Source organism: Streptomyces sp. NPDC006512 (assembly GCF_040611935.1).
In the GTDB taxonomy this organism is placed as follows: domain Bacteria; phylum Actinomycetota; class Actinomycetes; order Streptomycetales; family Streptomycetaceae; genus Streptomyces.
In genome coordinates, this window is sequence record NZ_JBEXPG010000057.1 from 1 (window position 1) to 55,190 (window position 55,190).

The 55,190-nt window shown below is 73.6% G+C and carries 48 protein-coding genes; 30 read left to right on the forward strand and 18 right to left on the reverse strand.

Annotated features, from left to right (window positions below; genetic code table 11):
• Positions 1-104: 104 nt before the first annotated feature.
• Positions 105-767, reverse strand: coding sequence for a TrkA family potassium uptake protein (locus ABZZ17_RS30960; protein ID WP_356880918.1), 663 nt, complete (start codon positions 765-767; stop codon positions 105-107).
• Positions 764-1,432, reverse strand: coding sequence for a TrkA family potassium uptake protein (locus ABZZ17_RS30965; RefSeq protein WP_356880920.1), 669 nt, complete (start codon positions 1,430-1,432; stop codon positions 764-766). The genes ABZZ17_RS30960 and ABZZ17_RS30965 overlap by 4 nt, the downstream gene beginning before the upstream one ends.
• 198 nt (positions 1,433-1,630) lie before the next feature.
• Here ABZZ17_RS30965 and ABZZ17_RS30970 point away from each other — a divergent pair, with 198 nt between their 5' ends.
• Both ABZZ17_RS30970 and ABZZ17_RS30975 read left to right on the forward strand, forming a co-directional pair.
• Entirely contained in the window at positions 1,631-3,685 is a 2,055-nt protein-coding gene (locus ABZZ17_RS30970; RefSeq protein WP_356880922.1) for an APC family permease, read from the forward strand.
• Between the two features lie 104 nt (positions 3,686-3,789).
• Positions 3,790-5,121: a TRAM domain-containing protein gene (locus tag ABZZ17_RS30975; RefSeq protein ID WP_356880924.1), complete on the forward strand. Its 1,332-nt coding sequence runs from the start codon at positions 3,790-3,792 to the stop codon at positions 5,119-5,121.
• Between the two features lie 228 nt (positions 5,122-5,349).
• Here ABZZ17_RS30975 and ABZZ17_RS30980 read toward each other — a convergent pair whose 3' ends face one another.
• Positions 5,350-5,805: an Lrp/AsnC family transcriptional regulator gene (locus ABZZ17_RS30980; protein ID WP_356880926.1), complete on the reverse strand. Its 456-nt coding sequence runs from the start codon at positions 5,803-5,805 to the stop codon at positions 5,350-5,352.
• 124 nt (positions 5,806-5,929) lie between these two features.
• On the opposite strand from ABZZ17_RS30980, the gene ABZZ17_RS30985 reads away from it, so the two are divergent.
• Positions 5,930-6,931 carry an asparaginase gene (locus ABZZ17_RS30985; protein ID WP_356880928.1) on the forward strand — a complete coding sequence of 334 codons (1,002 nt, stop codon included), beginning with the start codon at positions 5,930-5,932 and terminating at the stop codon, positions 6,929-6,931.
• 43 nt (positions 6,932-6,974) lie between these two features.
• On the opposite strand, the gene meaB is transcribed toward ABZZ17_RS30985, so the two are convergent.
• From meaB to ABZZ17_RS31005, 4 genes are all read right to left on the reverse strand, one after another.
• Complete coding sequence (gene meaB, locus ABZZ17_RS30990; protein WP_356880930.1) at positions 6,975-7,961, reverse strand: methylmalonyl Co-A mutase-associated GTPase MeaB; 987 nt, start codon at positions 7,959-7,961, stop codon at positions 6,975-6,977.
• A 12-nt stretch (positions 7,962-7,973) separates the two neighbouring features.
• Positions 7,974-10,160, reverse strand: coding sequence for a methylmalonyl-CoA mutase (gene scpA / locus ABZZ17_RS30995; protein ID WP_356880932.1), 2,187 nt, complete (start codon positions 10,158-10,160; stop codon positions 7,974-7,976).
• Positions 10,157-12,025 carry a methylmalonyl-CoA mutase family protein gene (locus ABZZ17_RS31000; protein ID WP_356880934.1) on the reverse strand — a complete coding sequence of 623 codons (1,869 nt, stop codon included), beginning with the start codon at positions 12,023-12,025 and terminating at the stop codon, positions 10,157-10,159. The genes scpA and ABZZ17_RS31000 overlap by 4 nt, the downstream gene beginning before the upstream one ends.
• A 157-nt stretch (positions 12,026-12,182) precedes the next feature.
• The gene (locus tag ABZZ17_RS31005; RefSeq protein ID WP_356880936.1) at positions 12,183-13,367 is read right to left on the reverse strand and encodes an ROK family protein; all 1,185 of its coding nucleotides are present in this window, start codon (positions 13,365-13,367) and stop codon (positions 12,183-12,185) included.
• 775 nt (positions 13,368-14,142) lie between these two features.
• Between ABZZ17_RS31005 and ABZZ17_RS31010 the strand changes: the two genes are divergently transcribed.
• The 8 genes from ABZZ17_RS31010 (at position 14,143) to ABZZ17_RS31045 (ending at position 21,921) form a co-directional block, all read left to right on the forward strand.
• Positions 14,143-15,078, forward strand: a complete 936-nt coding sequence (locus tag ABZZ17_RS31010) for a TauD/TfdA family dioxygenase (RefSeq protein ID WP_356880938.1) — start codon at positions 14,143-14,145, stop codon at positions 15,076-15,078.
• Positions 15,079-15,135: 57 nt separating this feature from the next.
• Positions 15,136-15,699 (forward strand): NADPH-dependent FMN reductase, encoded by a 564-nt coding sequence (ssuE, locus tag ABZZ17_RS31015; RefSeq protein ID WP_356880940.1) that lies wholly within the window; start codon positions 15,136-15,138, stop codon positions 15,697-15,699.
• Positions 15,700-15,741: 42 nt separating this feature from the next.
• Complete coding sequence (locus ABZZ17_RS31020; RefSeq protein ID WP_356880942.1) at positions 15,742-16,779, forward strand: ABC transporter substrate-binding protein; 1,038 nt, start codon at positions 15,742-15,744, stop codon at positions 16,777-16,779.
• A gap of 5 nt (positions 16,780-16,784) precedes the next feature.
• A complete protein-coding gene (locus ABZZ17_RS31025) occupies positions 16,785-17,606 on the forward strand; it encodes an ABC transporter ATP-binding protein (RefSeq protein ID WP_356880944.1) in 822 nt (273 codons plus the stop codon).
• Complete coding sequence (locus tag ABZZ17_RS31030; RefSeq protein ID WP_356880946.1) at positions 17,603-18,532, forward strand: ABC transporter permease; 930 nt, start codon at positions 17,603-17,605, stop codon at positions 18,530-18,532. The genes ABZZ17_RS31025 and ABZZ17_RS31030 overlap by 4 nt, the downstream gene beginning before the upstream one ends.
• 121 nt (positions 18,533-18,653) lie before the next feature.
• Positions 18,654-19,985 (forward strand): LLM class flavin-dependent oxidoreductase, encoded by a 1,332-nt coding sequence (locus ABZZ17_RS31035; protein WP_356880948.1) that lies wholly within the window; start codon positions 18,654-18,656, stop codon positions 19,983-19,985.
• Positions 19,982-21,571, forward strand: a complete 1,590-nt coding sequence (locus ABZZ17_RS31040; protein WP_356880950.1) for an FAD-binding protein — start codon at positions 19,982-19,984, stop codon at positions 21,569-21,571. Before ABZZ17_RS31035 ends, ABZZ17_RS31040 begins: the two co-directional genes overlap by 4 nt.
• A complete protein-coding gene (locus tag ABZZ17_RS31045; RefSeq protein WP_356880952.1) occupies positions 21,568-21,921 on the forward strand; it encodes a ferredoxin family protein in 354 nt (117 codons plus the stop codon). Before ABZZ17_RS31040 ends, ABZZ17_RS31045 begins: the two co-directional genes overlap by 4 nt.
• Positions 21,922-21,994: 73 nt before the next feature.
• Here the strand turns inward: ABZZ17_RS31045 and ABZZ17_RS31050 are convergent, their stop codons facing one another.
• The 3 genes from ABZZ17_RS31050 to ABZZ17_RS31060 all read right to left on the reverse strand — a co-directional run bounded on the left by ABZZ17_RS31050 (position 21,995) and on the right by ABZZ17_RS31060 (position 24,483).
• A complete protein-coding gene (locus ABZZ17_RS31050; protein WP_356880954.1) occupies positions 21,995-22,915 on the reverse strand; it encodes an NADP-dependent oxidoreductase in 921 nt (306 codons plus the stop codon).
• A gap of 118 nt (positions 22,916-23,033) precedes the next feature.
• On the reverse strand, positions 23,034-23,771 hold the full coding sequence (locus tag ABZZ17_RS31055; protein ID WP_356880956.1) for a DUF2470 domain-containing protein: 738 nt from the start codon (positions 23,769-23,771) through the stop codon (positions 23,034-23,036).
• 40 nt (positions 23,772-23,811) lie between these two features.
• A complete protein-coding gene (locus tag ABZZ17_RS31060) occupies positions 23,812-24,483 on the reverse strand; it encodes a helix-turn-helix domain-containing protein (protein ID WP_356880958.1) in 672 nt (223 codons plus the stop codon).
• A gap of 98 nt (positions 24,484-24,581) precedes the next feature.
• On the opposite strand from ABZZ17_RS31060, the gene ABZZ17_RS31065 reads away from it, so the two are divergent.
• The 4 genes from ABZZ17_RS31065 (at position 24,582) to ABZZ17_RS31080 (ending at position 27,460) form a co-directional block, all read left to right on the forward strand.
• The gene (locus ABZZ17_RS31065; protein ID WP_356880960.1) at positions 24,582-24,977 is read left to right on the forward strand and encodes a cell division protein SepF; all 396 of its coding nucleotides are present in this window, start codon (positions 24,582-24,584) and stop codon (positions 24,975-24,977) included.
• Positions 24,978-25,043: 66 nt separating this feature from the next.
• On the forward strand, positions 25,044-26,399 hold the full coding sequence (locus tag ABZZ17_RS31070) for an ATP-binding protein (RefSeq protein WP_356880962.1): 1,356 nt from the start codon (positions 25,044-25,046) through the stop codon (positions 26,397-26,399).
• Between the two features lie 110 nt (positions 26,400-26,509).
• Positions 26,510-26,851 (forward strand): nucleotide pyrophosphohydrolase, encoded by a 342-nt coding sequence (locus tag ABZZ17_RS31075; protein WP_356881005.1) that lies wholly within the window; start codon positions 26,510-26,512, stop codon positions 26,849-26,851.
• 123 nt (positions 26,852-26,974) lie between these two features.
• Complete coding sequence (locus tag ABZZ17_RS31080) at positions 26,975-27,460, forward strand: DUF6099 family protein (RefSeq protein ID WP_356880964.1); 486 nt, start codon at positions 26,975-26,977, stop codon at positions 27,458-27,460.
• A gap of 179 nt (positions 27,461-27,639) precedes the next feature.
• Here the strand turns inward: ABZZ17_RS31080 and ABZZ17_RS31085 are convergent, their stop codons facing one another.
• Entirely contained in the window at positions 27,640-27,903 is a 264-nt protein-coding gene (locus tag ABZZ17_RS31085; protein ID WP_356881009.1) for a hypothetical protein, read from the reverse strand.
• 206 nt (positions 27,904-28,109) lie between these two features.
• On the opposite strand from ABZZ17_RS31085, the gene ABZZ17_RS31090 reads away from it, so the two are divergent.
• From ABZZ17_RS31090 to ABZZ17_RS31105, 4 genes are all read left to right on the forward strand, one after another.
• Positions 28,110-29,033, forward strand: coding sequence for an LLM class F420-dependent oxidoreductase (locus tag ABZZ17_RS31090; protein ID WP_356880966.1), 924 nt, complete (start codon positions 28,110-28,112; stop codon positions 29,031-29,033).
• A gap of 17 nt (positions 29,034-29,050) precedes the next feature.
• Positions 29,051-29,953: a homocysteine S-methyltransferase gene (gene mmuM / locus ABZZ17_RS31095; protein WP_356880968.1), complete on the forward strand. Its 903-nt coding sequence runs from the start codon at positions 29,051-29,053 to the stop codon at positions 29,951-29,953.
• Positions 29,954-30,025: 72 nt separating this feature from the next.
• A complete protein-coding gene (locus tag ABZZ17_RS31100) occupies positions 30,026-31,537 on the forward strand; it encodes a 3' terminal RNA ribose 2'-O-methyltransferase Hen1 (RefSeq protein WP_356880970.1) in 1,512 nt (503 codons plus the stop codon).
• On the forward strand, positions 31,534-34,098 hold the full coding sequence (locus ABZZ17_RS31105; RefSeq protein WP_356880972.1) for a polynucleotide kinase-phosphatase: 2,565 nt from the start codon (positions 31,534-31,536) through the stop codon (positions 34,096-34,098). Before ABZZ17_RS31100 ends, ABZZ17_RS31105 begins: the two co-directional genes overlap by 4 nt.
• Before the next feature lie 126 nt (positions 34,099-34,224).
• Here ABZZ17_RS31105 and ABZZ17_RS31110 read toward each other — a convergent pair whose 3' ends face one another.
• Positions 34,225-35,157 (reverse strand): helix-turn-helix transcriptional regulator, encoded by a 933-nt coding sequence (locus ABZZ17_RS31110; protein ID WP_356880974.1) that lies wholly within the window; start codon positions 35,155-35,157, stop codon positions 34,225-34,227.
• A 98-nt stretch (positions 35,158-35,255) separates the two neighbouring features.
• On the opposite strand from ABZZ17_RS31110, the gene ABZZ17_RS31115 reads away from it, so the two are divergent.
• The 4 genes from ABZZ17_RS31115 (at position 35,256) to argF (ending at position 39,087) form a co-directional block, all read left to right on the forward strand.
• Positions 35,256-36,089, forward strand: coding sequence for an NAD(P)H-dependent oxidoreductase (locus tag ABZZ17_RS31115; RefSeq protein ID WP_356880976.1), 834 nt, complete (start codon positions 35,256-35,258; stop codon positions 36,087-36,089).
• A 150-nt stretch (positions 36,090-36,239) separates the two neighbouring features.
• Positions 36,240-36,698 carry a hypothetical protein gene (locus ABZZ17_RS31120; protein WP_356880978.1) on the forward strand — a complete coding sequence of 153 codons (459 nt, stop codon included), beginning with the start codon at positions 36,240-36,242 and terminating at the stop codon, positions 36,696-36,698.
• Between the two features lie 55 nt (positions 36,699-36,753).
• Positions 36,754-37,980, forward strand: a complete 1,227-nt coding sequence (locus ABZZ17_RS31125) for an arginine deiminase (protein WP_356880980.1) — start codon at positions 36,754-36,756, stop codon at positions 37,978-37,980.
• A gap of 84 nt (positions 37,981-38,064) precedes the next feature.
• Positions 38,065-39,087, forward strand: coding sequence for an ornithine carbamoyltransferase (gene argF, locus ABZZ17_RS31130; protein WP_356880982.1), 1,023 nt, complete (start codon positions 38,065-38,067; stop codon positions 39,085-39,087).
• On the opposite strand, the gene ABZZ17_RS31135 is transcribed toward argF, so the two are convergent.
• Positions 39,088-39,537: an ATP-binding protein gene (locus tag ABZZ17_RS31135; protein ID WP_356880984.1), complete on the reverse strand. Its 450-nt coding sequence runs from the start codon at positions 39,535-39,537 to the stop codon at positions 39,088-39,090.
• Between the two features lie 288 nt (positions 39,538-39,825).
• Here ABZZ17_RS31135 and ABZZ17_RS31140 point away from each other — a divergent pair, with 288 nt between their 5' ends.
• Positions 39,826-40,653, forward strand: a complete 828-nt coding sequence (locus ABZZ17_RS31140) for an enoyl-CoA hydratase family protein (protein ID WP_281209128.1) — start codon at positions 39,826-39,828, stop codon at positions 40,651-40,653.
• Between the two features lie 4 nt (positions 40,654-40,657).
• Positions 40,658-42,985: a bifunctional salicylyl-CoA 5-hydroxylase/oxidoreductase gene (locus tag ABZZ17_RS31145; protein WP_356880986.1), complete on the forward strand. Its 2,328-nt coding sequence runs from the start codon at positions 40,658-40,660 to the stop codon at positions 42,983-42,985.
• Between the two features lie 22 nt (positions 42,986-43,007).
• On the opposite strand, the gene ABZZ17_RS31150 is transcribed toward ABZZ17_RS31145, so the two are convergent.
• The 3 genes from ABZZ17_RS31150 to ABZZ17_RS31160 all read right to left on the reverse strand — a co-directional run bounded on the left by ABZZ17_RS31150 (position 43,008) and on the right by ABZZ17_RS31160 (position 46,336).
• Complete coding sequence (locus ABZZ17_RS31150; protein ID WP_356880988.1) at positions 43,008-43,847, reverse strand: GNAT family N-acetyltransferase; 840 nt, start codon at positions 43,845-43,847, stop codon at positions 43,008-43,010.
• 73 nt (positions 43,848-43,920) lie between these two features.
• Positions 43,921-44,721 carry a PaaX family transcriptional regulator C-terminal domain-containing protein gene (locus ABZZ17_RS31155; protein WP_356880990.1) on the reverse strand — a complete coding sequence of 267 codons (801 nt, stop codon included), beginning with the start codon at positions 44,719-44,721 and terminating at the stop codon, positions 43,921-43,923.
• A gap of 4 nt (positions 44,722-44,725) precedes the next feature.
• Positions 44,726-46,336 carry an AMP-binding protein gene (locus tag ABZZ17_RS31160; protein WP_356881007.1) on the reverse strand — a complete coding sequence of 537 codons (1,611 nt, stop codon included), beginning with the start codon at positions 46,334-46,336 and terminating at the stop codon, positions 44,726-44,728.
• A gap of 127 nt (positions 46,337-46,463) precedes the next feature.
• On the opposite strand from ABZZ17_RS31160, the gene ABZZ17_RS31165 reads away from it, so the two are divergent.
• Both ABZZ17_RS31165 and ABZZ17_RS31170 read left to right on the forward strand, forming a co-directional pair.
• Positions 46,464-47,588 (forward strand): acyl-CoA dehydrogenase family protein, encoded by a 1,125-nt coding sequence (locus tag ABZZ17_RS31165; RefSeq protein ID WP_356880992.1) that lies wholly within the window; start codon positions 46,464-46,466, stop codon positions 47,586-47,588.
• Complete coding sequence (locus ABZZ17_RS31170; protein ID WP_356880994.1) at positions 47,585-47,983, forward strand: RidA family protein; 399 nt, start codon at positions 47,585-47,587, stop codon at positions 47,981-47,983. Before ABZZ17_RS31165 ends, ABZZ17_RS31170 begins: the two co-directional genes overlap by 4 nt.
• A gap of 26 nt (positions 47,984-48,009) precedes the next feature.
• Here the strand turns inward: ABZZ17_RS31170 and ABZZ17_RS31175 are convergent, their stop codons facing one another.
• Positions 48,010-48,768, reverse strand: a complete 759-nt coding sequence (locus ABZZ17_RS31175; protein ID WP_356880996.1) for an SDR family oxidoreductase — start codon at positions 48,766-48,768, stop codon at positions 48,010-48,012.
• A 106-nt stretch (positions 48,769-48,874) separates the two neighbouring features.
• Here ABZZ17_RS31175 and ABZZ17_RS31180 point away from each other — a divergent pair, with 106 nt between their 5' ends.
• Complete coding sequence (locus tag ABZZ17_RS31180; protein ID WP_356880998.1) at positions 48,875-49,798, forward strand: LysR family transcriptional regulator; 924 nt, start codon at positions 48,875-48,877, stop codon at positions 49,796-49,798.
• Between the two features lie 32 nt (positions 49,799-49,830).
• On the opposite strand, the gene ABZZ17_RS31185 is transcribed toward ABZZ17_RS31180, so the two are convergent.
• A complete protein-coding gene (locus ABZZ17_RS31185; RefSeq protein WP_356881000.1) occupies positions 49,831-51,201 on the reverse strand; it encodes an aminopeptidase P family protein in 1,371 nt (456 codons plus the stop codon).
• A 172-nt stretch (positions 51,202-51,373) separates the two neighbouring features.
• Between ABZZ17_RS31185 and ABZZ17_RS31190 the strand changes: the two genes are divergently transcribed.
• Positions 51,374-53,791, forward strand: a complete 2,418-nt coding sequence (locus ABZZ17_RS31190; RefSeq protein WP_356881002.1) for a collagenase — start codon at positions 51,374-51,376, stop codon at positions 53,789-53,791.
• A gap of 79 nt (positions 53,792-53,870) precedes the next feature.
• Positions 53,871-55,025, forward strand: coding sequence for an FAD-binding oxidoreductase (locus ABZZ17_RS31195; protein ID WP_356881003.1), 1,155 nt, complete (start codon positions 53,871-53,873; stop codon positions 55,023-55,025).
• The last annotated feature ends 165 nt before the right edge of the window (positions 55,026-55,190 follow it).

Here is a 55,190-nt window from a genome sequence, read left to right on the forward strand (position 1 = left end):
CGCCGAAGGGGCGGAGCAGCTGCGAAGCCGCTCCGCCCCTTCGGCGTGCGTGACGGCGTACGGGCAGGCCCGTACCGCTAGCGCACGCGGGCCTGCTTCCGGGCCTACTTCCGGGCCTGGAGGAGGTCCTCCAGCTGCTCCTCGCGGGCCTGGGCGGCCACGAACAGCAGCTCGTCGCCGGGCTCCAGGGTCTCCTCGCCGTGCGGGGTGAGCACCCGGTTGCCGCGGATGATCGTGACCAGCGAGGTGTCCTCGGGCCAGGCGATCTCGCTGATCTGGGTGCCCGCGACCGAGGAGTCGGGCGGAAGGGTCAGCTCGACCAGGTTGGCGTCGCCGTGGCTGAAGCGCAGCAGCCGCACCAGGTCGCCGACGCTGACGGCCTCCTCGACCAGGGCGGACATCAGGCGGGGGGTGGAGACGGCGACGTCGACGCCCCAGGACTCGTTGAAGAGCCACTCGTTCTTCGGGTTGTTCACGCGCGCCACGACCCGGGGGACCCCGTACTCGGTCTTGGCGAGCAGGGAGACGACCAGGTTGACCTTGTCGTCCCCGGTGGCGGCGATGACCACGTTGCAGCGCTGGAGGGCCGCCTCGTCGAGCGAGGTGATCTCGCAGGCGTCGGCCAGCAGCCACTCCGCCTGCGGCACCCGCTCCACCGAGATGGCGGTCGGCGCCTTGTCCACGAGGAGGACCTCGTGGCCGTTCTCCAGCAGCTCGCCCGCGATGGAGCGGCCCACGGCGCCGGCTCCGGCGATCGCGACCCTCATGCGTGTGCCTCCTCAGGCCCCTCGGCGAAGGCCGCCTCTACCTTGTCGATCTCGTCCGTGCGCATCATCACGTGGACGAGGTCGCCCTCCTGGAGGACGGTCTGCGAAGTCGGCAGCATCGCCTCGCCCAGGCGGGTGAGGAACGCGACACGGACCCCGGTCTCCTCCTGGAGCCGGCTGACCTTGTGACCGATCCACGCCTCGGAGGCGTGCACCTCCGCGAGCTGCACACCGCCGCTCGGGTCGCGCCACAGGGGCTCGGCGCCCGACGGCAGCAGCCGGCGGAGCATCTGGTCGGCGGTCCACCGTACGGTCGCCACGGTGGGGATGCCGAGCCGCTGGTACACCTCGGCGCGCTTGGGGTCGTAGATGCGGGCGGCGACGTTCTCGACGCCGAACATCTCCCGTGCCACGCGCGCTGCGATGATGTTGGAATTGTCACCGCTGCTGACCGCCGCGAAGGCCCCCGCGTCCTCGATCCCGGCCTCTCGCAGCGTGTCCTGGTCGAAGCCCACCCCGGTGACGCGGCGGCCGCCGAACGATGCTCCGAGCCGGCGGAATGCGGTGGGGTCCTGGTCGACGACGGCGACCGTATGCCCCTGCTGTTCCAAGGTCTGCGCGAGGGCAGAGCCCACTCTTCCGCAGCCCATAATGACGATGTGCACGGCCGTCCTTCCGGCTGACAGCGGCTCGCTGGTTTCCAGCCTCATTGCATGCTCTGGCTAAACAGGGTCTCAGACCATGGCCCAAGCTACACACGGGCGGTCACCAGTGTGACCATTTGGGGTCCAGGCGGCACTTCATTGCCCCGAGAAGGGGCGGGGGGTTCGTCAGCCCGATTTCGAACGCTTACGATCCTCTGCGTGTCCAAACTGACCGACGTGCCCAAACGGATCCTGATCGGCCGGGCGCTGCGCAGCGACCGCCTCGGGGAAACGCTCCTCCCCAAGCGGATCGCCCTGCCCGTGTTCGCATCCGACCCGCTCTCCTCCGTGGCATATGCCCCGGGCGAGGTGCTGCTGGTCCTGTCGATCGCGGGCGTGTCGGCGTACCACTTCAGCCCCTGGATCGCGGTCGCGGTCGTCGTGCTGATGTTCACCGTGGTCGCCTCCTACCGGCAGAACGTCCACGCGTATCCCAGCGGCGGCGGCGACTACGAGGTTGCCAACACCAACCTCGGCCCCAAGGCCGGCCTCACGGTGGCGAGCGCCCTGCTCGTCGACTACGTCCTCACCGTGGCCGTGTCGATCTCCTCCGGAGTCGAGAACCTCGGCTCGGCCGTCGATTTCGTCATCGAGCACAAGGTGCTCTCGGCGATGGTCATGATTCTGCTGCTCACGCTGATGAATCTGCGCGGAGTGAAGGAATCCGGGAACCTCTTCGCGATTCCCACCTACATCTTCGTCGGCGCCGTCTTCGTCATGATCGCCTACGGCGCCTTCCGGGGCATCGTCCTCGACGACACGATGAAGGCTCCCACCGCCGACCTGGAGATCAAACCCGAGCACCAGGGACTGGCCGGATTCGCCCTCGTCTTCCTGCTGCTGCGCGCCTTCTCCTCCGGCTGCGCCGCCCTCACCGGCGTCGAGGCCATCAGCAACGGCGTCCCCGCCTTCCGCAAGCCCAAGAGCAAGAACGCGGCCACCACCCTCGCCCTCATGGGCGCGCTGGCCGTCACCATGTTCTGCGGCATCATCGGCCTGGCCATGGCCACCAACGTGCGGATGGCGGAGAACCCGGCCGCCGACCTCCTCCAGGACGGCGTCCCGGTCGGCTCCGAGTACGTCCAGCACCCGGTGATCTCCCAGGTCGGAGAGGCGGTCTTCGGCGAAGGCAGCTTCCTGTTCATCGTGCTCGCGGCGGCCACCGCGCTCGTCCTCTTCCTGGCCGCCAACACCGCCTACAACGGCTTCCCGCTGCTCGGCTCGATCCTCGCCCAGGACCGCTACCTGCCGCGCCAGCTCCACACGCGCGGCGACCGGCTCGCCTTCTCCAACGGCATCGTGCTCCTCGCCGGCGCCGCCATGCTGCTGGTGTGGCTCTACGACGCCGACTCCACCAAGCTGATCCAGCTCTACATCGTCGGCGTGTTCGTCTCCTTCACGCTGAGCCAGATCGGCATGGTCCGGCACTGGAACCGCCACCTGCGCACCGAGCGCGACCCCGCCGCCCGCCGGCGGATGCACCGCTCCCGGGCCATCAACACCTTCGGCGCCTTCTTCACCGGCATGGTGCTGGTCGTCGTCCTCGCCACGAAGTTCACCCACGGCGCCTGGGTCGCCCTGCTGGGCATGGTGATCTTCTACGGAACGATGACCGCGATCCGCAAGCACTACGACCGGGTGTCCGCCGAGATCGCCGCCGCCGAAGGCCCCAGCGACGACAGCGTGCGCCCCTCGCGGGTCCACTCGATCGTCCTGGTCTCCAAGGTCCACAAGCCCACGCTGCGCGCCCTCGCCTTCGCCAAGCTGACCCGCTCGGACACCCTGGAAGCGCTCAGCATCAGCGTCGACCCGGCCGAGACCAAGGCCCTGAAGGCCGAGTGGGAGCGGCGCGGCATCAACGTCCCGCTCAAGATCCTCGACTCGCCCTACCGCGAGATCACCCGGCCGGTCGTCGAGTACGTGAAGGGCCTGCGCAGCGAGAACCCGCGCGACGCCGTCAGCGTCTACATCCCCGAGTACGTCGTCGGCCGCTGGTACGAGCACCTCCTCCACAACCAGAGCGCGCTGCGGCTCAAGGGCCGGCTGCTCTTCACGCCCGGCGTGATGGTCACCTCCGTGCCCTACCAGCTGGAGTCCTCGGAGCTCGCGAAGCGGCGGGCCAAGAAGCGACAGGACTGGAACGCCCCGGGCGCCGTGCGCCGCGGACCGGTCGACACCCCGCGCCCGCCCCGGAAGGACCCGGCGGGCAAGTAGCGGCGGGGGCCCGCCGCGGGTGGTGAACGGCCGGACGAGATCCACGTAAACTGGTGGGTCGGTCGTCCGGCCGTTTTCCTTTGATCTCCTGGAGCCTCCCCACCATGACCGAGCAGAACGAGAAGCAGTCACTGGTCGGGGAGGAGTACGAGGTCGAGGTCGGTCCCGTCGCGCACGGAGGCCACTGCATCGCCCGTACCGAAGGGGGCCGGGTCCTGTTCGTCCGTCACACCCTGCCCGGCGAGAAGGTCGTCGCGCGCGTGACGGAGGGCGACGAGGACTCCCGCTTCCTGCGCGCCGACGCCGTCACCGTCCTGGACGCCTCCAAGGACCGGGTTCCGGCGCCCTGCCCCTACGCCGGCCCCGGCAAGTGCGGCGGCTGCGACTGGCAGCACGCCAAGCCGGGCGCCCAGCGCCGGCTCAAGGGCGAGGTCGTCGCCGAGCAGCTGCTGCGGCTCGCCGGCCTCACCCCGGAGGAAGCCGGCTGGGACGGCACCGTCATGCCGGCCGAGGGCGACAAGCTGCCCGCCGGACAGGTGCCGCAGTGGCGCACCCGGGTGCAGTTCGCCATCGACGAGGACGGCAACGCCGGCCTGCGCAAGCACCGCTCGCACGACATCGAGCTGATCGACCACTGCATGATCGCGGCGCCGGGCGTCTCGGAACTCGGCATCGAGAAGCAGGACTGGCCCCAGATGGCGTCGGTGGAGGCCATCGCCGCCTCCGGCTCCTCCGACCGCCAGGTCGTCCTCACCCCGCGCCCGGGCGGCCGGCTCCCGCTCGTCGAACTGGACCAGCCCGTCTCGGTCCTGCGCGTCGAGGAGAAGGACGGCGGCGTCCACCGCGTCCACGGCCGCCCCTTCGTGCGCGAGCGCGCGGACGGCCGTACCTACCGCGTCGGCATGGGCGGCTTCTGGCAGGTCCACCCCCAGGCCGCCGACACCCTGATCAAGGCCGTCATGCAGGGCCTGATGCCGCGCAAGGGCGAGATGGCCCTCGACCTCTACTGCGGCGTCGGCATCTTCGCGGGCGCCCTCGCGGAGCGCCTCGGCGAGACCGGCGCCGTACTCGGCATCGAGTCGACGAAGCGCGCCGTCGAGGACGCCCGGCACAACCTGGCCGACTTCCCCCGGGTCCGGATCGAACAGGGCAAGGTCGAGCAGATCCTCCCGAAGACCGGCATCACCGAGTGCGACCTGGTCGTCCTCGACCCCCCGCGCGCCGGCGCCGGCAAGCAGACCGTCCGCCACATCGCGGGCCTCTCCGCCCGCCGCATCGCCTACGTGGCCTGCGACCCGGCCGCCCTGGCCCGCGACCTCGGCTACTTCAAGGACCACGGCTACAAGGTCCGCACCCTCCGCGTCTTCGACCTCTTCCCGATGACGCACCACGTGGAGTGCGTGGCGATCCTGGAGCGGGTGGCGAAGGACGCCTGATCTGGGGTCTCTTCACTCGCTTGAACTGTCCCCCCAGCGCAACAGGTGAAGCGCGGGGCTAGTTTGCGATGCCGTATGCCGAGGGCGTTCCCAGAAGCCTGGGCCTGGGCCTGGGAAGCCTCCCTGGAGGTCCGGCAGCTCGGCGAGTTGCCGGGCTGCCGCCCGGTTGGCTCCCGTTTTCGTTGCTGGCGGCTGGATGGCCACGGAGCCGTGCGGCGCCGGCCGGGGTCAGTGGTCTACCGGGAGGCCCGTGGGTTCCTTGATGCGCTTCATGATGATCTGGGAGTTGACCTCCGTCACGCCCGAGAGGGCCGTGAGCTGTTCGATCCACAGGCGTTCGTACGCGCGCAGGTCCGCGACCGCGATGCGCAGGAGGCAGCCGGGGCTGCCGAAGAGGCGGTAGGCCTCGATGACGTCCGGGATGTCGTGGAGCGCGGCCTCGAAGGCCTCGACGGCCGCCCGGTCGCGGCGGACCTCGACGGACACCAGGACCTCGAAGCTGCGGCCCACCGCCTCGGGGTCGATCACGGCCCGGTAGCCCTGGATCACCCCGTCCTCCTCCAGCTGGCGGACCCGGCGCATGCAGGGGGAGGGGGTCAGTCCCACCCGCTGGGCGAGTTCCTGGTTGCTGAGCCGGCCGTCCTTCTGTAGCTCGCGCAAGATTTCTCGGTCGATGGCGTCCATGGCGCAATTATCACCCACCCAATGTTGCGGGCGCGGGTGAAGAGGCAATCTCATTGCGCGTAGATCTCACTATCATTGCCATGAATGGAATGTCTGTACGAGACCTCGTGAGGGAAGGGTGGCCATGGGACGCATCGTCGTCATCAGCACCGGCGGAACGATCGCCAGCCGGTGGATGGGTTCCGGTTTCGCCGCGGAGGCCGACGGCCGCGAGGTGATGGCCACGGCGCCGCTGCCCGAGGGCATCACGGTCGAGGTCGTGGACCTGTTCCGCGTGAACAGCCCCCGGCTCACCACCGCCCACCAGCTCACCCTGCTGCGCACCGTCCACGAGGTGCTCGCCGACCCCGGTGTGGACGGCGTCGTCGTCACGCACGGCACCGACACCCTGGAGGAGTCGGCGTTCCTCGTCGACCTCCACCACCACGACGCCCGCAGCGTCGTCTTCACCGGCTCGCAGCTGCCCATGGGTTCCGCCGACGGTGACGGTCCCGGCAACCTCTACGACGCCCTGCTCACCGCGGCCACCACGCGCGGCCTCGGTGTCCTGATCTCCTTCGCGGGCCGCGTGCACGCCGCCCGCGGCACCGTCAAGACGCAGGCCGTCGACCTGGACGCCTTCGCCGACCCCTCGAAGGAACTCCTCGGGAAGATAGGTTTCGGCAAGGTCACCATGCTCCGCAGCCCGCAGCGTCCGGCCCCGCTCGCGCTGCCCGCGATGCCGGAGCTGCCGCCGCGCGTGGACATGGTCATGCACCACGCCGACGGTGACGCCCTGCTGCTGAACACCTCCGTCGAGGCGGGCGCCCGGGGCATCGTCCTGGTGGGCACCGGCGCCGGGAACGCCACCCCCGAGATCGTGGACGCGGTGGCCGGGGCCGTCGCCCGCGGTGTGCTCGTCGCGCTGACCACCCGCGTCGCCGCCGGCCCCGTCACCGAGATCTACACGCACGGCGGCGCCGTCGACCTCGTCGCGGCCGGAGCCGTCCCGACCGGGACGCTGCGGGCCGGACAGGCCCGGATCGCCGTGCTCTCCGCCCTGCTCGCCGGCTCCGACCAGGCCGAGCAGACCCGGATCCTGCGCCGCACCCTGGCCGCCGAGGACCCGGCGCTGGCCTCGGCCTGACCCGCCCGGGAAGGCCCGGGGCCCGCAGGCCCCGGGGCTCCGGTCAGGCTCCGCCGAAGGCGCCGAGGATGCGGTCCGCCGCCGAGGTGGCCGTCACCGTACCCGCCCGGACCTCGGCTTCGAGGCCCGGCGCCAGTTCCCGTACGGCCGGGTCCGCGCGGAGCCGCTCCAGCAGTTCGTCGCGGACCATCGACCAGGTCCACTCCACCTGCTGCGCGGCCCGCTTGGCCGCCAGCCGGCCGCCCGCCTCCAGTAGCGTCCGGTGCTGTTCCAGGCGTTTCCACACCTCGTCCAGACCGGCCGACTCCCGCGCGCTGCACGTCAGTACGGGCGGGGTCCAGGCGGAGTCGGCGGGGTGCATCAGGCGCAGCGCGCCCGCCAGTTCGCGGGCGGCGGCCTTCGCGTCCCGTTCGTGGGGGCCGTCCGCCTTGTTCACGGCGAGGACGTCCGCCAGCTCCAGGACGCCCTTCTTGATGCCCTGCAACTGGTCGCCGGTGCGCGCCAGGGACAGCAGGAGGAAGGAGTCGACCATCCCCGCGACGGTGGTCTCGGACTGGCCCACACCGACCGTCTCGACCAGCACCACGTCGTAGCCGGCCGCCTCCATCACGATCATCGACTCGCGGGTGGCCTTGGCGACCCCGCCCAGCGTGCCCGCCGAGGGGGAGGGCCGCACGAAGGCGGCCGGGTCGACGGCGAGGCGCTCCATGCGGGTCTTGTCGCCGAGGATGGAGCCGCCCGTCCGGGTCGAGGACGGGTCCACCGCGAGGACGGCCACGCGGTGGCCCAGCCCGGTGAGCATCGTGCCGAACGCGTCGATGAACGTGGACTTGCCCACCCCCGGCACCCCGCTGATGCCGATCCGCCGGGCGTGCCCCGCGTGCGGCAGCAGCCGGGTCAACAGGCTCTGGGCCAGGGCGCGGTGGTCCGCCCGGGTGGACTCGACGAGGGTGATGGCGCGCGCGATGTGCGCGCGCTTCCCGTCGAGCACGCCCTTCACGTACACGTCGATGTCGATCTTCGGGGGCATCCGCGCGGCCGCCTACAGCTCGTGGCCCAGTTCCGCGGCCAGCCGCGTCACCAGGTCGTGGGCCGCGTCGGGGATCACGGTGCCCGGCGGGAACACCGCCGTCGCGCCCATCTCCAGCAGGGTCGGGACGTCCGCGGGCGGGATGACCCCGCCGACGACGATCATGATGTCCTCGCGTCCCTCCTCGGCGAGCTGCTCGCGCAGCGCCGGTACGAGGGTCAGGTGGCCGGCCGCCAGCGACGAGACGCCCACGACGTGGACGTCCGCCTCGACGGCCTGGCGGGCCACCTCCGCCGGGGTCTGGAACAGCGGGCCGACGTCCACGTCGAAGCCCAGGTCGGCGAAGGCCGTCGCGATGACCTTCTGGCCGCGGTCGTGGCCGTCCTGGCCCATCTTGGCGACCAGGATGCGCGGACGCCGCCCCTCCGCCTCCTCGAACCGGTCGACGAGGGCGCGGGTGCGCTCCACGGACGGGGACTCGCCTGCTTCCATGCGGTACACACCCGAGATCGTACGGATCTGGCTCGCGTGGCGCCCGTACACCTTCTCCAGGGCGTCGGAGATCTCACCGACCGTGGCCTTCGCGCGCGCCGCGTCCACGGCCAGGGCCAGCAGGTTGCCCTCGCCGCTGCCGGCCGCGTGGGTCAGGGCCCGCAGGGTGTCCTGCGTGACGGCCTCGTCGCGCTCCTCGCGCAGCCGGCGCAGCTTGGCGATCTGCTGCGCGCGGACCGAGGAGTTGTCGACCTTGAGGACGTCGATCTCCTCGTCGGTGGCCACCCGGTACTTGTTCACGCCGATCACCGGCTGGCGGCCGGAGTCGATGCGGGCTTGCGTCCGGGCCGCGGCCTCCTCGACCCGCAGCTTCGGGATGCCCGCGTCGATGGCCTGCGCCATGCCGCCCGCGGCCTCGACCTCCTCGATGTGCTGCCAGGCCCGCCGCGCGAGGTCGTAGGTCAGCTTCTCGACGTAGGCGCTGCCGCCCCAGGGGTCGATGGAGCGGCAGGTGCCCGACTCCTGCTGGAGCAGCAGCTGGGTGTTGCGCGCGATGCGGGCGGAGAAGTCGGTGGGCAGCGCGAGGGCCTCGTCGAGGGCGTTGGTGTGCAGCGACTGGGTGTGCCCCTGGGTCGCCGCCATCGCCTCGATGCAGGTGCGGGTGACGTTGTTGAACACGTCCTGCGCGGTCAGCGACCAGCCCGAGGTCTGCGAATGGGTGCGCAGTGACAGGGACTTGGCGTTCTTCGGGTCGAACTGCTTGACCAGGCGCGCCCACAGCAGGCGGGCCGCGCGGAGCTTCGCGACCTCCATGAAGAAGTTCATGCCGATCGCCCAGAAGAACGACAGGCGCGGCGCGAACGCGTCCACGTCCAGCCCGACGGCCTGACCCGCCCGCAGGTACTCCACGCCGTCGGCGAGGGTGTACGCGAGTTCCAGGTCGGCCGTGGCGCCGGCTTCCTGGATGTGGTAGCCGGAGATGGAGATCGAGTTGTAGCGGGGCATCTTCTGCGAGGTGAACGCGAAGATGTCCGAGATGATCCGCATCGAGGGCTTGGGCGGGTAGATGTAGGTGTTGCGGACCATGAACTCCTTGAGGATGTCGTTCTGGATGGTCCCGGCGAGTTTGTCGGGGGAGACGCCCTGCTCCTCCGCCGCCACGATGTACAGGGCGAGGACCGGCAGCACCGCGCCGTTCATCGTCATCGACACCGACATCTTGTCCAGCGGGATCCCGTCGAACAGCTGCCGCATGTCGTAGATCGAGTCGATCGCCACGCCCGCCATGCCCACGTCGCCCGTGACGCGCGGGTGGTCACTGTCGTACCCGCGGTGCGTGGGCAGGTCGAACGCGACCGACAGGCCCTTCTGGCCCGAGGCCAGGTTGCGCCGGTAGAAGGCGTTGGACTCCTCGGCGGTGGAGAAACCGGCGTACTGACGGATGGTCCAGGGCTGGTTGACGTACATCGTCGGATAGGGCCCGCGCAGGTACGGGGCCACGCCCGGGTACGTCGCCAGGAAGTCCAGGCCCTCCAGGTCCCGCCCGGTGTACAGCGGCTTCACGCCGATGCCCTCGGGCGTCTCCCACAGCAGGTCGCCCGTGGCGTTCCCGGTGGACTCCTTCACCGCGGCGCGCCACTGGTCCTCGGTGACCGGGGCGGACGGCCCGCCGCCGAGCGCGAGTTCGGAGAAATCGGGGATGCTCAAGACGAGACTCCCATCCGGTCGAGTACGGAGGACAGCACGGCGACCGCGTCACAGCCGGCGAAGACGTACTCGTCCACGGCCTGTTCGGCGGTACCGGGCCTGCCCGCGAGGAACACCGTCGTCGCGCCCGCAGAGCGCAGGGCCGCGGCGACCGCGTCCGCCTGCTCCTCGTACAGCGCGTCGCTGGAGCAGAGCACCGCCATGCCGTCGGCGCCGCTCGCCGCGTAGGCCGCGGCGGCCGTATCCGGATCCACGGAGACCGGGTCGTGGACGGGTTCGATGCCGCCGGCCTGGAACAGGTTGGAGGCGAAGGTGGCCCGCGCGGTGTGCGCGGCCGCGGGGCCGAGCGCGGCGAGGAAGATCCGCGGGCGGGACCCGGTCGCGGCCAGGTGGGCGTCGCTGCGGGCGCGCAGCGCCTCGTACGCCTCGTCGCGCCGGACCCGGGGCAGACCGCCGGCCGCAGCCGGCGGCAGGGGTTCGCGTACGACGGGCTTCTCCGACAGCAGCGGGAACTCGCTGACGCCGGTGATCGGTTCGCGGCGGGTCGCGAGCTTCTTCGAACGGGCCGCCCAGGTGGCGGCGAGGCGCTCGGCCACCAGCCCCGAGCGCAGCGCGGCCTCCTGGCCGCCCGCCTTCTCGACGGTCCGGAAGAACTCCCAGGCGGCGTGCGCGAGTTCGTCGGTCAGCCGCTCGACGTAGTACGAACCGCCGGCCGGGTCGATGACCCGGGCGAGGTGGGACTCCTCCACCAGCACGGTGGAGGTGTTGCGGGCGATGCGCCGGGCGAAGGCGTCCGGCAGGCCCAGCTCGCTGTCGAAGGGGAGCACGGTGACGGAGTCCGCGCCGCCCACGCCGGCCGCCATGCAGGCCACGGTGGTGCGCAGCATGTTCACCCACGGGTCGCGGCGGGTCATCATCACCGGCGAGGTGACCGCGTGCTGCCGTTGCGCTCCGGCCTGCGGGCTGCCGCAGGCCTCGGCGACGCGGGCCCACAGGCGGCGGGCGGCGCGCAGCTTGGCGATGGTCAGGAACTGGTCGGCGGTCGCGGCGTAGCGGAACTCGATCTGTCCGAACGCGGCGTCGGCGGAGAGTCCGGCCCCGGTCAGGGCCCGCAGGTAGGCGACCCCGGTGGACAGCGACAGGCCGAGTTCCTCGGCGGCGCTGCCCCCCGCCTCGTGGAAGGGGAGGGCGTCGACGGTCAGGGCGCGGACTCCGGGCCAGGCGGCTGCCGTGTCCCGGGCCAGCGCGGCGGCCGCGGGCAGGTCGAGGGGCTCGCCGGTGCGGGCCTCGTGGCCCAGCGGGTCGATGCCGAGCGAGGCGCGGGCGTCCTGGGGGGACACCCCGCGCTCCGCGTACAGGGCGAGCAGCGCGCTGACGGCGGCCGGGTACGCGGCTCCCGCGTCCAGGGCGACCGGGGCGAGGTCGAGGTAGACCCCGTCCAGGGCCCGGCCCAGTTCCTCGGCGGGCAGGCCGCCCGGGCCGACGGTCAGCCACAGGGAGGTGGTGCCGTTCTCCAGGTCCGCGAGGGCCGCCTCGTTCACCCGTACGGGGTCGCCGCCCGCGATCCGCTGGCGCACGTCCCAGCCGGAGGCCGTGGTGCCCTCGGGGGTGCCGCCGCGGACGAAGGGCGCGAAACCGGGGAATCCGGTGCCGTCACCGTCCCCGTCGTCCGGGCGTGCCGTGTACAGCGGGCGGGTGATGAGCCCGTCCTCGAGTTTCGTGGACAGCGCTGCTTCCGCTGCCTCGCCGGAGACTTCCTTGCCCGACTTTCGCAGTACGCCTTCCACCAGGCGCTGCCACTGCTCATGCGTCGCGTCAGGAAACTCGGCGGCCAGGGAGAGCCCGTCGTCAGGCAGGACCGTCATGGCTCGAATGCTAGGGGGGCCGCTCATGCGAGACCATAACCGCCGGATGTGATCTCGCACTCCCAGGTCAGACCGGGGTCGGTGCGGCGCGGAGGGCGGCCCGGGCCGGGCACCGGCGGGTTCCGGCCACGCCCGGGAGGCGTTCGCCGAGGGGACGTCAGGCGCAGGTGTGGCGGCCCGGGTCCTGGAACAGCGGACCCAGCAGTACGGTCGCGGCGGCCTGGGGGAGTACGGCGGGTCCGGCGCGCGGGGCGATGATCCGTCCGGGCTCGTCGCACACGTGGGACTGGCCGGTCGCCGCCGCCCGGATCTCGTCGAGGTACCCCTCGTGCAGGACGCTGGACAGTTCGGTGACCACCATGACCGCGGGGTTGAACACGTCGAGGAGCAGTGCGGCCGCCCGCCCCACGGCCCGGGCGCGCTCGCGCAGCAGCCGGTCCGCGCGGGGATCGCCCGCGGCGGCGGCGTCGACGAGCAGCGGCACGGACGGATCGGGGACGATCCCGCGCCGCACGGCCTCGGCGCCCAGCGCGGTGTCGGAGGCGGTCGCCTGGAGGCAGCCGGTACGTCCGCACGCGCAGGCCGCCCGGGACTCGGGCACCGGCAGGTGGGCCACGTCGCCCGCTGCCGACCCGGGGCCCTGGTGGACGGTCCCCTCGATCCCGAAGGCGGCGTCCACCACGTTGCCGATGAAGAGGTGGACCAGGCTGCGGCGGGCTTCCGGGGGGCCGTAGAGGATCTCGGCGCGCGCGACGGCCCGGGCGTGGTTGTCCACCCGCACCGGCAGGCCGAGCGCCCGGGACAGGTCCGCGGCCAGCGGCATCTGCCGCCACCCGAGCGCCGGATGCCGTACGACGGTCCCGGTGTCGGGCCGGACCCAGCCGCCGAGCGCGGCGCCCACGCCGAGCAGGGGGCGGCCGGTGTCGAACCGCTCCAGGAACGCGGCGAGTTCCCGCGCGATGCGGCCCGGCAGCCGGGGATCGGCGGGATCCGGGTAGGGGAAGGCGCGCCGGGCGAGCACCTCCCCGCGCAGGTCGACGAGGCTGAACGTGGAGGCGGGCACCCCGATGTGCAGGCCGGCCGCGACCGGACCGCCGACGGCACCGGTGTGCAGGTCCAGCGGGATCCGCGGCCGGCCCGAGGCGGTGGGCCCGGCGGGTTCGGGGAGCTCGCGCAGCAGGCCGCCGCGCAGCAGCCCGGTGGTCTGCCGGGACACCGCGGCGGGGCTCAGCCCGCACAGTTCCGAGATCCCGCTGCGCGCCACGGGCCCGTGCTCCAGCACGGTCCGCAGCACGGTGGCGGCGTTGGCGGCCCCGCGCCGGTCGCCGGTCCTGTCTGTCACGGGGCCTCCTCGGGCGCAGCGGTGCGTATCCCCGATCATGCCGGACCGGGTACCGGCCGGTCCGTGGCGGCCGCATTGCGGGACCGTGAAATCCGGCCACCGTTTTCGGCCGCCGCGGGGTGTCGCAAGGGTTGCGCGGGGTTCGGGAAAAGCCTGGTCAGGGCGGGTGGTGAGGGTGGGGCGCGGGCCGGATCCGGCGCCCGGGGGCGGGGGTTGACCCCGGGCGGGGGCGCTGACAGGCTCCGGGACATGTCCGCGAACGAACGCCCCGCCCCGCGGCTCCGCACCTCCGGCCCCTGTACCGCGCCGGACGGGTGTCCGGGCCGCTGTCCGGCCCGCCGCCGCGCCTGAGCGCAGGCCCCGAGCCCCCGCCGGTACGCCGCAACGGTCCGCCCGGCCGGTCCGGTGCCCGCCGGTCCGCTACCGCCAGGCCCTGCCGGGCCGACCGTCCGGGTCGGCCCGACCGGTCCCGGCGGGATCCGGTCCGGGGTGGTGGTCCGGTCCCCGTGACCGGGGCCGCGTGATCCGGACCGGGCGGGATCCCGCGCCCCTCGGCACCCGTGAGCCGTCCGGTTCCGCCGCCGCGCAGGGCCCGTCCGCCCCGCCGGTGCCGCCGGGAGTCCGCCCGGGCCCCCGCACCCCGTCTCCGCCGGCCACCGCCCCGCCCCGTCGTCCTCCTGCTCCGCGTGCGCCGCCACCCGGCGCGCTGTGTTCCCGTACCGCCATTTCTTCCGCTGCGGAAATAATTCTCCGCTGCTCTGACCAGGGAGTTCTCATGACCACCGCACTCCGTACCACCGTCACCAAGATCGGCGGCCGCATCGGTGCCGAGATCGGCGGCGTCCGGCTCGGCGGCGACCTCGCCCCCGAGACCGTCGCCGAGATCCGCTCCGCGCTCCTCGCCCACAAGGTCGTCTTCTTCCGCGGCCAGGACCACCTCGACGAGGCCGGCCACGAGGCCTTCGCCCAGCTCCTCGGCGCCCCCGTCGCACACCCCACCGTCCCCTCCGCCGACGGCCGCTACGCCCTCGGCATCGACTCCCACCACGGCGCCCGCGCCAACCAGTGGCACACCGACGTCACCTTCGTCCCCGCCTACCCGGCCTTCTCCATCCTGCGCGCCGTCACCATCCCCCCGTACGGCGGCAACACCCTCTGGGCCAACACCGCCACCGCCTACTCCCACCTCCCCGAGCCGCTGCGCGCCCTCGCGGACGGCCTGCGCGCCCTCCACTCCAACGCCTACGACTACGCCGCCCTCAGGCCGGACGCGCTCCCCGAGGCCCTCGCCCAGTACCGCGAGGTGTTCACCTCCACCGAGTTCCTCACCGAGCACCCCGTGGTCCGCGTCCACCCCGAGACCGGCGAACGCACCCTGCTCCTCGGCAACTTCGTCCAGCGCATCCAGGGCCTCACCGGCCGCGACTCCCGCATCCTGCTGGACCTCTTCCAGGCCCACGTCGAAAGCCCCGAGAACACCGTCCGCTGGCAGTGGCGGGACGGGGACGTCGCCATCTGGGACAACCGCGCCACCCAGCACTACGGCGTCGACGACTCCGACGACCACGAGCGCACGCTGCGCCGCGTCACCGTCGACGGCGACGTCCCGGTCGGCCCCGACGGCGCCCCCTCCCGCCTGATCAGCCCGGAGACCGTCCCCGACCCCGCCTTCGGCATCCCCTCCGGCGCCTCGACGGCCGCCACCGCCTGATCACCGGGCACCGTCCCCGAACCCGAAGACCCCGAACGCCGCCGCCAAGGAGCCTCCGTGCCCAAGCTGCTCGCCCTCACCGGCAGTCCCTCCGCCCAGTCCCGCACCGCGGTCGTCGCCGACCACGTCCTGCGCCGCCTCTCCCACGCCGGGTTCGAGACCTCGCACCTCGCCGTGAGCACCCTCCCCGCCGCCGACCTCCTCTCCGCCCGCCGCGGCGAGCCGGAGATACGCCGCGCCCTGGAAGCCGTCGCCGAGGCCGACGGCCTGGTGATCGCCACCCCGGTCTACAAGGCCTCGTACACCGGCCTGCTCAAGGCCTTCCTCGACCTGCTCCCGCAGGACGGCCTGGCCGGCAAGACCGTCCTGCCGCTCGCCACCGGCGGCAGCCTGGCCCACGTCCTGACCATCGACTACGCCCTGCGTCCGGTCCTCGCCGCCCTCGGCGCCCGGCACGTCACCGCGGGCCGCTTCGTCCTCGACTCCTCCGTCGAGCGCGGCAACGGCCCCGACCGGCTGCTCCCCGAGGCGGAACTCGACCTCTTCCAGGCCGTCGACGAGTTCGCCGACGCCCTCCGCGCCGTCCGGACCCCCGCCGCCGCCCTCACCGCCGCCCCGTAAGCCCGTACCCCCGTACCCCGTACGAACCGACAAGGACCCGCCATGCCCGCAGCCTTCACCTCGACGACCACCTCCCGGCGCCAGTTCCTCACCCTGCTCGGCATCTCGGCGGCCGCGGTGAGCTGCGGCACGGCCACCGCCAAGGGCGGGTCCGCGACCGGCAAGCAGGTCACCACCCTCAAGTACCAGGGAGCCGTCGGCTCGGTCACCCTCCCCGAACTCGCCGCGGACCTCGGGTACCTGGGCGACGTCAGCCTCGAATGGGTCGGCAACACCATCAGCGGCCCGCAGGACATCCAGTCCGCGGCCACCGGCCAGACCCACTTCGGCAGCGCCTTCAACGGGGCGGTCATCAAACTGGCCGCGGGCAAGGCCCCCATCAAGGCCGTCGTCTCCTCCTACGGCTCCGACCAGTACTCCTACGGCGGCTACTTCGTCCTGGAGGACAGCCCGATCCGCTCCGCCCGGGACCTGATCGGGAAGAAGGTCGGCATGAACACCCTGGGCGCCCACTACCAGGCCCTCCTCGACATCTACCTGAGCCGCGGCGGCCTCTCCAAGGCGGACGCGGCCAAGGTGGAGGCCCTGGTCGTGCCGCCCGTCAACACCGAGCAGTCCCTGCGGCAGAAGCAGATCGAGGTCGGGGTGCTCACCGGCGTCCTGCGCGACAAGGCGCTGGCGACCGGAGGCATCCGCCCGCTGTTCACCGACGTCGAACTGCTCGGCCCCTTCAGCGCCGGCACCTACGTGATGACCGAGCGGTTCATCAAGCAGAACCCGGACACCGTACGGGCCTTCGCGACCGGAGTCGCCAAGGCCATCGAATGGTCCCGCACCACCCCGCGCGAAGAGGTCGTCGCCCGGATGACGGAGATCGTCAAGAAGCGCGGCCGCAACGAGGACACGGCGACGCTCCAGTACTGGCGGTCCTTCGGGGTCGCCGAGACGGGCGGCCGGATATCCGACAAGGAGTTCCAGCTCTGGCTGGACTGGCTCGGCGAGCGCGGCGAGATCAAGGCGGGCCAGCTCAAGGCCGGCGACCTCTACACCAACGAGTTCAACGGTTTCGGGAAGGGCTGACGGCCATGGCGAAGATCGTGTTCGAGTCGGTCACCAAGACCTTCCCGACGAAGGACAAGAAGCGCAAGGAGGAGTTCACCGCCCTCGACGGCATCGACCTGGAGATCGAGGCCGGCGAGTTCGTGGTCGTCGTGGGCCCCAGCGGCTGCGGCAAGTCCACCCTCCTGGACCTCCTCGGCGGCCTCACCCGGCCCACCTCCGGACGGATCCTGCTGGACGGCAAGCCGGTCACCGGGCCCGGCCTGGACCGGGGCATCGTCTTCCAGCAGTACGCGCTGCTGCCGTGGCGCACCGCCCTCGGCAACGTCGAGTTCGGCCTGGAGGCCACCGGCGTACCGCGCCGCCAACGGGCCGCCAGGGCGCGGGAGTTCCTGGACCTGGTCGGTCTCACCGGCTTCGAGGACCGGCACCCGCACGAACTGTCGGGCGGCATGCGCCAGCGCGTCGCCATCGCCCGCTCGCTGGCCTACGACCCGGACGTCCTGCTGATGGACGAGCCCTTCGCCGCACTCGACGCACAGACCCGCGAGTCCCTCCAGGACGAGCTGCGCCGCATCTGGCAGAGCACCGGCAAGACGGTCGTCTTCATCACCCACGGCATCGAGGAGGCGGTCTACCTCGGACAGAAGGTCGCCGTCATCACCTCCCGCCCCGGCCGGGTCAAGGAGGTCGTGCCGGTCTCCTTCGGCGACCGCGCCACCGGCGCCACCGGAGAGGACCTGCGCTCCAGCCCCGAGTTCGCCCGCTACCGCCACGAGATCTGGACCCTCCTCCACGACGAAGTGGCCCGCGCCCAGCAACTGGAGAAGGAAGAGGCCACGGTATGACCACGGGAACCGAAACCCCCGCCCCCGCCGCTGCCCAGGCCGCGCCGGACCGGGCCGTGACCACGGCGCCCGCGCCCCCGCGTCCGCGACATCCCGCGGCGGCTCCGGTCCGTCCGGCGGGCAAGGGCACCGGGGCCGTCCGGAAACCGTCCGCGGCGGCGACCGCCCTGCGCCGGCTGCGGGCCGCCCTGCTGCGGTCGGCGGCGGTCCTCGCCCTCGTCGCGGTGTGGGAGACCGCGCCCCGGCTCGGCCTGGTCGACGCGACGTTCCTGCCGCCGGTCAGCGAGGTCGCCGTCGCCTGGTGGGAGCTCCTCGGGGACGGCCAGCTCGGCGAGCACGTACGGGCCAGCCTCACCCGCTCCTTCGGCGGCTTCGCCATCGCGGTGGCCGTGGCCGTGCCGCTCGGGCTGCTGATCGGCTGGTACCGGCCCGTCGCGGCGTTCCTCGGCCCGCTGCTGGAACTGTTCCGCAACACGGCGGCGCTCGCCCTGCTGCCGGTGTTCGTCCTGCTGCTCGGCATCGGCGAGACCTCGAAGGTGTCCATCGTCGTCTACGCCTGCGTGTGGCCGATCCTGCTGAACACCATCAGCGCCGTCGGCAACGCCGACCCCACGCTGGTCAGACTGGCCCGTTCGATGGACCTGTCCACACCGAGGCTGTTCCAGAAGGTGATCCTGCCGTCGTCCGTGCCGGCCATCTTCACCGGGATCCGCCTGGCCGGAGCCGTGTCCATCCTCGTCCTCGTGGCCGCCGAGATGATCGGCGCCAAGGCGGGCCTCGGCTACCTGATCAACGCCTCGCAGTTCAACTTCGCCATCCCGCAGATGTACGCGGGGATCGTCACCATCTCCGCCATCGGCGTGGCCTTCAACCAGGTCCTGGTCACGATCGAACGCCGCCTCAGCACCTGGCGCGTCCCTGCCTGACCCCCGCACCCCAGGCCCGGGGCCGGGCTCCCCGCACCCCGGGGTCCGGCCCCGGCCCTGGCCCCGGCTCCGCCACCGGGTCCCGCCGGGCCCCCGCCACCACCGAACACAGGGAACAGACATGTCCGCACCCCGCACGCTCCACCTCAACGCCTTCCTGATGAACGCCGGCCACCACGACGCCGCCTGGCGCCACCCGGACAGCAGCCCCGAGCGCGTCACCGACCTGCGCTACTTCCAGGAACTGGCCCGCACCGCCGAGCGCGGCCGCCTCGACTCCATCTTCTTCGCCGACGGCCTCGCCCTGTGGGGCAAGGCCCGCTACAACGCCCTCGGCGGCTTCGAGCCGCTGACGCTGCTCTCCGCGATCGCCGCCGTCACCGAGCACATCGGCCTCATCGCGACCGTCTCCACCACCTTCAACGAGCCCTTCCACACGGCCCGCAAGTTCGCCTCCCTCGACCACATCAGCAACGGCCGCGCCGGCTGGAACATCGTCACCTCCGGCACCGTCGACGAGGCCCGCAACTTCAACCGGGACGAGCACCTCGAACACGCCGTGCGCTACGAGCGGGCCCGCGAGTTCCTCGACGTCGCCACCAAGCTCTGGGACAGCTGGGAGGACGACGCGATCGTCCTCGACAAGGAACACGGCGTCTACGCCGACACCGACCGGCTCCACCCCGCCGCCCACCGCGGGCAGCACTTCCAGGTCGCCGGCCCCCTCAACGTGCCGCGCTCGCCCCAGGGCCACCCCCTGCTCGTCCAGGCCGGCTCCTCCGAGGACGGCAAGGAGTTCGCCGCCCAGTACGCGGAAGCCGTCTTCACCGCCCAGCAGACCCTCGCCGACGGCCAGACCTTCTACAAGGACCTCAAGTCCCGACTGGCCCGCTACGGCCGCACCGAGGGCGACCTCCTCGTGCTCCCCGGCATCGCCCCCGTCATCGGCTCCACCGAGGCCGAGGCGAAGGCACTGGAGCAGCAGCTCACCGACCTCCAGGTGCCCGAGTACGGTCTCGCCCAGCTCTCCGGGATGCTCGGCGTCGACCTCACCGGAGCCGATCTCGACGGACCGCTGCCCGAGCTGCCCGAGGAACGCGACATCAACGGCAACAAGAGCCGCTTCACGCTCGTCGCCGAACTCGCCCGCCGCGACGGCCTCAGCCTCCGCGAACTGATCGCCCGCCTCGGCGCCGGCCGCGGCCACCGCGTGTTCGCCGGCACCCCCGAGCAGATCGCCGACCAGCTGGAGGAGTGGTTCACGCAGGGCGCCGCCGACGGCTTCAACATCATGGCGCCCGTCCTGCCCACCGGGCTCACCGACTTCGTCGACCACGTCGTGCCGATCCTCCAGCGGCGCGGCCTCTTCCGCACCGAGTACACCGGCGCCACCCTGCGCGAGAACTACGGCCTGCCCCGGCCCGCCAACCGCTACGCGAAGGGAACGGCATGAACGATGTCCCGGCCGACGTCCTCGTCGTCGGCGGCGGACCGGCCGCCACCTGGGCCGCCCTGAAGGCCGCGGAGGAAGGAGCCCGCGTCGTCCTCGCCGACAAGGGCTACTGCGGTACCAGCGGCGCCACCGCCGCGGGCGGCACCGGCGTCTGGTACGTCCCGCCCGAACCCGCGGCCCGGGAGGCCGCCATGGCCTCCCGGGAGGGCCTCGGCGGCTACCTCGCCGACCGGCGCTGGATGGCCCGGGTCCTCGACGAGACCTACGCACGGATGAACGAACTGGCCGCCGAGGGCCGCTACCCCTTCCCCACCGGCCCCGACGGACAGCCCCTGCGGGGCGGCCTCCAAGGCCCCGAGTACATGCGGCGGATGCGCATCCGGATCCGCCGCGCCGGGGTCCGGATCCTCGACCACAGTCCGGTCACCGAGCTGCTCACCGACTCCGCCGGAGCCGTCGCCGGAGCCGCCGGCTACCGCCGCCAGGCCCGCGAGCACTACCGGGTCCGGGCCGGCGCCGTGGTCCTCGCGACCGGCGGCTGCGCCTTCCTCAGCGGAGCGCTCGGCACCAACACCAACACCGGCGACGGTGCGCTCTTCGCCGCCGAGGCCGGGGCGGAGCTCTCCGGCATGGAGTTCTCCAACGCCTACGGCATCGCCCCCGAGGGCACCTCCGTCACCAAGACCGCCTTCTACTCCTTCGCCACCTTCTACCGGGAGGACGGCGACCTCCTGGAGGGAGCCGCCAGCCAGGGCGGCCGCTCGGTCATCGCCCGCGAACTCCTCACCGGAGCACGGGTGTTCGCCCGGCTCGACCGCGCCGACGAGGCCGCCAGGGCGGCGATGCGCCGGGCCCAGCCCAACTTCTTCCTCACCTTCGACCGGCTCGGCATCGACCCCTTCACCGACCGGTTCGCCGTGACCCTGCTGGCCGAGGGCACCGTACGCGGCACCGGCGGCATCCGGATCACCGGCGACGACTGCGCCACCGGGGTCCCCGGGCTGTACGCCGCCGGGGACGCGGCCACCCGCGAGGAGATCTGCGGGGGCTTCACCGGGGGCGGCAGCCACAACGCCGCGTGGGCGATCTCCTCCGGCAGCTGGGCCGGGCGGGGCGCCGCCCGGCACGCGCGGACCCTCGGCTCCGGCAGCGCCGCCGCCCGGCGGGTCGGCGGGGCCGGGGGAGCGGGGCTCCGCCCGACGGGGTCCGCCGCCGCGCCCCTCGACCACCGCGAAGCCGTGGAACTCGTACAGCGGGAGGTGCTCCCGTACGACAAGAACTACCTCCGGCACGGGGAGGGTCTCGCCGGGGCGCTGCGGGCCCTCGACGACGGCTGGGCGCAGCTGCGCGCGCGCCTCCACGGCGAGGGGGCCGACCTGGTCAAGGCCCGGCAGGCGGCGGCCATGACGGCGCACGCGCGGTGGATGTACGCCTCCGCGCTGGCCCGCACCGAGTCCCGGGGCATGGCCCGCCGCCTCGACCACCCGGAGCAGGACCCGGCCCAGCACCACCGGATCCTCTCCGGCGGGCTCGACCGGGTGTGGGCCGGGCCGGCGGGCGCGTACGGGACGGGGGTGGCGGTGTGATCGAGCTGGTCTCCGCCGAGCGCTGCATCGCCTGCGACAAGTGCGTCGAGGTCTGCCCCACGGACGTCTTCGAGCGGGGCCCGGACGGGATCCCGTTCCTGGCCCGGCACGAGGACTGCCAGACCTGCTTCCTGTGCGAGGCCAACTGCCCGGCCGACGCCCTGTTCGTGTCCCCGCTGACCCGGCCGCTGCCCGACGACCCGGCCGTACGGGACGAGCCGGCGCTGGCGCGCAGCGGACTGCTCGGCAGCTACCGCCGCGAGATCGGCTGGGGGCACGGCCGCACCCCCGGCTCGCTGCGGGCCGTCGGGCCGTCGCTGGGCGGCCCGGGGAGGCCGATCACCTCCTGAGGCAGGGCGCGCGGTCCGCCGGAGTGCTGCCCTCCGGCGGACCGTCCGCGGGCCCCGGCTCGGGCGGTGCGGCTCAGACGGTGAGGACGATCTTGCCGCGGGTCCGGCCCTTGGCGCTCAGTTCCCAGGCCGCGGCGGCCTCCGCGAGCGGCAGGACGTGTTCCACGTTCACGGTGAGCCGGCCCGAGTCGGCGAGTTCCGCGAGGGCCGTGAGGTCGGCCGTGTCGGCGCGCGCCCAGATGTGCTTGGCGCCCTTGGAGCCGGCGTCGTTGTCGGCGATGGAGATCACCGGGGCGCCTTCGCGGACCACGGACTGGAGCAGTTCGACGCCGCCCTCGCCGTAGAAGTCGAGCCCGGCGTCGACGCCCTCGGGGGCCAGCGCGCGGATCCGGTCGGCGACCCCGTCCCCGTACAGCACCGGTTCGGCGCCGAGGGTGCGCAGGTAGTCGTGGTTGTGGGCGCCCGCCGTGCCGATGACCCGGGCGCCGAGGGCGACCGCGATCTGCACGCCCAGCGATCCGGTGCCGCCCGCGGCGGAGTGGATGACGACGGTCTGGCCGGCCGAGACCCCCGCGCGGGTGATGGCCTGGTAGGAGGTGAGCCCGGCGAGCGGGAGGCCCGCGGCCTGTTCGAAGGTCAGCTCGCGGGGCTTGCGGGCGAGGGTGCGGACGGGGGCGGCGACGTACTCGGCGTAGGTGCCGAGCTGCACCCATTCCTTGCGGACGTAGCCGTAGACCTCGTCGCCGACGGCGTAGTCGTCGGTGTCGGGGCCGACGGCCTCGACGACGCCGGCCACGTCCCAGCCGGGGATGACGGGGTGGCGGACTTCGAGCACCTGCCCGAGGAATCCCGCGGCGAGCTTCCAGTCGACGGGGTTGACGCCGGCGGCCTTGACGCGGATGAGCACCTCGCTGGGGCCGACCTTGGGTTCGGGGGCGTCAACCAGTTCTAACCGGGTGGGAGTTCCGTACGCGTGGTAAGTGATTGCCTTCATGGTCATCCCAACCCGGGGGCCACGGAGGCTATTCCGCTTCTCCGCCCGCACCCCGTTCCGCCTCCGGGTCCGCGCCCGACCGGGCTTCCCCTTGTCCCCGCCGCCGGACGAACGCCCTTCAGGCGGGCAGGGTGTTGCGGTGGGAGCGCCGCCGGGCCGCGCTGAGCAGGGCCTGGATCTGGGCGCCGGACTGCTCCACGTCGTCCAGCGGCGAGGGGAAGGGCAGCCGCACGTCGCGGTGGCCGCGCCGCTCCTCCAGCCGCAGGGTGATCCCGTACCGGTCGAGGGCGAGCGGCAGGGCGCGCACGACGGCGCCCGAGGGCAGGGGCCGGACGAGCCGCAGCAGCAGGGTGACGAGCTCGGGGTGGTCGTCGAGGAGGTGCGTGAGCATGCCCGCCTCGTACGGGGCGAGCGGATCGGGCCAGGCCTCGTCCAGCTCCTCCAGCCCGATGTACGAGGTTCCCTCCGCGGTCTCCAGGACCGCCTGTCCGTACTCCACGCAGGTGCTGTCCCCGCTCGCGGACTCCTCGCCCGCGTACGGGGTGAGCAGGCGTCCCAGTACGGTGACGCGGGCGCGTACCCGGTCGCGGACGGGGGTGGGCGCGATGTCGGTGAACTCCAGGCGGATCGCGGGGCGTTCGTCGTCCTCGGGGGAGACCGGGTGGCCGGCGGCCGGCGCGGCCGGGTGCAGGTGGAGCCGGCCGAGGACGTCGCCGCCGTCGAGCTGGCGCACCTCGCTGCGCACGCCGTCGACGACCACCGTCATCGAGTGGGCGGCGGCCAGGATGGACCGGACCCGCTCGGCTTCGGTGGGCCGGGCGGCGGGCTTGGCGTCGGAGGCACCGGGCAGGCGCATGCGGATCTCTCCCTCTCGGAGCGAGTTAGGTATGCCTAACCTAACCTATTCGGTTGTCCGGGAGTACCCCGCATGCCAGCCGCCCGAGGGCCTCGGCGATCCGTTCGGGCGCGAAGCCGAGGGTGTACCGCTGGAACTGGTAGACCTCCGGAGCCAGCGGACTCAGCAGCACGTCCACGCTGGCATCGGGGTCCGCCGCCCCCGCCGCCGCGAGCAGCCCCCGCACGTGGGCGCGCCACTGCCCGTACGTCGCCCCCGCGAACCGGGCCGGCCCCGGCCGGGTTCCCAGGGCCAGCGGAAGGTGTCGCTCCAGATGCTGGACCGCGGCGGTGTAGAAGGCCGTCAGCCGCTGCGCCGGAGGCGCCCCCGGCCCCAGCGGGGGCGGACCGTAGGCGAGACGGCCCTGGAGGATCCGCTCGTGCTCGTCGAGGAGCGCGGCGGCGACGGACGCGGGATCCGGGAAGCGGCGGTAGAGGGTGGCCCGGCCCACCCCGGCGGCCTTGGCGATCTGGTCCATCGTCACGGAGCGGGGCTCGCGTTCCGTGAACAACTGCTCGGCGGCCGCCAGGATCTGGGCCCGGTTGCGGACCGCGTCGGCCCGCTGCCGGGACCGGGCGAGCGGGACCCGGGTGCCGGGGCGGGGAGCCGGCCGACGCACGGCGCCGGCGCCCGAGATGTCGCGTACCGTACGGACCTCGTCGCCATTGGTCATGTCGGCGACCCTACGTGCTTCGTGTCGGTGTTGGGCTGAACGGGTGAAACGCGAGAGGATGGACGGATGCACATGAAGCGCACGGCCGAGGCGGCCCGGTGAGCAGGTACGACGTCACGGACGAACAGTGGGAGGGACTCGCGCAGGTGGTACCCCTGCGCAGTCGCAACGAATGGCCCTCCCGGGTGGACCACCGCACCATCCCGAAGGCTCCCGGGGCGGTCGCGGCGGAACAGCGGCGCTTCGTGGTGATCCGGGTCCAGATCTTCGCCGACGCCCGCGAGGTGGCGGAGTACCTGATCGCCCAGATCCCCGTGCTGCTGGACCTCACGGGCGCGGACGGCGAAGTGGCCAAGCGGATCCTCGACTTCAGCAGCGGTGTGGTCTTCGGGCTGGGCAGCGGAATGCACCGGGTCGACCGGAACGTCTTCCTGCTGGCCCCGGTCGGCACCGAGGTCGAGGGCATCGCGGCCGCGGCCGTCCCCCGATCGTAGGAAGGTCGCGGCGGCGGAACGGTTCGCCGGGTCCACGGGTGGTCCGGCGGCCCGTACGGTCCGGCCATGGACGTCACCCTGGACGCGCGACGGCCCCCGGCCGCCGCGACCGACACCCCCACCATCCCCACGACCGGCATCCCCGCGGCCAGCTCCTCCGCGACCCGCGTCTCCGCGCCCGCGACGGCCGGCGGTCCCACGGCCCCCGCACGCCCGGCCGCCTCGGAGCCCGCGGCCCGGGCCCACCTGCGGCCGACCGTCACCGAGTTACGGCTCTCCGCCTTCGCGGCGCACCGGGCCGCGGTCTTCCCGCTCGGGCCCGTCACCCTCTTCGCCGGACCGAGCGGCAGCGGCAAGTCCCAGGCCCTGGCCGCCTACGAGGCCCTGGCCGGACTCGGCTGCGGACGCCCCCTCGACGACGTGTTCCCCGACCCCGCCGCCCGCGTCCCCGAACGGGCCGTCCCCGACGCCGACGGGCGGCGCGGATTCCGGATCGGCTGCACCGTCGACGGTCCGGCCGGCCCCGTCCGCCTCGACCTCGCCGTGCAGGCCGAGCCCGAGCTGCGCGTGGTCGGCGAACGCCTCTCCCAGAACGGCGAGATCCTCCTCAGCACCGCCCTGCGCGACCCCCGGCGGCGCTCCGTCCAGGCCGGCTGGCTGACCGGCGGGGCCGTCGGCGTGACCCGCGCCCCGCTGCCCGACGACCGGCTCGGCACCGCCCTGCTGCCCCTGCGCGTGGCCGGGTCCACCGCCGGGCAGCGCCGCGTCCTGGCCGCCGCCGAACAGGTGGTGGTCGCGCTGCGCTCGGTGTTCCCCTGCGACCCCCGCCCCGAGCGGATGCGCGGACCCGTCACCCCCGGCGAGGGACGGCTCCGCCGCGACTGCGCCAACCTGGCCGACGTCCTGCGCCGGACCCGCCACGAGTGCGGCACCCGGCACGCCCTGCTCGCCGGGGCGGCCCGGACCGGGTGCGCGGGCCCGGTGGCCGCGCTCGACGTACGGGTCTGCGACGGCGCCGATGACGCCGGCGGGGGCGACGGGGCCTTCGGCGTGTTCGCCGGGGCGGGAGCGGGACTCGTCACGGGCCTGCTGGACCGCGGCCCCGGCCGGCCCGCCACCGAACTCGGCCGGCTCGGCGCGGGCGAACTCCGCTTCCTCGCCCTGGCCCTGGTCCTGCTCACCGGCCCCGGGGTGCTGGCCGTGGACCCGGCCGCCGAACTCCTCTCCGCCCGGCAGGCGCTGACCGTGCTCGCCGACGGCCTCGACCGCGGGCTCGACCGGCGGCAGAGCGCCGAACTGCTGCGGCTGGCCCTGCTGTCCGGCGGGCGCGGCCACATCCGGCTGGTCGGCTCCGTGGGCGAGGACACCGCGGGAACCGCCCGTGGGCTCCCGGGCGTCTCGGTGGTAGACCTGTCCCCATGAACGCCGTACCCACCAACGCCGCACCCATGGACGACGCACAGGGCGCCGGGCGGGACCCCGGGCAGGACACCGGACAGGACGCCGGGCAGGAGGCCGGCCGGGAGGAGCGGCTGTACCGGCTCCAGCGGCGGCTGGCCGCGTTCGCCGACGCCCGGGGCTGGGGTCCTTACCACACGCCGAAGAACCTGGCCGTGGCCCTGAGCGTGGAGGCGTCCGAACTGGTCGAGATCTTCCAGTGGCTGACACCGGAACAGTCGGAAGCGGTGATGGAAAAGCCGGAAACCGCGCACAAGGTGGCCGACGAAGTGGCCGACGTGCTCGCGTATCTCCTGCAATTCTGTGAGGTCCTGGGGGTGGATGTGCTGGATGCGCTCGCCGCGAAGATCGAGAGGAACGAGGTCCGCTTTCCGGTGACCGGAACCCCGACCACTCATCGTCACTCTTCGGAGTGATGGCGTCGTCCACAACCACGTTTTGTGTCCACAGATTTCCGAATACCCCTGGCTTTACTGGCTCGTTGCCTTCACTCTGGGTAGTGAAGAACGGCGGGATGTCGTGCGGACGGGGGACGGCATATGGATGCGGTACGGCTCATCGCGGCCGGCCGGCACGCGCTGGCACAGAGCGGGGCTGCGTGGGACATCGTGGGCGAGGCCTGGCAGGCCCAGGCGCTCGCCCAGGGCATGGGGAGCTGGCTGGCGGTCACCGGGCCGCCGGAGCTGAGAGCGGAGGCACGGGGCCTGGGTGAAGCGGGAGGCAGAGGCTGCGGGGTGATAGACCGGGCCGCCCTGCGCGGTGAGGGCACCGCACCGCAGCAGCCGCCGCGGGCGGCGCAGCTGACCGGGGTGGCGGATGTGAGACAGGCGCTCCTGGGACTCCAGGCACTGCTCGGCGAGGTGGGCATAGCGCTCGTCGGGGTGGCCTGCGGGACGGACGACGAGAGCCTGTACTGGCAGTCCATAGAGTCGATCGACGCGGCCGACGAGTCGAGCGACCGGGTGCGGGCGCTCCTGCGCCGGATGACCGTCCGGGAACGGGGATCCGCTTCGGGCGTGGCCTGACGGCGGGTTGCTGACGGCGGGGTGCCGACGCCGGGGCCGGCTCGGCGGGGCGAGCCGCACGGCGGGCGTGGGTCTGGCGCGCGCGTGGGTCTCGCGTGGGCTGGGGTTCGTGTGGGCTGGGGTTCGTGTGGGGTCCCGCCGCGCGCGACGGGACCCGGCACGGTCGGAAGGACCGGCTCTCAGTGCCGCTCGCCCTCGTACGTGTGGTGGCCCGGAGCGGCCGGGGTGCCCGGGGCCGTGCGGTCCGCGGAGTGCTGGAGGTCGGCGTCGAGCTGCGACAGGTCGGCGTTCAGCGCCGCCATCAGCTCCTCCATCTGCTGGAGCAGTCCCTTCGGCGCGCCGCCCTGGGCGGGTACCGCGGAGTCCTGGCGTGCGTGGTCGTGTGCTGCCTGTCCGGTCGGTCCGGTCTGTCGGCGGGTTTCCGGCACGGCCTCGTGGGACATGGCGGCCTCCTCGGCCCTGGCCCTTCCCAGCGGGAAGGGGGCGGTGGACGCACCGGACGACGAGCCGCCGGCGCGCGGGCCGGGCGGTCCGGCTCCGTCCGAGCCAACGATCCCCATCCGTGCTGGTCACTGGCGGGGCAGGGGGCGTCCCGTCCGGTTGACGCAGATTCACCCGGCAGGGGTCGTGGGCGGGCAGGATGGGGGGCATGGATCTTCGCATTTTCACCGAACCCCAGCAGGGCGCCAGCTACGAGACCCTCCTGACCGTCGCCAAGGCCACCGAGGACCTGGGCTTCGACGCGTTCTTCCGTTCGGACCACTACCTGCGGATGGGCTCCGCCGACGGCCTGCCCGGCCCCACCGACGCCTGGATCACCCTTGCGGGCCTGGCCCGCGAGACCAAGCGGATCCGGCTCGGCACGCTGATGACGGCCGGCACCTTCCGGCTGCCCGGCGTCCTCGCGATCCAGGTGGCGCAGGTCGACCAGATGTCCGGCGGCCGGATCGAGCTGGGCCTGGGCGCCGGCTGGTTCGAGGAGGAGCACAAGGCGTACGGCATCCCCTTCCCGGCGGAGCGGATGTCCCGGCTGGAGGAACAGCTGGCCATCGTCACCGGCCTGTGGGCCACCGAGCCGGGCGCCGCCTTCGACTACCGGGGCACGTACTACCAGGTGGAGAACTCGCCCGCGCTGCCCAAGCCCGCGCAGGCCAAGGTGCCCGTCCTCGTCGGCGGCCACGGCGCGAAGCGCACCCCGCGCCTCGCCGCCCGCTACGCGGACGAGTTCAACATGCCCTTCGCTTCGATCGAGGACAGCCGCCGGCAGTTCGCCCGGGTCCGGGAGGCCGCCGCCGCGGCCGGCCGCAAGGCCGACGAACTCGTCTACTCCAACGCCCTCGTCGTGTGCGTCGGCAAGGACGACGCCGAGGTGGCCCGCCGGGCCGCCGCCATCGGCCGCGAGGTGGACGAGCTGAAGGCCAACGGCCTGGCCGGCTCCCCGGCCGAGGTCGTCGAGAAGCTCGGCACCTACGCCGCCATCGGCTCCTCCCGCGCCTACCTCCAGCTGCTCGACCTCGACGACCTGGACCACCTGGAGCTGATCTCGGCCCAGGTGCTGCCCCAGCTCGGCTGAGCCGGACGGAGGACCACGTGCCCCGCGCGACCGGCCCGCTCTCCGAAGCCCTCGCCCACCGGACCGTGCTCCTGGACGGCGGGCTGAGCAACCAGCTCGCCGACCAGGGCTGCGACCTGTCCGGCGGCCTCTGGACGGGCCGGGCCCTCGCCGAGCGCCCGGACCAGGTGGAGGCCGCCCACACGGCGTACGCGCGGGCCGGCGCCGAGGTGCTCATCACCGCGAGCTACCAGATCGGCCCCGGCCACCCGCGCGCGGCGGGCCTGCTGCGCCGCGGCCTCGCCCTGGCCGGTGCCGCGGCCCGGGCGGCGGACCACGAGGTCTGGGTGGCCGCCTCGGTGGGCCCGTACGGGGCGGTACTGGCGGACGGCTCCGAGTACCGGGGACGGTACGGGCTCACCCCGCGCGAACTGGCCGCCTTCCACCGCCCCCGGATCGAGACCCTGCTGGAGTCCGGCCCCTCGGCGCCGGACCTGCTGGCCCTGGAGACCGTCCCGGACACCGACGAGGCCGAGGCCCTGCTGCGCGTCCTGGCCGGGACCGGGGCGCGGGCCTGGCTGAGCTACACCGTCGCGGCGGGCCGCACCCGGGCCGGCCAGCCCCTCCCCGAAGCCTTCGCGCTCGCCGCCGGGGCCCCCGAGGTGATCGCGGTCGGCGTCAACTGCTGCGATCCGGCGGACGTGCTGCCCGCCCTCCAAGCGGCGGCCGCGGTGACGGACAAGCCGCTGCTGGCCTACCCGAACGACGGCTCCGTCTGGGACGCGGCCCACCGGACCTGGCACAGCCCGCCCGCCGGAGCGCCCTGGCCCACCGGAGCCTGGCAGCGCGCCGGCGCCCGGCTGATCGGCGGCTGCTGCCGGATCGGCCCGGACCGCATCGCGGGACTGCGGTCCGCCCTGGGCGCCGGGCCGCCCCGCTGACCGGCCGCGGCCGCCCCCGGCCGGTACGAAAAGCAGTGTGCGCCGGGCGGGCCGCGCCACATACTGAAGCGCATGTTCCTGACGATCAGCGCGACCGGCACGACCGGGAAACCTGCCACTGACCTGGGCTTCCTGCTGCACAAGCACCCCGGGAAGGCGCAGCGGTTCTCCACCTCCCACGGCACGGCCCACGTGTTCTACCCCGAAGCCACGGCCGAGCGGTGCACGGCCGCGCTGCTGCTGGAGGTGGACCCCGTCGCGCTCGTGCGGCGCGGTCAGGGCAAGGGCCGCGGCGGAGCTCCCGACGCCGCTCTCGCGCAGTACGTCAACGACCGCCCGTACGCGGCCTCCTCGCTGCTCGCCGTCGCGCTCAGCGCGGTGTTCCGTACCGCCCTCAAGGGCGTGTGCGCCGCCCGGCCCGAGCTGCCCGGCCGGCCGCTCCCGCTGCGCGTCGAGATCCCGGCGCTGCCCGCCCGGGGCGGCGCGGAACTGGTGCACCGGCTGTTCGGCCCGCTCGGCTGGGAGTCCGTACGGACCGAGCCGGTCGCGCTCGACGAGCGGTTCCCCGAATGGGGCGACAGCCGCTACGTACGGCTCGTGCTGGAGGGCGAGCTGAAGCTCGACGACGCCCTGCGCCAGTTGTACGTCCTGCTCCCGGTGCTCGACGACGCCAAGCACTACTGGATCGCCCCCGACGAGGTCGACAAGCTGCTGCGCGCCGGAGACGGCTGGCTGGCGGGCCACCCCGAGCACGCGCTCATCACCGCCCGCTACCTGGCCCGCCACAAGCGGCTCACCCAGAACGCCCTGGAGCGCCTGGAGCTGGCCCGCCTGGCCGAGGCCGACGGCAGTGAGGTGGAGGAGCTCGACAACGCCGTCGACGAGTCCCGGGACACCGAGGACCGCCCGGTGCCGCTCGCGGTGCGCCGGCGCGACGCGATCCTGGCCGCGCTGCGCGACGCCGGGGCGGCCCGGGTCCTCGACCTGGGCTGCGGCCAGGGCCAGTTGCTCCAGGCGCTGCTGAAGGACGCCTCGTTCACCGAGGTCGTCGGCGTCGACGTGTCGATGCGGGCGCTGGGCACGGCCGCGAAGCGGCTGCGGCTGGAGCGGATGGGGGAGCGGCAGAGTTCCCGAGTCCGGCTGCTCCAGGGTTCGCTCGCCTACACCGACAAGCGGCTCGCCGGGTACGACGCGGCCGTGCTCAGCGAGGTCATCGAGCACCTCGACCTGCCGAGGCTGCCCGCGCTGGAGTACGCCGTCTTCGGCGCCGCCCGCCCCCGCACGGTTCTCGTGACCACCCCGAACGTCGAGTACAACGTCCGCTGGGAGTCGCTGCCCGCCGGGCGGGTCCGCCACCGCGACCACCGCTTCGAGTGGACCCGCGAGGAGTTCCGTACCTGGGCCGGTCAGGTCGCCGAGCGGTACGGGTACGGCGTCGCCCACCTGCCCGTCGGGGACGACGACCCCGAGGTCGGACCGCCGACCCAGATGGCCGTCTTCACCAGGGCGACCGGCACCGAGACCACCGGCACCACCGAGACCACCGGCACCACCCGGACCCCGAAGGAGGGCGAGGCGGCATGAGCGTCACCGAGACCCCGCGCGACACCCGGCGCGTGCTTCCCGTCACCGACCTGTCCCTCGTCGTGCTGATCGGGGCCACCGGATCGGGCAAGTCCACCTTCGCCCGCAAGCACTTCAAGGCCACCGAGGTGCTCTCCTCCGACACCTGCCGGGGGCTCGTCGCCGACGACGAGAACGACCAGAGCGCCAGCAAGGACGCCTTCGAGGTCCTGCACCACATCGCCGGCAAGCGCCTCGCCGCCGGACGCCTCACCGTCGTGGACGCCACCAGCGTCCAGCCCGAGGCGCGCCGGGGGCTGATCGCCCTGGCCCGCGAGCACGACGTACTGCCCATCGCCATCGTGCTCGACATGCCCGAGGCGGTCTGCGCCGAGCGCAACGCCGCCCGCCCCGACCGGGCCGGACTGCCGCGCCGGGTCATCCAGCGGCACCGCAGCGAACTGCGGCGCTCGCTGCGCGGCCTGGAGCGCGAGGGCTTCCGCAAGGTGCACGTCCTGCGCTCGGTGGAGGAGGCCGAGACCGCCGAGGTGGTGCTGGAGAAGCGGTTCAACGACCTCACCCACCTCACCGGGCCCTTCGACATCATCGGTGACATCCATGGCTGTTCCTCGGAGCTGGAGACCCTGCTGGCCAAGCTCGGCTACCGCGAGGGCGTCCACCCCGAGGGCCGCACCGCCGTCTTCGTCGGCGACCTCGTCGACCGGGGCCCGGACAGCCCGGGCGTCCTGCGCCGGGTGATGGGCATGGTCAAGTCCGGCCACGCCCTGTGCGTCCCGGGGAACCACGAGAACAAGCTCGGCCGTTACCTGAAGGGCTCCAAGGTCCAGCACACCCATGGCCTCGCCGAGACGGTCGAGCAGCTCGGCCGCGAGCCCGAGGAGTTCGTCAAGGAGGTGCGCGCGTTCATCCAGGGGCTGGTCAGCCACTACGTCCTCGACGGCGGCCGGCTGGTGGTCTGTCACGCCGGGCTGCCCGAGAAGTACCACGGCCGCACCTCCGGCCGGGTCCGCTCGCACGCGCTGTACGGCGAGACCACGGGGGAGACCGACGAGTTCGGCCTGCCCGTGCGCTACCCGTGGGCCGAGGACTACCGCGGCAAGGCCGTCGTGGTCTACGGCCACACCCCCGTCCCGGACACCACCTGGATCAACAACACCATCTGCCTCGACACGGGAGCCGTGTTCGGAGGCCGGATGACGGCCCTGCGCTGGCCGGAGCGCGAACTGGTCGACGTACCGGCCGAGAAGGTCTGGTACGAGCCGGTCAAGCCGCTCGTGGCGGAGGCGCCGGGCGGGCACGACGGCCGGCCGCTCGACCTCGCCGACGTCCACGGCCGGCGGATCGTGGAGACCCGGCACCTGGGCAACGTCGGGGTACGCGAGGAGAACGCGGCGGCCGCGCTGGAGGTCATGAGCCGCTTCGCCGTGGACCCGCGACTGGTGCCGTACCTGCCGCCGACCATGGCGCCGACCGCGACCTCCCGGGAGGAGGGCCGCCTGGAGCACCCGGCCGAGGCGTTCGCCCAGTACCGCGCGGACGGCGTCGAGCGGGTCGTGTGCGAGGAGAAGCACATGGGTTCGCGCGCCACCGTCCTGCTGTGCCGGGACGCCGGAGCGGCTCGCGAGCGGTTCGGGGTGGAGAGCGGGGTCACCGGCTCCCTCTACACCCGCACCGGCCGGCCCTTCTTCCAGGACCCCGCCGTCACCGAGGAGTTCCTCGGCCGGCTGCGCGCGGCGGTGGACGCCGCCGGGCTCTGGGAGGAGCTCGGCACGGACTGGCTGCTGCTCGACGGGGAGCTGCTGCCCTGGTCGCTGAAGTCCACCGGCCTGCTGCGCAACCAGTACGCCGCTGTGGGCGCGGCGGCGCGCGCCGTGTTCCCGGACGCGGTGGCCGCACTGGAGGCGGCCGCGGCCCGCGGCGTCGAGACGGGGCCGCTGCTGGAGCGCCAGCGGGACAGGGCGGCCGACGCGGCCGCCTTCACCGAGGCGTACCGGCGCTACTGCTGGACCACCGACGGGCTGGAGGGCGTCCGGTTCGCGCCGTTCCAGCTGCTCGCGGCGGCCGGGCGCTCCCTGGCGGCGGTACCGCACGACGAGCAGCTGGCCTGGCTGGACCGGCTCGCCCTGGCGGACGAGGACGCCGGCACCGGCCTGCTGCGCCGTACCGGCCGGATCTTCGTGGACACCGGGGACGAGGCGTCCGTGCGGGCGGCCACCGACTGGTGGCTGGAGCTGACCGCGGCGGGCGGTGAGGGCATGGTCGTCAAGCCGCTCCAGGCCTACGCCCGCGACGGCAAGGGCCGGCTGGTCCAGCCCGGCGTCAAGGTCCGCGGCCGCGAGTACCTGCGGATCATCTACGGTCCGGAGTACACGCGCCCCGACCACCTGGAGCGGCTGCGCGGCCGGTTCCTCGGGCACAAGCGCTCCCTCGCCCTGCGCGAGTACGCGCTGGGGCTGGAGGCGCTGGACCGGCTGGCGGCCGGTGAGCCGCTGTGGCGGGTCCACGAGGCGGTCTTCGCCGTCCTCGCCCTGGAGTCGGAGCCGGTCGACCCCCGGCTGTAGGGCGCGTGGTGAAAGGGGCGCCGGGCCCGAAGGGCCGGCGGGACCCCCGCCACACGAGCGGGGCCCGGACACGGTCCGGGTCCCGCTCGGCTGTGGGGGCCCGCCCGGCCGTGACGGGCCCCGTCGTCAGCGGGGTGGGGCGCTCGCGGCGAGGCGGGCGAGGGCGAGGGCCTCGGGCGTGCCCTCCTCGGCGCTGAACACGTGGACGACCAGGCCCGTCTCGCCCGGTACGGCCGGGACGTGCAGGGTCTCGAAGTCCAGGGTGAGCAGGCCGGCGACCGGATGCCGCAGCCGCTTGCGCCCGGCCGCGCACATCGTGACCTCGCCGGTGGCCCACAGCCGCCGGAAGTCGGGGCTGAGCGAGGAGAGTCCGGCGATGAGCCCGGCCAGTTCGGTGTCCTCGGGGTAGCGCCCGGAGGCGACCCGCAGCTGGCCCACGGCCTCCGCCGCCCGCGCCTCCCAGTCGGGGTGGACCTCCCGGGAGGCGGGGTCGAGGAAGAGGTAGCGGGCGTTGTTGCGGTCCCGGCGCTCCGGGTCGTCCACCCCGCCGATCAGCTCCGCGCCCAGCCGGTTCCAGGCCACCACGTCCGTGCGGTGGTTGCTCGCGAAGACCGGGAGGTCGTCGAGGGAGGACAGGAGCCGCCGCAGCGAGGGTCCGATCCGTGCCGTGGGGGCGGGGCCGCGCCGGACCGAGGTCAGGTTGGCGAGGTGGCCGCGCTCCGCCGGGTCGAGGCGGAGTGCCCGCGCGAGCGCGTCGAGGACCTCGGGGGAGGGCTGGGTGGCCCGGCCCTGTTCGAGGCGCACGTAGTAGTCGACGCTGATCCCCGCGAGCTGGGCGAGCTCCTCGCGGCGCAGGCCGCGGACCCGCCTGCGGGCTCCTCCGTCGATGCCGACGTGCTCGGGGGCGACGCGCGCCCGCCGGGCGCGCAGGAACTCGCCGAGCGCCCGCCCGGTGTCGGCCGCCCCGGCCGCGGGCCCGGCCGCGGCCGCCGCGGCGATGACGGCTCCGGCCGTACCGCCCGGTCCGTTCACGCGTTCCATCCGGTCCACAGCCCCCATGTCCTCAAGTATGCCTGGCCCTCCCAGTACCAGGAATGACGGTCCGTCGGTCGCGGGGGGTTCTGGCTACGGGGCCGCGCCCGGGAGACCGTTGAGCCATGAACGAATCCATGCCTGCCCGGCCCAAGAAGATCCTCATCGTCACCGCCCACCCCGAACCCCTTTCGCTCACCAACGCGTTGGCGTCCTTCGCGGCGCAGGAGCTGCGCGCCGCGGGCCACGAGGTGCGGGTGTCCGACCTGTACGCGATGAAGTGGAAGGCTGCCGTCGACGCCGACGACTTCCCCGACCACCCGGCGGACGCTCCGCTGCGCGTGACATCCGCCTCCAAGCAGGCCACCCGGGAAGGCCGGCTGTCGGCGGACGTCGCGGCCGAACAGGAGAAGGTGCGCTGGTCGGACGCGGTGATCCTGCACTTCCCGATGTGGTGGTTCTCGACTCCCGCGATCATGAAGGGCTGGATCGACCGGGTGTTCACCAGCGGGTTCGGCTACGGGCCGCAGCTCCCCACGCCGTATGGCGAGGGCGCCGTGCTCGGCGGCCGGCGGGCCCTGCTGTCGGTGACGCTCGGCGCCCGCGAGTCCTCGTTCTCCGACCGCGGCATTCACGGACCGCTGGAGGAGGTCCTCCACCCGTTGCAGCACGGCCTGTTCTGGTTCACCGGCATGGAGCCGCTCGAACCGTTCGCCGTGTACAGCGCGGACGAGCTGTCGCCGGACCGGTTCGAGGAGGCCGAGGCGGCGTACGGGGAGCGGCTCGCCGGGCTGTTCACCGACGGGCCCGTCCCCTACCGTTCGCTCGCCGGCGGCGGCTACGACCGCGCGATGCGGCTGCTGCCCGGCACGGAGGAGCCCGGGACGAGCGGAGTGGGGATGCACACCGGGCCGCGCGGCACTGCCTCCGGCCCCGTACACGCGACGCCCTCCAAGTAGGCCGTATGGGGGAACTTCCGGGGTGAAGCCCCGGGAAACCCCCGGCGGGATCGTTCATCCAGGGCAGCGGAATGTCCGCGACCCTGGAAGGACGGAACGTCACTTATGAAGATGACCGCGCGCGGAAGCCTTGCGGCGCTCATGACCTGTATGGCCGCGGCAGGTGCGGCCTCCCCGGCCGTCGCCCAGTCGGTTCCGGTGGGCGTCCCGCTGGACGCCGTGGAGACCACGCTGGGCCTGCCCGTCCCGCACGTGGCCACCGGGGTCCCCGTACCGGTCGTCGGCGCCCCCGAGGCGCCCCGTCACCACACGGGGGACCTGCTCCCGACCCCACTGCTCCCGGTGGTGCCCATCGCCACCGAACTCGGGGACACGCGTATCGCCTCGCCGGTGCCGAACCTCGCGGGCACTCCAGAGACGGACGGCGAGGGCTCCCTGGAATCCCCGGCGACGACCTTGCAGGCCCGGAGCCCCGGTGCGATCGTCGGCGCCCCGCTGACGATGCCGGACGGCGCCAACTACGGGATCCCGAACCTGACCACGCCGAAGCTGGGGCTGACCACGCCGGAGCTGATCGGCGCCCCGGCGGCCCTCCTCGGCCTGAGCTGAGACCGCCCCGCTCCGGCGCGTTCGAAAACCCGCCCGGTCTGGGAACGTGTAGGGCATGGGATTCCATGTCGACTCCGAGACCGGGCGGCTCCGCCGCGTCATCCTCCACCGGCCCGACCTGGAGCTGAAGCGGCTCACACCGAGCAACAAGGACGCGCTGCTCTTCGACGACGTCCTGTGGGTGCGGCGGGCCCGCCAGGAGCACGACGGGTTCGCGGACGTCCTGCGCGACCGGGGCGTGGCCGTCCACCTGTTCGGCGACCTGCTCCGCGAGTCCCTCGACATCGTCGAGGCCAGGAAGCTCGTCCTGGACCGGGTCTTCGACGAGAAGGAGTACGGGCCGCTCGCCACCGGCCACCTGAGAGCGGCCTTCGACGGGCTCTCCTCGGCCGACCTCGCCGAGGCGCTCGTCGGCGGCATGACCAAGCGGGAGTTCCTGGAACGGCATCCCGAACCGGTCTCGGTGCGCTTCCACGCGATGGACCTCGACGACTTCCTCCTCGGGCCGCTGCCCAACCACCTCTTCACCCGCGACACCTCCGCCTGGATCTACGACGGCGTGTCCATCAACGCGATGCGCTGGCCGGCCCGGCAGCGCGAGACCGTGCACTTCGAGGCGATCTACAGGCACCACCCGCTGTTCACCGGCTCCGGCGCCTTCCACTACTGGTCGCAGGGGCAGTCCGACTACCCCTCGACGATCGAGGGCGGGGACGTGCTCGTCATCGGGAACGGCGCCGTGCTGATCGGGATGAGCGAGCGCACCACCCCGCAGGCGGTGGAGATGCTCGCCCGGGGCCTGTTCGCGGCCGGTTCGGCGACGGTCATCGTCGCGCTCGACATGCCCAAGCGGCGCGCCTTCATGCACCTCGACACGGTGATGACGATGGTCGACGCGGACACCTTCACCCAGTACGCGGGCCTCGGCATGCTGCGCTCCTACACCATCCGCCCGGGCGAGGGGGCCGGCGAGCTCCGGGTGAGCGACCACGCGCCGGAGCACATGCACAAGGCGATCGCGGACGCGCTCGGGCTCGGCAAGATCCGGGTCCTCACGGCCACGCAGGACGTGCACTCGGCGGAGCGCGAGCAGTGGGACGACGGGTGCAACGTGCTGGCCGTGGAGCCGGGGGTGGTCGTCGCGTACGAGCGGAACGTCACCACCAACACGCACCTGCGCCGGGAGGGCATCGAGGTGATCGAGATCCCCGGCAGCGAGCTGGGCCGCGGGCGGGGCGGGCCGCGGTGCATGAGCTGCCCGGTCGAAAGGGACGCCGTCTGAGGTCCGGCAGGGGGCTGTATATCAATACAGAGGATCGTATAGACTTCCAGCATTCCCTGTCAGCGTCACCCTGGAGAGTCCCCCATGGCCACCGACCTCTTCGGCCGCAGTTTCCTGAAGGAGCTCGACTTCACCGCCGCCGAGTTCCGCGGTCTGGTCGAGCTGGCCGCCGGACTCAAGGCCGCCAAGAGGGCCGGGGCCGAGGAGCGCCGCCTCCTGGGGAAGAACATCGCGCTGATCTTCGAGAAGACCTCCACGCGCACCCGCTGCGCCTTCGAGGTGGCCGCCGCCGACCAGGGCGCCCGCACCGTGTACCTGGACCCGTCCGGATCCCAGATGGGACACAAGGAGTCCGTCCGCGACACGGCGCGCGTCCTCGGCCGGATGTTCGACGGGATCGAGTACCGGGGCGACCGCCAGGACGCCGTCGAGGAGCTCGCCGCACACGCCGGCGTGCCCGTCTTCAACGGCCTCACGAACGACTGGCACCCCACCCAGATGCTCGCCGACGTGCTCACCATGACCGAGCACGGCACCAAGCCCCTGGAGCGGACCGCCTTCGCCTACCTCGGCGACGCCCGCTTCAACATGGGCAACTCCTACCTGGTGACCGGCGCGCTCCTGGGCATGGACGTACGGATCGTCGCGCCGAAGGCCTACTGGCCGGCCGAGGCCGTCGTCGCGCGGGCCCGCGAGCTGGCCGCCGCCTGCGGGGCCCGGATCACCCTCACCGAGGACGTCGCCGAGGGCGTGGCCCAGGCCGACTTCGTGGCCACGGACGTCTGGGTCTCGATGGGCGAGCCCAAGGAGGTCTGGGCGGAGCGGATCGAGGCGCTGGCCCCGTACGCCGTCACCATGGACGTGCTGCGCGCGACGGGCAACCCGGACGTGAAGTTCCTGCACTGCCTGCCCGCCTACCACGACCTCGGTACGGAGGTGGCGCGGGAGGTGTTCGAGCGGTACGGCCTCGACTCGCTGGAGGTCACGGACGAGGTGTTCGAGTCCGCGCACTCGGTCGTCTTCGACCAGGCCGAGAATCGGCTCCACACGATCAAGGCCGTCCTGGTGGCCACGCTGGCGAAGCCGGTCGTGCGGTCGGTCGCATAGTCATGCGCGGGGGTGCGGGATGCGGACCTCCGCGCCGGCCGCGGCGCGCGCCGCGAGGGTGAACCACACGGCCTTGCCGCGTTCGGTGAGGCGGTGGCCGCAGGAGGAGCTCAGCGTCCGGATCAGCAGCAGGCCGCGGCCGTGTTCCTGCCAGGGGTCGGGGTGCGTGTCGTCCGGGCGGGCCGTCAGATCGCCCGGCGGGTCCGGGTCCCCGTCGTGGACCTCGACCTGACAGCCGGTCGGCAGCAGTTCCACGACCAGCTCGATCCCCGCGCCCTCGGCGGTGTGCTCCACGGCGTTGGCCACCAGCTCGGCCGTCAGCAGTTCCGCGGTGTCGCTGTCGGCGGCCGGCCGGGCCTCCGTGAGCGCGGTCCGCACCAGGGCCCGGGCGAGGGGCACGGCGGCGGCCGTGTGCGGGAGGGCGATCCGCCAGGCGGAGGGATCGGGCACGGGGGTTCCTCCGTTCCGTGGGCGTACGGCTGGGCGGGTGTGCGGGCGGGGGGCCGTCCCGGCGGGCAGGGGGTCGTACCGGTGTGCGGCGGGACGCCCCGCCGGTGGCGGAACGGGGAACTCCCGCTTTCAACCATACGAACCCCCGCCGCGGACCCGTAGGGCACCCCGGCCGAACGGCAAGGGACCACCGTCACCACGGGCCGGGACCTCCGGCACCCGTATGCCCGCGATCCATCTGTCGCGTTTCTGTGACGATGGTCACGACTCGGTGATACCGTCGGTTCCGTGAGCCCCTTCACCGGTTCCACACCAGCGACCGAACGGTGGCGCCACCTGCGGGTGACCCGGCAGGACGGCGTGGCCACCGTCACCCTCGACCGCCCCGAGAAGCTGAACGCGCTCACCTTCGGCGCCTACGCCGACCTGCGCGATCTGCTCGCCGAACTGTCCCGCGAACGCTCCGTGCGCGCCCTCGTCCTGGCCGGAGAGGGACGCGGCTTCTGCTCCGGCGGAGACGTGGACGAGATCATCGGCGCCACCCTCGCCATGGACACCGCCGAACTCCTCGACTTCAACCGGATGACCGGCCAGGTCGTGCGGGCCGTCCGCGAATGCCCCTTCCCAGTGATCGCCGCCGTGCACGGGGTGGCCGCCGGAGCCGGAGCCGTCCTCGCCCTCGCCGCCGACTTCCGGATCGCCGACCCCACCGCCCGCTTCGCGTTCCTGTTCACCCGGGTCGGACTCTCCGGCGGCGACATGGGCGCCGCCTACCTGCTGCCCCGGGTCGTCGGCCTCGGCCACGCCACCCGGCTCCTGATGCTCGGAGAGCCCGTACGCGCCCCCGAGGCGGAACGCATCGGGCTCCTCAGCGAACTCGTCGACGAGGGCAAGGCCGACGCCCGGGCCGCCGAACTGGCCGCCCGGCTCGCCGCCGGACCCGCCCTCGCCCACGCCCAGACCAAGGCCCTGCTGACCGCGGAACTCGACATGCCGCTGGCCGCGTCGGTGGAGCTGGACGCCAACACCCAGGCCCTCCTGATGCACGGCCAGGACTACGCGGAGTTCCACGCGGCCTTCACCGGGAAGCGCCCGCCGGAGTGGAAGGGCAGGTAGCCACATGGCAGCGAGCGCCCTGCGGGTGGCCGTCCTCGGCGGGGGACCGGGCGGCCTGTACACGGCCGCACTGCTCGCCCGGCAGGGCCACCGCGTCGAGGTGTGGGAACGCCGGGCCCCCGACGACACCTTCGGCTTCGGCGTCGTCCTCTCCGACGAGACCCTGGGCGGCATCGAACGGGCCGACACCGTCGTCCACGCCGCCCTCGGCGCCGAGTTCGTCCGCTGGGACGACGTGGACGTCGTGCACCGCGGCCGGCTCCTCACCTCCGGCGGCCACGGTTTCGCGGCGCTGGGCCGACGCCGGCTGCTGGAGATCCTCCACGAGCGCTGCGCCGGACTCGGAGTGCGGCTCCGCTTCCGTACCGGCGCCCCCGACGCCTGGGCCCTCGCCGCGACCCACGACCTGGTGGTCGCCGCCGACGGGGTGCACAGCGCCACCCGCACCAGCGGCGCCGCGCACTTCCGGCCGACCGTGACGGAAGGACGCTGCCGCTACATCTGGCTCGCCGCCGACTTCGCCTTCGACGCCTTCCGCTTCGAGATCGCGGAGACCGAGCACGGCGTGATGCAGCTGCACGCCTACCCGTACTCCCGCCCGATGCCCGACGACCACCGCGCACCGGGGCCCGCAGGGACGCGGATCCGGTCCGGCGCCTCCACCGTGATCGTCGAGATGCGCGAGGAGGTGTGGCGGGCCGCCGGGTTCGACCTCTGCGACGAGGAGGAGTCCGCCGCCCGCTGCGCCAAGACCTTCGGCGAGGCCCTGCGGGGACGGCCCCTGCGCGGCAACCGCTCGGCGTGGACCCGTTTCCCCACCGTCGTCTGCGGCAGCTGGTCGCACGGCAACGTCGCCCTCGTCGGAGACGCCGCGCACACCGCCCACTTCTCCATCGGCTCCGGCACCAAACTCGCCGTCGAGGACGCCCTCGCGCTCGCCGAGGCACTGGCGGCGGAGCCCGCCGTCCCGCAGGCCCTCGCGGCCTACGAGGAGGCCCGCCGCCCCGCCGTGGCCAGCACCCAGCGGGCGGCCGCCGCCAGCATGCGCTGGTTCGAGGACATCGAGGGCTACGTCGCCCAGCCCGCCCGGCAGTTCGCCTTCAACCTCCTCACCCGCAGCCGCCGCGTCACCCACGACAACCTCCGGCTGCGCGACCCCCGCTTCACCCGCGCCGTGGAACGGGACTTCGGCTGCCCCCAGCCGGACCCGCAGACCCCCGGGGGCGCGGGAACTCCGCCGATGTTCACCCCGTTCACCCTGCGCGGGCTGACCCTGCGCAACCGGGTCGTCGTCTCGCCCATGGACATGTACTCCGCGCGGGACGGGGTGCCGGGGGAGTTCCACCTGGTGCACCTGGGCGCGCGGGCCCTCGGCGGCGCCGGACTCGTCATGACCGAGATGGTCTGCGTCAGCGCCGAAGGCCGCATCACCCCCGCCTGCGCGGGCCTGTGGACGGCCGAACAGGCCACCGCCTGGAAACGGATCGTGGACTTCGTCCACACCTCCGCCCCCGGCGCGGCCCTCGGCGTGCAGCTCGGCCACTCCGGCCGCAAGGGCTCGACGCGCGTCATGTGGGAGGGCATGGACGAACCGCTCCCGCAGGGCAACTGGCCGCTCGTCGCGGCCTCCGCGCTGCCCTACCGGCCGGGCGTCTCCGCCGTCCCGCGCGCCCTGACGCGCGACGACCTCACGGCGATCCGCTCCGAGTTCGCGGCCGCCGCCGTACGCGCCGCCGACTGCGGCTTCGACCTGCTGGAACTGCACTGCGCGCACGGCTACCTGCTGTCCGGCTTCCTGTCCCCGCTCACCAACCACCGCGACGACGCCTACGGGGGCTCCCCGGAGAAGCGGCTGCGGTTCCCGCTGGAGGTCTTCGACGCGGTCCGCGAGGTCTGGCCCGAGGACCGCCCGATGACGGTCCGCCTCTCGGCGACCGACTGGGCCCCCGGCGGCACCACGCCCGAGGAGGCCGAGGGGATCGCCGCCGCCTTCGCCGCGCACGGAGCCGACGCCGTCGACGTCTCGACGGGCCAGGTGGTGGCCGACGAGAAGCCCGAGTACGGGCGCTCCTACCAGACCCCCCACGCCGACCGGATCCGCAACGCCCTCGGCGTCCCGGTCATCGCGGTTGGCGCCATCTCCTCCTGGGACGACGTCAACTCCCTGCTCCTGGCCGGCCGCGCCGACCTGTGCGCCGTGGGCCGCCCGCACCTCTACGACCCGAACTGGACCCTGCACGCGGCCGCCGACCAGGACTACGCCGGCCCGGCCGCCCCCTGGCCCGACCCGTACCGGGCCGGCAGCCGCAAACCCCCGACGGGCCGGGGCTGACCGCGCCCGGCGCCGGCCGCGCTCAGGCGCGGACCAGCTGGACGCGGTCCTCGACCGGGACGTAGCCGATGCGCCGGTAGACGCCGTTGCTGGTGGGGTTGTCCAGGTCGGTGAACAGCAGCACCTCCGCGGCCCCGGCCGCGTACGCCGCCGCGCCCACCGCGTGCGTCACCCCGGCGGCGTAGCCGCGGCCCCGGGCGCCGGGCGGCGTGTACACCGGGTACACGCGGGAGACGGAGCCGATCGGGCGGGAGAAACCGGCCGTCGACACCGGGGTGCCCCCGTCCTCCCAGAGCAGGATCCCCCCGTAGGAGATCCGGTCGCGCAGGGCCGCCTCGGAGGCGGCGCCCGGCTGGCCGGTCTCCCGGGCGAACGCCTCGTTCCACTCCCGCAGCAGCGGCAGGTCCCCCTCGGCCGCGGGCCGGGCCCGCCCCCGCGGGAACGGGTCGGGGGCCGTCGGCGCGGCGAGCCGGTACAGCCGGCTCTGCTCCGCGACCCGGGACGGCGCCCCCCAGGCCGGGGCCAGCACGGGCACGTCCCGGGCCCGCACGTTGAAGGCGTCGACCCCGGCGAGGAGCGGCTCGGCGGCCAGCGCGCCGCCCAGGGCCCGCACGGCCTCCCCGGGCAGAGCGCCGAGGACCAGCGGGAACGGCGGCGTGCGCAGCACCGCCCCGGCGACGGCCCCGTCCGCCCCCGTCCACCAGCCGAAGACGGGCTCTCCGGGGCCGTGGGCGTGCGGGCCGCGCCGTTCCAGGGCGTCGGCGATGGTCAGCAGGAGGGTGTTGACGACGGGCTGCGCGGCCACGGCCGGGCGCGCGGCGGCCAGGTAGGCCGCCAGATCAGTGCTGAAGGTCCATGTCATGGCCCATCGTGGCGTGCCCCGGACGCGCCGCGCACCGGAGTTTCCGCCGGGCCGCGCCCGCCGAGGGCGGGGGCTACTCCCGTACGAAGAGGGCGCCCGTGTCGCGGAGCCGGGCGTGGAGTTCGGCGAAGACCGCGGCCGCGCGGTCGCCCGGCCAGTCGGCGGGCAGCAGGTCGCGGGGCAGCCCCGGGTCGGCGTACGGCAGGCGGCGCCAGGTGTCCAGGGCCGGCAGGTAGGTCCGGTAGGCCGCCTCCGGGGTGGGCTCCGGGCCGCTCTGGAGGGAGCGCAGGGCCGGTTCGTGCAGGTCGAGGAACTCCTCGTGCTGCTTGGCCAGCGCCGCCAGGTCCCACCAGCGGGCCACGGCCTCGGCGGTCGGGGCGAAGCCGAGGTGGGCGCCGCGGAACAGCTCCACGTACGCCGTCAGGTGCAGCCGCTCCAGGGTGTGGCCGGTCTCCCCGGCCAGGTGCGCCGGGGCGATCCAGACGCCGGGGGCGACGGCCCCGAAGCCGAGGCGGGCCAGCCGGGAGCGCAGCAGGTGCCGCTTGTGCCGCTCCTGCTCCGGTACGGAGAACACCGCGACCAGCCATTCCCCCGAGACCGGGGGTTCGCCGTAGATCCGCCGGTCCCCGTCCGCCAGCAGCAGCCGGGCCTCCTCGGAGAGGGCGTACCCGGCCGAGCCGTCCGCCGCCCGCGCCGGCTCCAGGAAGCCGCGCCGCTTGAGGCGCGACACCGAGGAGCGGACGGACGGCGCGTCCACCCCGGCCGCGCCCAGCAGGCGGACCAGGGCGGACACCGGTACGGGGCCCTCGAAGGACCGCCCGTAGGCGCCGTAGAACGTGACGATCAGGGATCGCGGAGTGTGCTGCTCGGCCACGGGTTCACTCTAGATCGCGCAGCCGGAACCGTTGGAGTTTGCCGGTCGCGGTGCGCGGCAGCGCCGGGAGGAACACGAACGAGCGCGGGCACTTGTGCGGGGCCAGTTCACCGCGCATGAAGGTCCGCAGGTCGTCCTCGGTCAGCACCACCCCCTCCCGCAGGACGGTGTACGCCACCACGACCTGCCCGCGCCGCTCGTCGGGCCGGCCGACGACCGCCGCCTCCACCACGTCCGGATGGCGCAGCAGGGCCTCCTCGACCTCCGGGCCCGCGATGTTGTACCCGGCGGAGATGATCATGTCGTCGGCGCGGGCGACGTAGCGGAAGTAGCCCTCCGGATCGCGGACGTAGGTGTCGCCGGTCAGGTTCCAGCCGTCCCGCACGTACTCGCCCTGCCGCGGGTCGGCCAGGTAGCGGCAGCCCACCGGCCCCCGCACCGCCAGCAGCCCCGGCTCGTTGTCCGCCACCGGCCGCCCCGACGGGTCCACCACCCGGGCCTGCCAGCCCGGCACCACCCGGCCGGTCGTGCCGGGGCGGATGTCCTCGTCCGCCGCCGAGATGAAGATGTGCAGCAGCTCGGTGGCCCCGATCCCGTTGATGATCCGCAGGCCGGTGCGCTCGTACCAGGCCCGCCAGGTCGCCTCGGGCAGGTTCTCGCCCGCCGAGACGCAGCGGCGCAGCGCGGACAGGTCGTAGGCGCCCGTGTCGTACGGGCCGAGCGTGTCCAGCATCGACCGGTAGGCGGTGGGGGCGGTGAACAGCACCGTCACCCGGTGCTCGGCGAGCGCGGGCAGCAGCGCCCGGGGCGCGGCCTGCTCCAGCAGCAGCGCGCAGGCGCCGGCCCGCAGCGGGAACACCACCAGCCCGCCGAGGCCGAAGGTGAACCCGAGCGGGGGACTGCCCGCGAACACGTCGTCGGGACGGGGGCGCAGCACGCCGGCGGAGAAGGTGTCGGCGACGGCGAGCAGGTCCCGGTGGAAGTGCATGCAGCCCTTGGGGCGGCCGGTGGTCCCGGAGGTGAAGGCGATCAGCGCCACGTCGTCGGCGGAGGTCCCGACGGCCTCGTAGGGAGCGGTGTGCGCCCGCGCCAGCCGCAGCAGGTCGTCCGGCGCCTCCCCGCCGTACGCGGTGATCCGCAGCCCGGGCACCTCGGCCTTCGCCAGGTCGTCGAGGGCGCTCACGTGGCACAGGGCGTGCCGCACCCGGGCCATCGCGCACACCGTGGCCAGCTCCTGGGCCCGCTGCTGGGCCAGTACGGTGACGGCCACCGCGCCCGCCTTCATGACCGCCAGCCAGCAGGCGGCGAGCCAGGGGCCGGTGGGCCCGCGCAGCAGGACCCGGTTGCCGGGCACCACGCCGAGATCCACGGTGAGGACGTGGGCCAGGCGGTCCACGCGCTCGCGCAGTTCCCCGTACGACCACACCTCGCCCGAGCCGCTGCGGAACGCCGGCCGGTCCGGCCCGAACCGGCCGATGGTGGCGTCGAGCAGCTCGGCTCCGCAGTTCAGCCGGTCCGGATAGGCCAGTTCGGGGAGTTCGAACAGCAGGTTCGGCCAGGCGTGGGCGGGCGGGAGATGGTCCCGGGCAAAGGTGTCGGCGTGGGCGGAAGGCATGAGCTCCAAGGCGGGTTCGCCCCCTTGCAACGTCCGGATTGAGGTGGAGCCGGCCGTGCGGTCGCGACACGAGCGTATCGTGATGGTGACGGCAGTCAACAGGACGCGATAGAACTGGGGCATTCGGATGACCGGATTCGCGCTCGGGGCGGAAGAAGAGGAATGGTGCGGCCGGCTGCGCACCCTGGCGCGGGAACGGCTGAGGCCGCTCGCCGAGAAGGGCGAACCGGGCCGCGTGAACCGGCCGCTGCTCGCGGAACTGGGGGAACTGGGCCTGCTGGAGCGGGTGTTCACCTCCGGCGCGCTGGAGCTGTGCCTGCTGCGGGAGTCCCTGGCCTACGGATGCACCGAGGCGGAGACCGCCCTGGCCCTCCAGGGCCTCGGCGCGCACCCCGTGCTCGGTGCGGGCAGCGCGGCGCAGCGGGAGCGCTGGCTGCCCGGCGTACGGGCGGGGCGGACCGTGGCGGCCTTCGCGCTGAGCGAGCCGGGCGCCGGCTCGGACGCGGCGGCCCTGGCCCTGGCCGCCGAGCCGGACGGGCCGGGCTGGCGGCTGACCGGAGCCAAGTGCTGGATCTCCAACGCCCCCGAGGCGGACTTCTACACCGTGTTCGCCCGGACGGGTGAGGCGCCCGGCGCCAAGGGCATCACCGCCTTCCTGGTCCCCGCGGACCGCGGGGGCCTCAGCGGCGAGGCCCTGGACATGCTGTCGCCGCACCCGATCGGCTCCCTCGCCTTCGACGGGGTGCCCGTCGGCCCGGAGGACGTCCTCGGCGAGCCCGGGCAGGGCTTCCGCGTCGCCATGCGGACGCTGAACCTGTTCCGGCCGAGCGTCGGCGCGTTCGCCGTCGGCATGGCCCGCGCCGCCCTGGACGCCACCCTCGCGCACACGGCGGGCCGGACCGCCTTCGGCGGGGTCCTGGCCGACCTCCAGGCCGTCGCGCACCGGGTCGCCGAGATGGCCACCCGCACCGAAGCGGCCCGGCTGCTGGTCTACGCGGCCGCCGGGGCCCACGACCGCGGCGCTCCCGACGTCCCCCGCCGGGCGGCGATGGCCAAGCTCCTCGCCACCGAGACGGCCCAGTACGTCGTCGACCACGCCGTCCAGCTGCACGGAGCGGCCGCCCTGCGCCGCGGCCATCTGCTGGAGCACCTCTACCGGGAAGTGCGGGCCCCCAGGATCTACGAGGGCGCCAGCGAGGTGCAGCGCACGATCATCGCGAAGGAGCTGTACCGGGAGGTGGCGGCCCGATGAGCCTGGAGCGCGTCAACCCGGAGCGGCTGTCCCCGGCGGCCGGCTTCTCGCACGCCGTCGTCGCCACCGGGGGCCGCCTCGTGTTCCTGGCGGGGCAGACCGCGCTGGACGCCGCCGGGAAGGTGGTGGGCGAGACCCTGCCCGAGCAGTTCGAGCAGGCCCTGACCAACCTCCTGGCCGCCCTCGCGGCGGCGGGCGGCACCCCGGCGGACCTCGCCCGCGTCACGGTGTACGCGGCGGACGTGGCGGCGTACCGCGAACACGCCGGCGAACTCGGGCGGGTGTGGCGGCGGTTGGCCGGCCGTGACTACCCGGCGATGGCCGTGGTCGGAATCGTCCGGCTGTGGGACGCCGAGGCCCTGGTCGAACTGGACGGCATCGCGGTCCTGTCGTAGGCGGCGCCCTCCGCGCGGGGCGGGGCTCAGGGGCGGCCCGTGACGTGGCCCCCGTCCACGCGCAGGGCGTGTCCGGTGACGAACGCCGCCCCCGCGAGGTAGAGCACGGCCTCGGAGATCTCGGAGACCTCGCCCACGCGGTTCAGCAGGGCGAGGCCGCCGAAGGCGTCCACCTCGGAACCTCCGTGCAGGGGCGTGCGGATGATGCCGGGCGACACGAGGTTGACCCGGATGCCGTCCGCGGCGAGCTCCGCGGCCAGGCTCGTCGTCAGCGCGTGCACCCCGGCCTTGCTGACCACCGGCGCGGAGGCCGGGAAGCCGGCCAGGCCGTGGTCGACCAGCACGGTGCCGATGTTGACGATGCTGCCGCCCTCGCCCTGCGCGCGCAGGGCCCGCACCACGGCCTGCGTGGTGAGGTAGGTGCCCTTCAGGTTGCCGGTGAGGAAGCCGTCGAGCTCCTCCTCGGTCACCTCGGTGAACGGCTTGGAGGCGAAGGTGCCCGCGTTGTTGACCAGGACGTCGATCCGGCCGAACCGCTCCAGGGCGGTGGCCACGAGCGCCTCCCCGGTCCGCGGGTCCGCGATGTCGCCCGCGACCCAGGCGGTGCGCTCGGGGTGCCCGAGGCCGGCGGCGGCCCGCTCCAGCCGGCCGGCGTCACGGCCGCCGAGGACCACGGCGGCGCCGTCGGCCAGGAAGGCGCGGGCGATGTCGAGCCCGATCCCGCTGGAGGCGCCGGTGACCAGGGCGGTGGTGACGGGGACGCGGGCGGTGCTGGTGTCGGTCATGGTGGGGGTGCCTTCCGGGCCGGATCAACGGGGGGACCCCACGAACCTACGAGCCGTCAGCCCATCACACCACGACGGAAATCGGAGCATGTGATAATCCACGGTTATGGATGTGGACCTGCGTGACCTGGAGCTCCTGCACGCCACGGCCGAGGCCGGCTCCCTGACCGCGGCCGCCGAACGGCTCTACGTCAGCCAGCCCGCCCTCAGCCAGCGGCTCACCCGGCTGGAGTCCCGCCTCGGCATGCGCGTCTTCGACCGCGAGGGCCGCCGCCTGGTGCCCAACGCGGCGGGCCGCCGGCTGCTGGCCGCCGCCCACCACGTCCTCGGCGAACTGGAGTCAGCCTCTCGCGACCTGCGGGAGCTCCGCGACGGACGCGACCGGCGGGTGCGCTTCACCGCCCAGTGCAGCACCACCTTTCCCTGGCTCCCGCCCGTCCTGCGCGCCTTCCGCGAGCGCGCGCCCGGCATCGAGGTCCGCATCGAGACCGTCCCCGACGACGCCCCGGTCCCGGCACTGCTCGCCGACCAGGTCGACGTCGCGCTGGTCACCAAGATCGACGCGCAGGCGGACAAGGTGGAGCTGGTCCGCCTCTTCGAGGACGAGATGACGGCGGTGGTCCCCGCCGGCCATCCGTGGGCCTCCCGCGCCCACCTGACCGCCCGTGACTTCGACGGGGTGGACCTGGTCCTCTACGACTTCTACGACCAGCAGCGCATCCCGTCGCTGCACCTGCCCCTCCCGGAGGGGGCCCGGCCGGGCCGGATCACGACCATGCCGGTCGTGACCGACCTGGTCGTCGAGATGGTGGCGGGCGGCCAGGGCGTCACGGTCCTGCCGAACTGGGTCGCCGCCCCGTACGTCGCCTCGCACGGCCTGGCCCTGGTCCGCATCGGCGCCCGGCCCCTCACCCGCACCTGGTACTGCGCCACCCGCCCCGGCCCCCGGCCGCCCCATCTCGACGTCTTCGTCGAGGAACTGGTGGCGCGCCTGGGCGACCGGGAGCCGGGCCGGGACGGCACTGCCTAGTCCAGGCCACGGCACTGGTCCCGGTCACGGCACTAGCCCTCCAGGAGGTGGCCCATCCACTCCTCGATGCCCGCCACCGTGCGCGGCAGGGCTCCGGACATCAGGCGGGCGCCGTCGGCGGTGACGACCAGGTCGTCCTCGATGCGCACGCCGATGCCGCGCAGCTCCGCCGGGAGGGTCTCGTCGTCGGGCTGGAGGTAGAGGCCCGGTTCCACGGTGAGGACCTGACCCTCCTCCAGGACGCCGTCCAGGTAGGTGTCGGCCCGCGCCTGCGCGCAGTCGTGGACGTCCAGTCCCAGCATGTGTCCGCTGCTGCACAGGGTGTACCGCCGGTGCAGATCGCCCTCCGCGTCCTTCAGGACCCCCCACTCGGCGAGCCCTTCCGCGATGACGCGCATCCCCGCGCGGTGGAAGTCGCGGAAGCTCGCGCCCGGGCGCAGCGCCGCCATGCCGGCGTCCTGGGCGGCCAGTACCAGTTCGTACACCTGCCGCTGCACGGGGGAGAAGCGGCCCGACAGCGGGAGGGTGCGGGTGATGTCGGCGGTGTAGAGGGTGTCGGTCTCCACGCCCGCGTCCAACAGCAGCAGGTCGCCGCCGTCGAGCCGGCCGTCGTTGCGGATCCAGTGCAGTACGCAGGCGTGGGCGCCCGAGGCCGCGATCGTGTCGTAGCCGGTGCCGTTGCCCTCCGCCCGGGCGCGCAGGCCGAAGACCCCCTCGATCCAGCGCTCCCCGCGCGGATGGGCCAGCGCCCGCGGCAGGGCCCGTACGACGTCCTCGAACCCGGCGGTGGTGTGGTCGACCGCCAGCTGGAGCTGGCCGACCTCCCAGGCGTCCTTGACCAGGCGCAGCTCCGACAGGGCGGTGGCCAGCTCCCGGTCGGTGGAGGCGTCGCGGGCCGGCGGGGTGCCGAGGGCGTCCAGGTGCGCGCAGCGGATGCCCGTCAGCCGTTCCGCCTCCGCGAGGTCGGGGCGCCGGCCCACCCAGAACTCCCCGTAGCGGCGGTCTCGGTAGAACTCCTCGTTGCCGCCGGTCCGGGGCGAGCGCGGCCGCAGGTACAGGACGGCCTCGTGGCCGGTCGGCCCGGAGGGCTCCAGCACCAGGACGTGGCCCACCTGGTCCTCGCCGGTCAGGCCCGTGAGCCAGGCGTACGCGCTGTGCGGCCGGAACCGGTGGTCGCAGTCGTTGGAGCGGACCTTCAGCTCGCCCGCCGGTACGACGAGCCGCTCGCCCGGGAAGAGCGCCGAGAGGCGGGCCCGGCGCGCGGGGGTCACGGCGTGGGCGGGGACGCGCGCCGCGGCGGACAGCGGCGAGGCGGCCCAGTCCGCCGCCATGAAGCGGGACAACTCGGCTGATACCGGCAGGTCGTGGCTGCCGATGTTCAGGCGGGAGGGGTGGTCGGTCACGGAGGCTCCCTCAAGAAGTACTGAACTGGTTGGCGCACAGGTCTTGTCAGTGCAATTTCACATTACTATGTTACAGCTCACACCGCGGCACGTTAATCCCCGTCAAACGCCGCGTGACGCAGGGCAGTTCACGCACCACTTCCCCCACCTCCCTCCCAACCAGGAGTCACCGGTGTCCCAGCACAGAGCTGTGCGTACGTCCCTCCTCTCCGCCGCCGTGGCGGTCACCCTCCTGGCCACCGCCGGCCAGGCCGTGACCCAGGCGTCCGAGCGGGGCACCCCCGCCGCTGCGAGCGGCGCCTCCGCGCCCGGCGCCTTCGGCCCGGGGGCCGCGGCCGCCACGCCGAACCCCTTCGACGAGGTCGAGCGCCTCGCCGACGCCCAGGCGCCCGTACCGGCACCCGCCCTCGCCCCGGGCGGCAAGACCGAGGCCGGCGGGAAGGTGCCCGGCGCCGTCCCGGCCGCGTCCCCGCCGGTCTCGGCCGCGTCCGCCGAGCGCTCGGAGAAGAGCCGCGCGGCGGCCTCCGCCCAGGCCGCGCCCACGGCGCGGAGCGTGGCCGCGGGCGTCCCCTGCACCCTTGACGGGATCACGAACCTCACCCCGGAGCAGTTCGCCGACTTCCTCGGCGACCAGGCCGTCCTCGCCGACGGCTGTCTGCGGGGCCTCATCTGGACCTGGGACGCCCGCCTGGCGCCCGTCATGTCCGACGCCCACGTCCAGGCGGTCTCCCGCCGGATCTCGGCCCTGTCCGCCGCCCACGACGGCCGCAACTCCTCCCACCTGGAGGAGATGTTCACCTACCTGCACGCCGTGGCCTACCACGACTACTCGCGCACCGAGATCGACGTCACCGACGCCCCGACGGTCAACGCCATGCGGCAGGCCATCGCCGACTTCGGCGCCGCCGCCCGCACCTTCGACGTCACGAAGACCAACGCCAACACCCTGCGCGAGGCCCTCTACGCGGCCAGCGCGCCCGGCCTGCGCCACCACCAGCTCGGCCTCATCAAGAAGGTCCTGGCGACCATGGACCCGGCCCACCCGGCCACCCACCACGACGCCGCCTGGGCGGGCGCCGCGCTGGCCGCGCTCTCCGTCAACTACCTCGGCGTCTACCCGGGCAACCAGGACGCCGCCTTCCACGCCGCGGCCGCGGCCGACCCCTCGTACCGCGCCGCGTTCAAGGCCTTCGCGACCCACACCCACCTCAAGGGCACCGCGAACGCCTGGGTGGCGCGCGACGCGCTCAGCGAGTACGCCCGCTTCGGCGAGATCGCGGGCCTGCGGGACCAGATAGTCGCCGACCTCGGCGGGATGCTGGAACAGGTCAGGAGGGACTTCGGCAACGGCAGCGAGCAGTGGGCCAAGCTCGTCTCCTGGCTCAACTACTACGACGCCTGCAAGCCGTACGGGGTGTGCAAGGAGGACATCGAGAAGCAGATCTTCCCGTACACCTACACCTACGACAACGGCGCCATCAAGGTCCGCACCGGCCTAGACCGGGCCACCGTCGACCAGCTCTACTACGCCAGCAAGCAGGTCAAGGCCCAGTACCACCGCGTGCTCGGCACCGACCAGCCGCTGGCCGGCGACCCCAACTCGACGCTGAACATCGTGCTCTACGGCTCCCGCGCCGACTACGAGAACTACCACCCGATCCTGACCGGATACGACACCAACAACGGCGGCATCTACATCGAGAACGGCGCCACCTTCTACACCTACCAGCGCCGCGTCCCGCAGGACTCCTCCCTCACCCTGGAAGAGCTCTTCCGCCACGAGTACACGCACTACCTCAACGGCCGCTACGCCGTCCCCGGCTTCTTCGGCCAGGGCCCCTGGTACGAGAGCGACCGCACCACCGCCATGGACGAGGGCACCGCCGAGTTCTTCGACGGCGCCACCCGCGACAACGGCATCGCCGTCCGCAAGTCCCTCGTCAAGTCCGTCATGGCCGACACCGCGAACGGCGGTCCGCGCATGACCGTCGAGCAGCTGCTGAACGCCACCTACGACGGCGACGGCTTCCGCTTCTACAGCTACGCCGGCACGTTCTTCGAGTTCCTGTGGACCGAGAAGCCCACGCTCCTGCGCGAGATGTACACCCACCTGCGCAACGACGACGTCGCGGCGTACGACGCCTGGCGCCACCGCACGGGCGCGGACACCTACCTCCAGCGCGACTACAACCGCTTCCTGGACGCCCAGATCGCCAAGGTCGACCAGCTGTTCGTGCCGAACACCACCTTCACGCCGAACGACCAGCTGCGCGACTCCGCGCTCGCCTCGGTGAAGTCGGCCTTCGCGACGGCCACGTACAACACGCCGGACTGCGTGGAGAACGGCGACCCCGGCAAGCGCCGCTTCACCTGTACGGGCCGGATCTCCGCGAACCTGAAGAACTGGCGGAGCGACGACCAGAACTTCAAGGACATGTCCGAGACGGTGGACTACTTCATCCTCGACCGGGCCGGCGCCGCCTCCAACAACCTGGCCGACATGAACTGCTCCTTCGGCCCGGTGGAGATCTGGACCAACAAGACGGCGGGAACCTCCTCCTTCAGCTGCGAGGGCCCGCTCCGCGGCTGACCCAAACCCGGCCGGCCCCTCTCCGTAGGGGCCGGCCGGGTACCTAGGCACCCTCAAAAGAATGTGACATATTACTGCCGTGTCCCAGACCCACTCCTCACCGGACGTCGTCATCATCGGCGCCGGTGTCGTCGGAGCCGCGTGCGCCTACTACGCGGCACGCTCCGGACTCTCCGTGGCGGTCGTCGACCGCGGCCCCGTCGCGGGAGGCACGACCGGCGCCGGTGAGGGCAACCTGCTCGTCTCCGACAAGGAGGCCGGCCCCGAACTCGACCTCGCGCTCCTGTCCACCGGCCTGTGGCGCGAACTCGCCGCCGTCCTCCCGCCGGAGGCGGAGTACGAGGCCAAGGGCGGCCTGGTCGTCGCCCCCGACGAGAGCACCCTGAAGGCCCTGCGCGTCTTCGCCGACGGGCAGCGCGCCAGCGGGGTCCTCTCCACCGAGATCGGGCCGGACGCCCTGCGCGAACTGGAACCGCACCTGGCCCCGGGCCTCGCGGGCGGCTTCCACTACCCGCAGGACGCCCAGGTCCAGCCCGCCCAGGCGGCGGCCCGCCTCCTCGCCGCGTCGGGAGCCGCGCTGCACCTCGGCGAAGAGGTCACCGAGATCCTCCTCACCGACGGCACGGTCCGCGGCGTCCGCACCCCCCGGCGCACCCTGCACGCCCCGGCGGTCGTCAACGCGGCGGGCACCTGGGCCGGGCAGGTCGCCGCCCTCGCCGGAACCACCCTGCCCGTCCTGCCCCGCCGCGGCTTCGTGCTCGTCACCGAACCCCTGCCCCGCGTGGTCCGGCACAAGGTCTACGCCGCCGACTACATCGCCGACGTAGCCAGCGGCTCCGCCGCCCTCCAGTCCTCCGCCGTGGTGGAGGGCACCCCCGCCGGCCCCGTCCTGATCGGCGCGACCCGCGAACGCGTCGGCTTCGACCGGGGCCTGTCCACGGAGGCGCTGCGCCGCCTGGCTGCCCAGGCGGCGGCCCTCTTCCCGGTCCTGGCCGGAGTCCGCGTCCTGCGCACCTACCACGGCTTCCGCCCCTACCTCCCCGACCACCTCCCGGCGATCGGCCCCGACCCCCGGGTACCGGGCCTGCTCCACGCCTGCGGCCACGAGGGCGCCGGCATCGGCCTGGCCCCCGCCACCGGCCTCCTGATCGCAGCCACCCTCGCCGCCTCCACCCCCCCACTGAACCCCACCCCCTTCCACCCGAACCGCTTCGCGGATGCCCCCGCCCCTTGAGGACCGGAGGCGCGCCAGGCCGGGGGCGGGGACGGGGTGGGGGGTCGGCCGGGGCTAAAACGTGATTTGTTGGCGCCCTGCCCCGCCCGACAAGACGCTCCGGACAAGGCGCCATAAATCATGCCCGCCCCGGACGACCCCCCACCCCGGCCCCGACCCCGGCCC

Bases quoted from the DNA above. Each gene is read 5' to 3' on its own strand.
- ABZZ17_RS30960 (WP_356880918.1), bottom strand. From the start codon at position 767: ATGAGGGTCGCGATCGCCGGAGCCGGCGCCGTGGGCCGCTCCATCGCG.
- ABZZ17_RS30975 (WP_356880924.1), top strand. From the start codon at position 3,790: ATGACCGAGCAGAACGAGAAGCAGTCACTGGTCGGGGAGGAGTACGAG.
- ABZZ17_RS30980 (WP_356880926.1), bottom strand. From the start codon at position 5,805: ATGGACGCCATCGACCGAGAAATCTTGCGCGAGCTACAGAAGGACGGC.
- ABZZ17_RS30985 (WP_356880928.1), top strand. From the start codon at position 5,930: ATGGGACGCATCGTCGTCATCAGCACCGGCGGAACGATCGCCAGCCGG.
- meaB (WP_356880930.1), bottom strand. From the start codon at position 7,961: ATGCCCCCGAAGATCGACATCGACGTGTACGTGAAGGGCGTGCTCGAC.
- ABZZ17_RS31000 (WP_356880934.1), bottom strand. From the start codon at position 12,025: ATGACGGTCCTGCCTGACGACGGGCTCTCCCTGGCCGCCGAGTTTCCT.
- ABZZ17_RS31010 (WP_356880938.1), top strand. From the start codon at position 14,143: ATGACCACCGCACTCCGTACCACCGTCACCAAGATCGGCGGCCGCATC.
- ABZZ17_RS31020 (WP_356880942.1), top strand. From the start codon at position 15,742: ATGCCCGCAGCCTTCACCTCGACGACCACCTCCCGGCGCCAGTTCCTC.
- ABZZ17_RS31025 (WP_356880944.1), top strand. From the start codon at position 16,785: ATGGCGAAGATCGTGTTCGAGTCGGTCACCAAGACCTTCCCGACGAAG.
- ABZZ17_RS31030 (WP_356880946.1), top strand. From the start codon at position 17,603: ATGACCACGGGAACCGAAACCCCCGCCCCCGCCGCTGCCCAGGCCGCG.
- ABZZ17_RS31035 (WP_356880948.1), top strand. From the start codon at position 18,654: ATGTCCGCACCCCGCACGCTCCACCTCAACGCCTTCCTGATGAACGCC.
- ABZZ17_RS31040 (WP_356880950.1), top strand. From the start codon at position 19,982: ATGAACGATGTCCCGGCCGACGTCCTCGTCGTCGGCGGCGGACCGGCC.
- ABZZ17_RS31050 (WP_356880954.1), bottom strand. From the start codon at position 22,915: ATGAAGGCAATCACTTACCACGCGTACGGAACTCCCACCCGGTTAGAA.
- ABZZ17_RS31055 (WP_356880956.1), bottom strand. From the start codon at position 23,771: ATGCGCCTGCCCGGTGCCTCCGACGCCAAGCCCGCCGCCCGGCCCACC.
- ABZZ17_RS31060 (WP_356880958.1), bottom strand. From the start codon at position 24,483: ATGACCAATGGCGACGAGGTCCGTACGGTACGCGACATCTCGGGCGCC.
- ABZZ17_RS31070 (WP_356880962.1), top strand. From the start codon at position 25,044: ATGGACGTCACCCTGGACGCGCGACGGCCCCCGGCCGCCGCGACCGAC.
- ABZZ17_RS31080 (WP_356880964.1), top strand. From the start codon at position 26,975: ATGGATGCGGTACGGCTCATCGCGGCCGGCCGGCACGCGCTGGCACAG.
- ABZZ17_RS31085 (WP_356881009.1), bottom strand. From the start codon at position 27,903: ATGTCCCACGAGGCCGTGCCGGAAACCCGCCGACAGACCGGACCGACC.
- ABZZ17_RS31090 (WP_356880966.1), top strand. From the start codon at position 28,110: ATGGATCTTCGCATTTTCACCGAACCCCAGCAGGGCGCCAGCTACGAG.
- ABZZ17_RS31100 (WP_356880970.1), top strand. From the start codon at position 30,026: ATGTTCCTGACGATCAGCGCGACCGGCACGACCGGGAAACCTGCCACT.
- ABZZ17_RS31105 (WP_356880972.1), top strand. From the start codon at position 31,534: ATGAGCGTCACCGAGACCCCGCGCGACACCCGGCGCGTGCTTCCCGTC.
- ABZZ17_RS31110 (WP_356880974.1), bottom strand. From the start codon at position 35,157: ATGGGGGCTGTGGACCGGATGGAACGCGTGAACGGACCGGGCGGTACG.
- ABZZ17_RS31115 (WP_356880976.1), top strand. From the start codon at position 35,256: ATGAACGAATCCATGCCTGCCCGGCCCAAGAAGATCCTCATCGTCACC.
- ABZZ17_RS31120 (WP_356880978.1), top strand. From the start codon at position 36,240: ATGGCCGCGGCAGGTGCGGCCTCCCCGGCCGTCGCCCAGTCGGTTCCG.
- ABZZ17_RS31125 (WP_356880980.1), top strand. From the start codon at position 36,754: ATGGGATTCCATGTCGACTCCGAGACCGGGCGGCTCCGCCGCGTCATC.
- argF (WP_356880982.1), top strand. From the start codon at position 38,065: ATGGCCACCGACCTCTTCGGCCGCAGTTTCCTGAAGGAGCTCGACTTC.
- ABZZ17_RS31145 (WP_356880986.1), top strand. From the start codon at position 40,658: ATGGCAGCGAGCGCCCTGCGGGTGGCCGTCCTCGGCGGGGGACCGGGC.
- ABZZ17_RS31150 (WP_356880988.1), bottom strand. From the start codon at position 43,847: ATGACATGGACCTTCAGCACTGATCTGGCGGCCTACCTGGCCGCCGCG.
- ABZZ17_RS31160 (WP_356881007.1), bottom strand. From the start codon at position 46,336: ATGCCTTCCGCCCACGCCGACACCTTTGCCCGGGACCATCTCCCGCCC.
- ABZZ17_RS31165 (WP_356880992.1), top strand. From the start codon at position 46,464: ATGACCGGATTCGCGCTCGGGGCGGAAGAAGAGGAATGGTGCGGCCGG.
- ABZZ17_RS31170 (WP_356880994.1), top strand. From the start codon at position 47,585: ATGAGCCTGGAGCGCGTCAACCCGGAGCGGCTGTCCCCGGCGGCCGGC.
- ABZZ17_RS31175 (WP_356880996.1), bottom strand. From the start codon at position 48,768: ATGACCGACACCAGCACCGCCCGCGTCCCCGTCACCACCGCCCTGGTC.
- ABZZ17_RS31180 (WP_356880998.1), top strand. From the start codon at position 48,875: ATGGATGTGGACCTGCGTGACCTGGAGCTCCTGCACGCCACGGCCGAG.